A 57,671-nucleotide genomic window follows, 5' to 3' on the forward strand; every position below is an offset into this window, starting at 1 on the left:
TAAACCTTTTGCCGAATTCTATGATTTCGAACACGTAATGGTTGTTGCCCGCTCTATTCAATCCGGGGATAAGGAGGAAGACGAATGAAGCGGGTTCTTCTTCCTCTCGTATTGATTGCTTGTTTTTACGCCGAAAGCCTATTTACTGATTTTTTTACAACAGCCTCTTTATTTAAAGACCGGATGGTTATCCCCCATTTTTTGTTGATCGCGTTAACATTGATGGGGATATACTTTGTTCGTAACACAACGATCATATATGCGGCGTTATTCGGACTGATTTTTGATATATATTTTACGGGAATTATCGGGGCTTACCTGTTTTTATTTCCCATTTCCGTCTATATAGCTTCTAAAATGATCAGGATTTTACATGTCAATGTGCTGACTGTAGGGCTGATTGTGATCGTGAATATTTCACTAGTGGAATCGCTCATTTTTGGATTAAACATACTGCTTTTCAATGTTCCTGTAACAATGATGGAGTTTCTTGAAAACAGACTGCTGCCATCTCTTGTACTGAATTTAATTTTCTATTTCATCATTTTTATCCCATATACAAGATGGCTGCAACATTTGCATAAGCAACTGTCATCCGAATAATACGGAGATGATGAAAATTTGCCCACGAAAAAGGGAAATCGCCAGCGATTGTCGAAAATAGAAGAAATGAACCTTGCTGGTGTTCATCAAACTGTACCGGATAAGATGTTCGTCGTTGAAAGGAGAAGTAAGGGCCCAATGAATGCAATTCCTTGAAGCCCGCTAATTCATGAAAAGACAAAATGTAATGATTAAAGGAACGAAGAGCGGTCTTTCGCTTCAGTTAAATGATCGTTGTTCGTATGAAGATATTTTAATAGAGCTGGAAGAGAAGCTTGCGGAATTTCAAGGATTAGAGGAAAGTCCGCTTATTTCAGTTCGCATTCTTACGGGCAACCGCTATCTAAATCCTGAACAAGAAGAAGAAATCAAAGAACTTATTCGGCAAAAACAAAACCTGATCGTGGAGGAAATAGACAGCAATGTCATTTCAAAAGAAGAGGCCAAAACGGTCATCGAGAGCCAGGAAGTAACTTCCGTCGCAACGATCGTAAGATCCGGGCAAATTTTAGAAGTGCCGGGGGACTTACTCCTCGTGGGGGATGTTAATCCAGGCGGCACGGTAAGGGCAGGCGGTAATATTTTTATCATGGGGGCATTAAAAGGGATTGCCCATGCCGGATACACGGGCAGAAATGAAGCCGTTATCGTTGCCTCATTCATGACCCCGTCACAGTTAAGAATTTCTGATTGCATCAGCCGTTCTCCCGACCATTACGATCAGGAGGAACGTCACCAAATGGAATGTGCCTACATAGACAGGAATCATCAAATTATCATTGATCGATTACAAGTGTTAAAACACTTACGACCGAATATTACGAGATTTAAAGGGGGACATTATTATGGGTGAGGCGATTGTAATAACATCCGGCAAGGGAGGAGTCGGAAAGACAACAACTTCGGCAAACCTGGGTACATCACTTGCCTTGCAGGGGAAAAAAGTGTGTTTGATAGATACGGATATTGGCCTTCGCAATCTCGATGTTGTGCTGGGGCTTGAAAACAGGATTATTTATGATCTTGTAGATGTTGTTGAGAAGCGTTGCAAGCCTCACCAAGCAATTGTAAAAGACAAAAGGTTTGAGGACAAGCTGTTTTTGCTTCCAGCGGCACAAACAAGCGATAAAACGGCGGTCACACCTGAGCAGATGAGAGAACTTGTGGCCGAGCTCAAGCAAGATTATGATTATGTTCTCATTGATTGCCCTGCGGGAATTGAACAAGGTTACAGGAATGCGATTGCCGGAGCAGACAAGGCGATCGTTGTAACGACACCTGAAATTTCCGCTGTCCGTGATGCGGACAGAATTATTGGCCTTCTTGAAAAAGAAGAGAATATTGAGCCTCCCAAATTGATTATTAATAGAATCAGGCCGAGGATGATGCGTGAGGGTGATGTCCTCGACGTGGATGATATTACACAGCACTTATCCATCGACCTGCTCGGTATCGTGCAAGACGACGAAGAAGTCATCAAGTCATCCAACGAGGGTGAACCGATTGCCCTCAATCCGGAAAGCAAAACATCAATCGCATACCGAAATATCGCAAGACGGATTCTGGGGGAATCTGTACCGCTTCAGCCCCTGGAAGAAGATAAATCCGGATTCTTCACTCGAATTAAACAGCTTTTTGGATCATCCCGATAATCGGTGAAGCTGGGACATAAGTTGAAAACGAATTGCTATTCGTCCAATCGTGAAAATAAACCGCGTGAAATCAAGTTGTTTCAATTGATTTCATGCGGTTTATTCATTTTTATAGGTTTTTTGTGTTTCGGACCGGAAATTTGCAAATCGGCATTTCAGCGGCCGGGAGATCATGATCGGATATGGAGCTTTCGATAAACAGAGTTCGGTTCAGGCGCATATAGAGTGCGACAATGGCGATGGCAGCCTCGACGCTTTCGATGAACAGGGTTCGGTTCAGGCGTAGTCGTGTTCAACAAGCGCAAGTTTCCAATAAGTTGTCATCAAGCGGTTCTGATCTTGCCTGTCCAAACCAGAGATTTTCTGAAAACGATCTATATACCTAATAGCGGGCACATCGTTTGTTTGCAATGAAACGAGCGGCCATTAAAGGAGCAGAAATAGGAGAACAGACAGCGGTGGCGATGTTAACATCGCATGGCGAACAGCAAAATTATTTACGGGAAAGTGACTTTGGAAGTTAAAATGTTCGTTCGGAATAGTGAGGAAAAATTTTATAAGAAGTTTGTATTCTGCTACGCGAACAGCTAACAGCATACAATTAATTTTACAAAGGAACGCCCCGTCTTTTCTTCACAACCGAAGCATAATAGGGAGAGACAAGTCATAGGGTAGTAGAAACTTGGTAAGGGAGATGGCGGGGTGTGAACCATCGGGTAAATCAAATAAAAAAGCGAATTGCCAAGAGAAGAAAGTCCTATGACCGGAAAAAGGATAAAGGTATTCAGTGGTCAAATGAATGGATTGACAGCAATTATACGGATGAGCATTCTCTATATGATTCAAAAAATCAGGAAAAATTTCATCCTCTTTGGAATCGTGAAGTATTTATATTCAAAGTTCTCGCTTCCATAACGCTCATTCTCCTTGTCAGTATCATTTACAAATCCGAATCCCCGGCATTTCAAGCGGCTAAATCAGTCGTCAACGAAGCAATGGAAACGGAATTCCGTTTTGCCGCTGTTTCTGAGTGGTATGAAGGCCGTTTTGGCAAACCGCTTGCTCTATTTCCCGACAAGGACAAGGCAGATGGAGACATTATCCAAACGGGGATAGAAACAGACTATGCCTTGCCTGTTGGAGCTAAAATCGCCGAAAATTTCGATCAAGATGGCCGCGGGATCATGATCGAAACGGAACATCAGGCTCAGGTTGAAGCTATTGCCGGCGGAATCGTTATTTTTGCAGGAAAAAAAGCAGATACCGGCAACACAGTGATTGTGCAACATGAAGACGATACTGAATCATGGTATGCCCATCTGAACAAGCTTCATGTAAAACCACATGAACGTATTGAAGGCGGAAAAGTGTTGGGAACCGTGTCATCTGGTGAAGAAAGTTATTCAGGAAAATTTTATATTGCCATTAAAAAGGGAGATGTTTTTATTGATCCCCTCCAGGTGATTAATGTTGAATAACTACGGACGACTTTTAAGAAAGATACATTTTCATCCTCTCTTTTGGATTGTGGCTTGTTTTGCCATTATCACGGGTTATTATTGGGAATTGCTCACATTGTTTTTGATTGTTTTTATTCACGAGATGGGACATGCCACTTGTGCCCATTTTTTTTCGTGGAAAATCAATCGCATCTTGATTATGCCGTTTGGTGGTATTTGTGAAGTGGATGAACATGGAAATCGGCCTGTTATTGAAGAACTGCTTGTCGTCCTTGCCGGTCCTTTTCAGCATATATGGATGGCGGCAACTGTCTTTATTCTGGGGACAAATGAAGTCATTTCGATGGAATTTGCAACAATGTTTCAACAGTTTAACATAATGGTCTTTTTGTTTAATCTTCTGCCTGTATGGCCGCTTGATGGTGGCAAGGTTATTTATTTATATTTGAGTTCCCGGCAACCGTTTTTAACGGCTTTCAAACAATCATTGCTTTGTTCCTTTATTGTTTTGACGTTTCTTCTTTGTCTTTTTTTGATCGTATTTCCGTTTAACCTGAATGTGTGGGTTGTTCTAGTGTATTTATATGCATCATTGTGGCACCAATGGAATCAAATGAGATTTTCCTTTATCCGGTTTTTATTAGAGCGGTATAGCGGGAAGCAAACAGGTTTTAAAAAGCTTGATGTGATTGAGGTGGAAGGAAGCGAATATGTGTCCTCGATCATGGAGCAATTCAGGCGTGGCTGTAAGCATGTCATCCATGTGGATGATGGGAAACGAATGCTCGGAAAACTGGATGAAAACGAAATGTTGCATGCCTTCTTTGCAGAAAAGCAAATACGCGCACGCTTGAAGGATATCGTGTATCATGATTGAACATCATTGAGTCTACTTGAAATCAATGATCGAATATGAAACAAAATTCTCCCAAATATAGAATCTGAGAATAAACCAAGTAAATGAATAGGCAGTATCTTTGATCAGAGCGCTTTCGAAGTAAAAGAAAGAGTAGTAAAATGAAGAGAAGCGCTATTGACATAAGGCATGAGAATGTGATAGTATTTTTATGTTAGATTGTAGCACCCGTGCTACAACCGCACAGCACAGGTACACAAGCGCTTATCCAGTATAAGACACCTGAGTCTGGCGAGTCTTAGTTATTGAGGAGGTGCGATACATTGTACGCAATCATTGAAACAGGCGGAAAACAAATAAAGGTTGAAGAAGGCCAAGCAATCTTTGTTGAAAAGTTGGATGCGACTGAAGGTGACACATACACTTTTGACAAAGTGCTTTTTGTCGGTGGTGAAGATGTGAAAGTTGGCAGCCCATTTGTTGAAGGTGCCACCGTAACTGCCAAGGTGGAGCAACAAGGCCGTCAAAAGAAGGTCGTTGTTTTCAAATACAAGCCTAAGAAGAATTACCGTAAAAAACAAGGCCACCGTCAGCCATATACAAAACTGATCATCGAAAAAATCAACGCGTAACAGATCCATGATTCTCGTTGAAATATATAAAGATTCCAAAGGCAAGATTGAATCTTTTACGATGACCGGGCATGCCGAGTTTGCAGAAAAAGGCGCAGATATCGTCTGTGCCGGCGCTTCAGCAGTTGCTTTTGGCAGCCTGAATGCAGTTATGGCACTGACGGGTGTCACTCTAAACATAGAACAGTCGGAAAGCGGTTATCTGTCATGCAAGCTGCCCGCGGACTTGCCGTTGGAAACTTCCAAACAAGTTCAGCTGTTGCTTGAGGGCATGGTTATTTCATTAGAAACAATCGAACGTGATTATAAAGATTATTTAAAAGTTAACGTTAAAAATAGGAGGTGAATCACATGTTGAAATTGGATCTTCAATTTTTCGCAACGAAAAAAGGAGCAGGTTCCACGAAAAACGGCAGGGACTCTGAAGCTAAAAGACTTGGCGCTAAACGTGCAGATGGACAATACGTTTCCGGCGGTTCGATTCTTTACCGTCAGCGAGGCACAAAGATTCATCCAGGTGAAAACGTCGGTCGCGGGAAAGACGATACCCTTTTTGCTAAAGTGGACGGCGTTGTTCGGTTCGAACGGCTTGGCCGCGATAAGAAAAAAGTGAGCGTATATCCGCAGGCACAATAGTGATAAAAACTCTAACCATTTGGGGTTAGAGTTTTTTTTGTGAATAATTGATGTCTCAAAAATATATGTTTTCCTCCTAAAGATGTTCACCGGTCATTTTATCAATGGTACAATTACTTCAAGTACAACTCTAAGTCGCTTCCATAGAGGAGAAATTTGTTATACTATAATATAATTTGTAAAGACCAGACTGGGGAGAACAAGGGATGAGCGAAAATTGGACAGTAGTAGAAATACTTCGATATACGCGCCACGAGTGGTTAAATAGATTACAGTTAATTAAAGGAAACCTTTCCATGGGAAAAACAGAACAGGCTAAGCGCATTATGGATGAAATTGTACTGGAAATGAAGCAGGAAGCAATGCTTTCCAATCTAAAGCTATTTCGCTTTGCTGAATTATTGTTGACACACAACTGGAAAGGGTATCGTTTTCGTCTTGAATATGAAATTGTCAACGGAATGGAAAAGCTGGATCTGGATGATCAACTGCTTTCAGATTGGATGGGAGAATTTTTTGAAGAGTTAAACCGGATATCATTACCTATTTATGATAACTGCCTATATTTGACAATCGAATCAGGAAAAGATACCGTCGGTTTTCTTTTTCAATTCCACGGTATAATAGAAAATGAGTCGGAACTGAAAAGTTGGCTCTTTCGCAAAGATGTGTATCCGGATCATGTAACATATGAACAGTTATCGGAAAATGAATATCAAATTCAAGTATTGTTTTGTTTGGAAAGGTTAGATGGCCAGAATGGAGTGTCCTTAATGTTTGTCGATCGAGTAAAAGTATATGTTAAAGGCGGAGATGGCGGAAACGGCATGGTAGCGTTCCGTCGTGAAAAATATGAACCAATGGGCGGGCCGGCAGGAGGCGACGGCGGCAAAGGAGCCAGCGTTATCTTTGTTGTAGACGAAGGTCTGCGAACGCTCATGGACTTCAGATACCAAAAGCATTTTAAAGGCAAGCGCGGAGAAAACGGAATGTCAAAAGGGCAACACGGTAAAGGTGCAGAAGATCTTATCGTCAAAGTGCCTCCCGGTACTGTTGTGACCGACGAAGATACAGGAGAAGTGATTGCGGATTTGATCAAAGACGGTCAAAGAGCTGTTATCGCCAAAGGAGGACGCGGCGGAAGAGGAAACGTCCGCTTTGCCACACCAGCAAATCCAGCCCCTGAAGTCGCTGAAAATGGTGAACCTGGCCAGGAAAGAAACGTTACACTTGAATTAAAGCTGCTTGCCGATGTCGGACTAGTCGGTTTTCCGAATGTAGGAAAGTCCACTTTTCTGTCTGTTGTATCAGCGGCAAAGCCAAAAATTGCGGAATACCATTTTACAACGATTAAGCCCAACCTTGGCGTTGTGTCAACGGATGATGACCGAAGTTTCGTCATGGCAGATCTGCCTGGGTTAATCGAAGGCGCGCACGAAGGAGTCGGGCTTGGCCATCAATTTCTTCGCCATGTCGAACGGACAAGAGTCATCGTTCATGTTATCGACATGTCGGGGATGGAAGGGAGAGACCCGTACGAAGATTATATAACGATCAACCAGGAATTACAGCAGTATAACTTGCGTTTGCTGGAAAGACCGCAAATCATTGTTGCCAACAAAATGGACATCCCTTCTGCTCAAGAAAATATAAAGGCATTTAAAGAAAAGCTCCAGAACGAATATCCTGTTTATCCCATCTCAGCAATTACGAGGGAAGGTGTACGGGAAGTTCTGTTCGCCATAGCCGATTTACTTGAAGTGACGCCTCAATTCCCCCTTCATGAAGAATTGCCTGATGAAAAGGAGATACATCGGGTTGTTTACAAACATGAAGAGGAGGAAAAGCCGTTTACCATTACGCGCGATCCGGACGGAAGCTTTGTTGTCAGTGGTGACAAGATTGAAAGATTATTTAAAATGACCGACTTTTCCCGGGAAGAAGCCGTCCGCCGATTTGCCCGCCAATTAAGGTCTATCGGTGTGGATGATGCGCTTCGAGAGCGGGGAGCGAAAGATGGCGATACCGTTCGCCTGTTTGATTACGAATTTGAATTTATGGATTAGTTCTTTGTATGGAGGGGAACTATGGTGGGGAAAAGGGAAATTGATCAAAAATTCTATCTCGTACGGGAAGACGTTTTGCCTGAAGCCATGAAAAAAACGTTGGAAGCAAAGGCTCTGCTGGAGCGGGGAACGGCAGAGTCGATATGGGAAGCCGTTCAGCAAGTCGATTTAAGTCGAAGTGCTTTTTATAAATATAGAGATACGGTATTTCCCTTCCATACCGTTGTGAAAGAAAAAATCATTTCATTGTTTTTTTTCCTTGAAGATAAGCCGGGCGCACTATCTAAGCTGCTTAGTATCGTGGCTAGCTGTTCATGCAACGTATTAACGATTCACCAAACAATTCCGTTACAGGGACGGGCAAACGTTACACTGTCTCTAGATGTGACAGAAATGAATGTCAATATGGATGAATTTCTGGGGAAATTACGCCGGCTCGAGTTTGTGGCCAAAGTGGAAGTTGTCAGCTCGGGAGGCTGATAAGAAAACAAGCGGAAGTGCGCTTATTGAAGCATTTCCGCTTGTTAGTTTTCTTCGACTAAAATCCCCGCTTTTGAAAGTGCGGCCTCTGCCCTTTCAATCATTTGCCTATTTGGTGCGGACAATGTGTGTAAATGCATCCCAGCTGTTAGTTGCGACAATAATGGTGCATTTGTTTTGTTAATTTCTTTTAAAAAAGCGTTCACTTCTTGTCGGTTCGAAACCATGATGGAGGCGGTCAAATCTCCATATACTGGATGCTCCACTTTTACATCTTTCACTGTAACCCCATGATCAACAATGATATTGAGTTCCTCTTCAGTTCTATCCCGCTCATGGCAGCAAGCTACTATTTTCTCGACACGTTCGCTGCTCATCACCGGCATATATAAGTAACCTTGACTCGTGGCGATGATGGGTTCGTTATGTGCTTTTAACAATGTAATATCCCCAACAATAACCTGCCTGCTGACATTTGCTTTTTTCGCCAAAGCCGTTCCGGTTATCGGACCATTGTTTTGTTTTAAATATTCCAGTATCCAAGCTCTTCTTTCTTCCCCAAGCAATTTCCTTTCTTTTTTCATCAGGAGTCCTCCGTTTCCAATGCTTACGATTAAATAGTATCACATATTTACAGCCGCTTGAACTCTTCCGGTACGAGACGGATCTTTATAAGACTCATAAAGGCTTTCATTATTTCATATGTATTTTGAAGAGGAAAAAATAACAATTTGCCCACACAATCATACACTATATGGACGTATGCAAGAGGAGGGGAAATTAGTGAAGATTCATATCGTTCAAAAGGGCGACACGCTTTGGAAGATCGCGCAAAAATACGGCGTGGATTTCGAAGAGTTAAAAAAAATGAATGCACAGTTGTCCAACCCTGATATGATTATGCCCGGTATGAAAATAAAGGTGCCAGCAGGAGGTGCTGCAGTAAAAAAAGAAATGCATCACCATCAAATGCATGGGCATAAAGAAGTGCCAAAAAAAGCACATCCGCCCAAAAAAGCACATCCGCCCAAAAAAGCACAACCGCCGAAAAAAGCACAACCGCCAAAAAAAGCACAACCACCAAAAAAAGAGGTGATTAAAGAAGTGCTGAAAGAAAAACCGCACAAAATATATCAGCCAGTAATGCCGCAGCCGTTGCCGGAGATTGACGTTAATAATTATTATATGATGAATATGAGCCAAACGCAGGCCCAAGTTCAGCAAGCAGTAAAAGAAAAAGAGCATGTACATCATGAAGAATCTATAGAAATGCCCGTGATGCCTGTACAAGGAGGTTATACTCAGCCTATGTATTCTTATTGCTACCCGGTTATGCCCGTGTGTGATCCATGTTACCCGTATCCGTATTCAATGATGCCGCAAGTGCAAGGGGCAATGGCTTATCCGCAAACGATGTACGGTCAGATGCCGATGTATGGCCAGATGCCGATGTACGGTCAGATGCCGATGTACGGACAAATGCCAATGTATGGCCAAATGCCACAAGTGATGCCCGCAGTGGAATACGAGATGCCGCAGCAGTATTGGGGTGACGAATCTTCCAGCTCATCAAGCCCATTCATGCATCATCACCACGGTCATCATCATCAAGGATATCATCACGGTCATGTCATGCATGGAATGGATTGGGATGATGATAACGATGATCCGCCACAGGGAATGCCAATGCAAGGATATACACAACCTTATGGAGGATACCCTGCGATGCCGGCTGCACCATACGGTGCCCAGATGGCTGCACCATATGGGACCCCGATGGCCGCTCCTTATGGAGGGGGGCAGTCTTACCCATACGCACAGCCAATGCCGGGAGGAATGGGACAATTCGAGATGCCAAGAGATGAAGCCGGAGAAGAAGATGAATAATCAAGCGAAACGAAAGAGAGACGGATTTGAAAACCGTCTCCTTCTTTATATAAAAAAGGTAGTTGGCCACCATTTTCGTCATATTTTTCACGTCAAAAAAGGGGTTTGGCTCATACAATCAGAAAAAGAACGGTGGATAGTCAAGGAGTTTGCCGCGCGAAAAAAGTTGCATACCCAAATCCGTTTGACTCATTATTTATTTGAAAACGGCTTTCAGAATACGTACGATTTTCATCCTATCGGGGCGATCTATTTTGATGGTCGCGTATTTGGGTTAATCCGGCATATTGAACAAAAGCAAGATGAACCATTTCACTATGGAAGCGCCCGCTGCCGAAAGGACGCCCTCGCGCTTCTTTCTCATTTTCATGCTACTACAGCCCGATTTACCGATCAGTTTACACCCCATCTTGCTTTGTTTGATCAACTAAAAAAATGGGATAGACGGTTGCTGGATTTTAAAAAGAAAATGGGTTCTTATGAAGATACAAGCCTTTACCCGTATATGGAGCATTACATGTTTGCAGGGGAGTGGGCCATTCAATTCTTGAAGCGCCATGCGGATTATTTCTTGGAGGGGCCGTATTGTATATTACATGGTGACGTTGCACACCACAATTTTATAAGAAAAGCTGACGGCTCCTTATACTTAATAGATTTTGACCTGATCAGCATCGGGCCGAGCCACATAGATCTTCTTCAATTTTGCAATCGCATTTTGCCGTCGCTTCAATGGTCAAGCGAGCGGCTATTTTCCGACTATATGGAAATCAATCGTTATCAAAACGATCCCCCGTTTTTGGCTGCTCTCGTATATCCAACCGATATATTCCGTGAATGGATTTATTATATGAATAGCAGGAAAAAAGAAAGAACCAATCGAAGGCATCATTTAGAAACCATTACGTTCAAACAGTACAAAAAGCGAATGCAATTTATGAAAGCCGTGATGGCAAAGGTGAAAAACGGTCTGTAACTAGTTTTGGATTGCAAACAGTTTCGCTCAAAGTGTAAAATATTTTCGGGCGGTATTCCAAAATTTCTTATTTGCCAAGAAAAGATGATTCAATATATGATTAAGTACAGGTGAAAGGATAGGGGGATTTTAAATGGCAGGACATTCCAAATGGAAAAATATTCAACGCAGAAAAAATGCACAAGATGCAAAGCGCGGCAAGATATTTCAAAAGCTTGCCAAAGAACTGTACGTCGCGGCCAAAAGTGGCGGGGGCGATCCGGATACAAACCCGGCGCTACGGCTTGTCGTGGATAAAGCAAAATCGGCAAATATGCCGAATGACAATATAAAGCGTGCAATTGACAAAGCCACTGGCAGCCAAAATGCGGAACAGTACGAAGAAATTATTTATGAAGGATACGGGCCCGGCGGTGCAGCGGTCATGGTGGTGTGTTTGACCGACAATAAAAACAGGACCGCTTCAAACGTCCGCCACGCTTTTACAAAAAATGGCGGAAATCTCGGCGAAACCGGTTGTGTTTCCTATATGTTTAACCGGAAAGGATACTTGGTGATCGACAGGAGCAACTATGATGACTTAGATGAGGAAGAACTGTTGCTGCAGGTAATCGAAGCTGGAGCGGAAGATATGGAAACGAGCGATGAGGCCTTCGAAATATATACAGAACCGGAAAATTTCATGGATGTAAAAGAAAGTCTCGAAGAGGCCGGCTTTGAATTTATGACGGCTGAAATGACAATGGTTCCACAAACCGATGCGTCATTAACGGAAGAGCAGGAAGAAAAGCTGGAAAACCTTATCGACATGCTTGAAGACGATGATGATGTTCAAGAAGTATACCATAACTAAACAAAGCTTTCCCAAAAGAGCAATTCTTTTGGAAAAGCTTTTTTTTATTGGATAATCATGTAAAAGTATGGTCACACTATATGTATAAAATGAACTAAGAACTTGAGGTGATTCATGATGAGTGTTGTAATGAAAGCTGTATTAGCCTTCACGATGATTTCCTGCGGCAGCTTTTTCATTGTTGATCTCAACCAATCACCCAGTCATGTACAAGCCAGTGAAGAGAAGGAATTGTTGATTCCGGAAAAGCCCTTAGAACTGACCATCAAGTTAAAAAGAGTATATATTGACGGAGAAGAAAGCGAAGAGACGCTTACTGAAACAATATGGGCCCTCGAAGACTTTTGGGCAAAGTATGAAAAATGGCGGCTGGTCGATATGAGTGAAGACTATCTTGTTTTTGAAAAGAAAGTGAATGACATCTCACCTTTGTCAAAAATGAACGGATATTTTGGCATTACGGAAGACGGCACATTATCCATTTTCAATGGAAAGCCGGAGGAGTCGGATATTATCCAATCATTTTTTCAAATTGATGTGAAAAAATTGGAAAGCAAACAACATCAGGAGTTGCTACAAGGAATACCGGTAAAATCAAAAAAGGACTTTGACAAGGTTGTTGAAACAATGAAGAAATATGAAGTTAAAAAGGAATTGTAAACAGGCTGGGACATAGGTTGAAAGCTGATTCATATTCATAAAGATCGTGAGAATAAAATCGCGTGAAATCAAGGTTTTAAACTTGATTCCATGCGGTTTATTTCATTTTTACCATGCCCCTATTTGTGTTAAAAAATCCCTATCATCGCTACGTCAACATATTTCGCTTTCCGCAGGTCTTTTCAGCTTCTTCGGAAAGCAAAGGTCGCTTTCCTGCGGGCACAGCTTCAGCTCGAGCTATTCCCGCAGGAGACTACCTATTTTGACTACGCTAAAAGATTGCGTATTATACACTAGGGACAATTTACCCGGCATGTAAGGTGCCGTAAGACTCCACTTCAATATTTTGAGTAAATACAAAAGGTCTGAGTGGGAGCAAACGGCACCTAAATGCCCGATTGGTTCAACTAACATTCAGTAGGAGGTGGAAAAAATTCCTACTGAATGAAGTTTCACTTTATCCTGCATGTAAGGTGCCGTAAGACTCCTACTTCAAAATTTTGAGTGAATACAAGAGGTCTGAGTGGGGGAAAACGGCACCTAAATGCCCGATTGGTTCAACTAAAGGAGCCCTACTGAATGAAGTTTCACTTTATTGTTCGTTTTTTCATCAGCTGATTTAGTTGTGTCCCAGTTCCTTTAATGGGGTAGCGGTGGCGCTTTTGTTGTATGAAAATGTATCGTCTCCCATACCAAAGTTTTGCGCTGCTTGTTTACTGATAAAAACAGTGGCAAAATAGGTAGAGAGAATAGCAATAGAGGAGAAAATGACGGGATGAAACTTGTATCTTGGAACGTCAATGGATTAAGAGCTTGCATACGTAAAGGTTTTCTCGATTACTTTCATCAAGTGGATGCCGATATTTTTTGCGTCCAGGAAACAAAGCTGCAAGCTGGACAAATTGACTTGGAACTGAAAGGGTATGAACAATATTGGAACTATGCGGTGAAGAAAGGCTACTCCGGAACAGCCGTATTTACCAAACACAAACCGATCTCTGTCAAATATGGGGTTGGTGATTCTGACGTTGAGGAAGAAGGCCGGATCATTACGTTGGAATTCGCGGATTTTTTCCTAGTTAATGTGTATACGCCCAATGCGCAAAGGGATTTGGCCCGCTTACCTTACCGTTTGGATTGGGAGGACCGCATGCTTGTATATGTAAAAGAATTAGATCGCCAAAAACCGGTCATTTTATGTGGTGACCTCAATGTGGCCCATCAAGACATCGATTTAAAAAACTTCAAGTCGAACAGGGGAAACTCGGGATTTACAGAAGAGGAACGGGGGAAATTTTCCAGATTGCTTGAACATGGCTTTATTGATGCGTTCCGCCACTTTTATCCAGATAAGGAAGGCGCTTATACATGGTGGTCATACATGAACAAGGTAAGGGAAAGGAATATTGGATGGCGGATCGATTATTTTATCGTTTCACAAAAGTTGCAAGAACGATTGATAGATTCATATATTCATTGTGACGTAATGGGCAGTGATCATTGTCCGGTTGCCTTGGAGATCAACATATGAATAATTTCTCAAAAAAGACTCCCCCATTTTGTGCTGAATTCCAAAAGTTAGAATGGGGTAATCTAACTTTTGGAGGCACATCATGCTGGAAGCTCGTTCATTACTCAAGTTTCTTTTTGGTTATGTATCGCTTTTTTCCTACAAAATTCACAACAAATACACTTGTGAGGGCAATAGCTCCCCCAATCAGTGAGAGCGTATTGGGCCATTCGTTCAACCATAACCACGCGATGATGATGGCGAGCGCCGGTTCCAGATAAAGCATGCTGGAAATGGTCGTGGCATTTCCTGCGGACAAGGCGATGGCCCACGTTGCGTACGCGATCGCTGCAGGGAAAATACCAACATAAAGAGCAGATACATGAGCGCCGAAGTCGGCATTTTGAATGTTTTCCCATAACCCGGGCATAAAGAAAAGCATGGGTAGCGTTCCGGCCCACGTAAAATATGCCGTTAAATCAATCGGATGATATTTCGCCAGTAGCGGTTTTTGATAAACGAAAAAGATGGACGTGGCGATCGTGCTGATCAAAATATAAATAGTACCCTTGGAAATTGTAAAAGAAGCTCCTGATGTTCCGATAGTAATTAAAATGATTCCGATAAACCCTATCCCCAAGCCGATCCAGCCAAACAAATCCATTTTTTCTTTTAAAATGATAACGGCGAGAATTGATGTAAAAATGGGTGCTGAACCGATGATCATACTGGCGGTGCCTGCGGAAACCGTTTGGACGCCAAATGTGAATCCGATTTGGTACACGCTGATCCCCATGAAGCCAAGAAAAATAATGCGCGGAATGTCCTTTTTTGCCGGCAACTTTATATGAACACTCGGCCATAAAGCATATAATAAAAAAACACCGGAAGCGATCAAAAAGCGGAGAAGCACAAGGTGGGAAGGGGTATATCCTCCGAGTAAGCTGGCTCTAACAGCGGCAAAGCCCGACGACCATATGATAATCGTGAAAGTTGCTATCCAAAACGCCTTTTTGTTCATATGAAACCTCCTAACTCATAACAACGATTCTGTCTTAAAAGCATATCTATATCATAACTCATAACCGCTGTTTTTTATTTCAGTGACAATAAAAATGTGTATAAAAGTTTTTTGTGGAGTGATCTAATGTCAAATTCATGGGAACGACCCAAGTTAAAGATACCGAAAACAAAGAGTGAATGGTTCTGGGATATTATCGGATGTTCACTTTATATGGCTTCCATTCTTTTACTCATTTTCATCTGGAATCAACTTCCCGACAAAGTGCCCGCACATTATAATGCTCTTGGTGAAGTGGATCGTTGGGGCTCTAAATCCAAATTGCTTATTTTGCCGGGGATGGGCGCATTCATCATTGTATTCATGCGATTTTTCGAAAAAAGACCGGAACTTCATAATTATCCCGAACGCTTAAACGAATCCAATGCGAAACAATTTTACTTATTAAGCCGAAAGATGGTCAATCAAATAAAAAACGTATGCCTAATTATTTTTGTGCTCATCACATTTGAATCAGTATCCATCGCACTGGGGTGGAGCGGCGAATTTGGAGTGTGGTTTTTGCCGGTGGCGGTCATCCTGTTATTAACCCCCATCGCGGCAGGGCTATTGAAGCAAAGAAAGATCAAATAATGCATAAAAAAATTTAGATATAAATCTAGTAATAGGTTGACCGTCAAAAAAAGAATATAGTATGATATTCATGTTTCACTTTACTTTAAATGGAAAGGAGCATAGGGGTTTTTTATATAAGCGCCAGAACTAGTGAAAGTTGGTTGATAAGCTCGCTAGTTGACGAGGAGGAGGTTTATCGAACGTTCGGCGGATGCCTCCCGGCTGCGGCACACAGTCGAATTTTCTTTTCGAAAGCATCGAGGCGACTCGATGGACAAAGGAAAGAAAATGTGGTCGAGAAAATGAAAAAAGAGGGCAAGTATGCCCTCGTGCTGCTTGCCCTCCTTTTACTGGAGGAAAGACAATGTGCGGAATTACAGGTTATATTGGGACAAATGATGCGAAGGAAATTTTATTAAAAGGCTTGGAAAAGCTTGAATACCGCGGCTATGATTCGGCAGGAATCGCTGTTGAGAATCAAGACGGCATTCATGTTTTTAAAGAAGAAGGACGGATAGCAGACCTCAGAAATGCAGTGGACGGAAATATTAGTGCTCGGTCAGGAATCGGGCATACGCGCTGGGCAACCCACGGATCGCCCAGCAAAAGGAATGCCCACCCTCATCAAAGTGCGTCAGGCCGATTTACTTTGGTTCATAACGGGGTCATTGAAAACGAGTCGGAACTGAAATCAGCCTATTTACGTGATGTGACGCTTCAAAGTGAAACAGACACAGAAGTCATCGTTCAATTGGTAGAAAAGTTTTCCCAAACGATGGAGGCGGAAGAAGCTTTTCGTGAAACGCTGCGTTTGCTCAACGGATCATATGCAATAGCGATGCTGGATATTGAAACACCGGGAGTTATCTTTGCGGCAAAAAATAAAAGCCCGTTGTTGATCGGAGTCGGAGAAGACTTTCAAGTTGTTGCCAGTGATGCCATGGCAATGATTCATGTCACAAATCAATTCGTTGAACTGTTGGATAAGGAAATCGCTATTGTGAAAAAAGATCGTGCAGACATTTATAATTTGCAAGGCGAAGTCATCATCAGGGAGCCTTACAAAGCGGAGCTTGACATGACAGATATCGAAAAAGGAACGTATCCGCATTTCATGTTGAAAGAGATAGATGAACAGCCACTTGTCATGAGAAAAATCATTCAAGCGTACCAGGATGAGAACGGCCGTCTACAGATCAATGAGGAAATCACAAATGCCATGCTGAAAGCCGACCGAATTTATATTGTGGCATGCGGAACAAGCTATCATGCGGGATTGGTTGGAAAACAGCTGATTGAAAAGCTGGCGGAAATTCCGGTGGAAGTCCATCTCGCCAGTGAATTTGGCTACAATATGCCTTTGCTTTCCAAAAGACCATTATTTATTTTCATTTCCCAGAGCGGAGAAACAGCAGACAGCAGAGCGGTATTGGTGAAAGTGAAGGAAATGGGGTACCGCGCACTCACGATCACGAATGTGCCTGGCTCCACCCTTTCAAGAGAAGCGGATGATACACTGCTTTTACATGCCGGACCGGAAATTGCCGTCGCTTCCACAAAAGCATACACAGCCCAGATTGCCGTCCTTGCGATTTTGGCATCCGTAGCCGGGGCTGCCAAAAGAGTACCTACTGACCTTGACTTAGTCAAAGAACTGGGGATCGCCGCCAGCGCGATGGATACATTATGTGACGCCAAAGAAGCGTTCGAGCAAATTGCGGCTGAATATTTGCCCGCGACTATCAACTGCTTTTTCATTGGCCGTTCCATCGACTATTTTGTCGGGTTAGAAGGAGCGCTAAAGCTGAAAGAGATCTCCTACATTCAGGCAGAAGGATTTGCCGGGGGAGAATTAAAACACGGCACCATTGCCCTGATTGAAAAAGGAACCCCCGTCATCGCATTGGCAACCCAGACCAATGTTAACGGAAGCATTCGGGCAAACGTCAAGGAAGTGGAGACACGCGGCGCCCACACATGCATCATTTCCATGAAAGGCCTTGATACAGCGGGAGACCGCTACGTACTGCCTCATGTCCATGAACTGCTCACTCCGCTCATCTCCGTCATTCCGCTGCAACTGATCGCCTACTATGCGGCGCTACACCGCGGATGTGACGTTGATAAACCGAGAAATTTAGCAAAAAGTGTAACGGTGGAATGAGGGGGAGTTTGTTTGAATAGAATCTGTGTAAATTAAAAATTAAGTTGCGATGTTTATAAAAAAGATGCATCTTTAAAATAAAGTCGTAACGTTTATAAAAAAGTTGCGAAGCTTTTCCCCTTTGGATATGATTATCTAGAGGGGTGTTTTTGTGTCGAAATGAAAAAGAACATCTAAAATTGATAAGTGGATTAAAGAGGGTCGAGGAACTGGCAGTGGGGCAGATTATCAGAATTCAAGATGTTTCCTCATTAGGTCGGTTTACAAGGTTAAAAGGTATAAAAACCGGCAGACAACATGAGTTTTTATCGGATATTTGGAGCGAAACTACTTTCATTTGACTGAATTTTCTGATGTTTTTGGGTATTCGCGAACAATTTCCTTTATTACCACAAGAGGAGACGATTATCATTGCTGAAGAGCTTGGGATTAAACACCTAGAGATCCAAAAACAGGCGATCAATTGTTATGACAACGGACTTTTTATCCCGCCTGTAAGGTGCCGTATACACCACTTCAAGACTTGAGTTGATACAAAAGGTCTAAGCGGGAGAAAATGACACCTAATTGCCCGATTCGTTCAACTAACATTCAGTAGGGATGGAAGAAAACGCCTACTGAATGAAGTTTCACTTTATAATAAATTACTTGTGAATCTTATTAATGACAATGGCGCTTGGACGAGTAAATCATTAAAGATTATTGAAAATCAGGATGTTATTGTAATGAAGGCGAAGTATAGTTCTAAAGGTATTCGTCATAGGAGAGAAATATTGTTAAACAAGTTCATTTAACAAATTTCTATAAAATTAGTGTTCTTCCACAATCGGGCTTTTAATGGAAAGTATTTCTAAAAAAAATGGATATTTATATTCGGATATTGTTCAATGAAAGTATAGGCGTATTAAGGGTTCAGGAATTTTATAGAAAAATGTTCAGAGAGGGGGATGCTACTTGAAAAGAAAAGTATTATATATTGAAGATAATGAGAAAATAGGCAGTTGGGTAAAAGAAGAATTGGAACAGCGAGGATTTTCAGTTCAGTGGCTGCTTTCTGGTGAAGGAGCCGAAAAAGAAGTAAATCTGTATGAAATCATTATTTTGGATATTATGTTACCTGGTTTAGACGGATTTACTGTGGGAAAACGATTAAAAAAGGCAGCACCTGCTGTTCCAATATTGCTGTTATCTGCTAGAACATCTATAGATGATAAGGTGGATGGTTTACAATTTGCGGATGACTATTTAACGAAACCATTCCATACAGATGAATTAGTTGCAAGATTAGAAGTATTAATCCGTCGAAGTGGTGGTATACATTCCGAACGAATTGCATTAGGAAATCATATTGAAGTAGATCCAGAAGTCCAAATGGTATATGACAAGTACACAGGAGAAGAAATTATATTGACAGGGAAACAACATCAAATTTTAATGTACTTCTTACGACACCCTAATCGAGTTTTACCAAAAGAACAAATTTATGAAGCGATTTGGAACGAACCCTACATAACTGGTGATAAAACATTAATGGTGCATATCCATCGACTGCGGCAAAAATTGGAGCGTCATCCAGATTCCCCAGAGATTATTGAAACGTTGAAGGGAATAGGCTATCGGGTGAAACTATGAAACAGACAAGATCATTATTTCGTCGCTTTCTAAAAGGACATTTTCTATTTATCTTTTTTCCTTCACTTGTGCTTATTTTCTTCTTTGCGTCCTTTGGGGTTTCTATCAATGAAGAAGATTTGAATATCAATACCTTACATCAATTTTACATTACACTACTCTTGTTGGGTTTTATTATTGTCGCATTTGTTGTAATGTCTGGGCTGTTCTTCGTGAGACTCCGTAAACGCCTCACCCGCTTACAGGAAGTTATGTCATTTTCAGCTAATCACAACACATTTCCTACACCAATAGCTGTTCAAACGGATCGTATGGATGAAATAGACCAATTAGGAAGTTCTTTTAATTGGATGATTCAGCAGCTTGAAGATAGCCGCAAGCGAGAATATGAAGAGGAATTATTACGACATCGACTGATTGCGAATTTATCTCACGACTTACGAACGCCACTTACTATTTTGAGGGGCCATATCACCAAATTAAATAAAGAATCCATGAGTTTAGAAGCACAAAATTCGTTAACAGAGATGAACCATACGATTACAAGAATCGGAGATCTAATGGATGATTTGCTTTCCTATACATTGCTTACATCAGGAAAATATCCTTTTGGGCCGACACCAACAGATATTGGACGTTTAGTAAGAGCATCTGTTGCTGCGTGGTATCCTGCATTTGAAGAAAAAGAAATTCAGTTTGATGTTGATTTACCGACAGAGAAGACTTTTTATTGGGAAGTAGATCCTACATGGATGACACGAGTTCTGGATAATTTATTTCAGAATATTCTTCGCCATGCAGCAGAGGGAAAGTATGCCAACATTGTAGTTGATGTAGAAAAAGAACAGATCATTGTTGCAGACAGAGGTCCAGGCATGGATCACTCATCCTATGAGCGTGGAGCGGGAATTGGTTTATCGGCTTCAAATTATATGTTGAAAAAAATGAAGCTGAAAGCTGACTTTACATCAACTGAAAATGGCACAAAAGTAGCTATTGGCAGAGCTTAATTTAAAGTTAACCCAGAAGTAAACAACATGATAACCAAGATGTAACTTTGCTTCTTTATAATGAGAACCATAACAGAAAGGAAGTGTTATGGTTGCTTACAATTCATAACTTAGTCAAACAACGCGGCAATCAAGAAATCTTATCAGGTGTCAGTTTTAAAGCCAGACCCGGAAGAGTAACTGGCTTTTTAGGTCCAAATGGGGCAGGGAAAAGTTCTACACTTCGCATCCTGCTTGGATTAGATCGTGCCACCTCAGGGAGTGCACTCATTAATGGAGTGCCATTTGCAGAATTACAGAATCCTCTAACAACAGTAGGTGCCGCACTTGATGGATTTGGAGCTCATCGTATGCGAACAGGACGGGCACATTTGCGTTGGATTGCTCGTGCCGCAGGGTTGTCTCGGTCACGTGTCGAGGAAGTTCTGGAAATCGTAGGTCTTACGAATGCAGCTGGGAAAAGAGTTGGGAGTTATTCCCTTGGCATGGGAAGAAGACTTGGAATGGCGGCTGCACTACTTGGGGATCCAAAAATATTAGTTTTAGATGAACCTGTAAATGGGCTCGACCCAGAAGGGATTCGTTGGATTCGGACATTTTTACGTGAACGTGCTGCGTCTGGTAAAACGGTGTTACTATCCAGTCATCTAATGGGTGAGCTTGCAGAGACTGTTGATGATGTTGTGATTATTAATCATGGAAAAGTCGTTGCAGATGGAACATTGGAAGAAGTAATAGGTAACCATTCCACGCTGGAGGAAGCCTTTTTTGCCCTGACATCTAAATATGCAGGTGATGTTGTATGAGGGCATTCAACGCGGAACTATCTAAATTGTTTTCCCTGCCGGGCATTTGGCTTGCCTTTCTTATTGGAGCATTTGCCCCAGCGGTCATTGCTGCCTTGGACAGTATAGTAGAAAAAGAGGATATTGTAGCTGGAGTAAGCACACGACTATCAGAAGTTGGCTATATTGGATTAGGTCTTGGTGTGCAAGGTATCATTATTCTTGGTGTGCTTGCTGTCAGCAGTGAGTATTTGACAGAGAGCAGTGAATCTGGTGGAGGGAATCAGATTACAACGAGTTTAACCGTTGTTTCATCCCGTTTCCACTTTTTGCTGGCAAAAGCAAGTGCTGTGACAGTGATCAGCATACTGCTTTCCATTGTTGCTATTCTAACAACTGTATTGGCAACAAATCTTATTCTTGGTGAATACGCCCCTGCATTTGAAGCATCTAGACTGGTCGGCGCGGTTTGTTACTGGGTATTTACCGCTCTTTTGGCATTTGGAATTACGGTTCTAACTAAGAATGGGATTATCCCGCTTGCTGTGCTCATGATAAATTCATCTGTTGTGACAGTCTCTTACCTCCTTACTAAGGTTACAAAATTAGCGTTTTACTTACCAGACATGGCTGGCCTTGATATGTTTATGTTTAGGAGCGACAGCTTTCACACCCCATTCACAGGTGGTTTCATCATGTTTGCTTGGGTAGCCGTTCTTTTCATTGTAGCAGCCACTGTATTCCATAGGAGGGACGTTGCATCATGAGTGCCTCTTCCAGTAGAAAGATAACACGAATCCTTGGTGCTGAACTGGATAAATTAGTTACATTACCGTTGGTATGGCGCACTCTTATGGCTACATTCATTCTAAATGTAGTTTTAGCAGCAGCTTTTACTTCTGCTGGTCCACAAGGGGCAGCAGGAACGCAAAGTATACTGAATATAGGACTTGCTTCTATGGGATATCTTCAAGCAGGGTTCATTATTCTTGGTATCTTAGCTACTTGTTCGGAGTATACGGGTGGACAGATTCGAACTACTTTAACTACGATTCCTTGGCGTGGGTTTCAATTATCCATGAAGCTCTTAGCTTTGGCAATTGTAACCATTCCTATGGCGTTTATCATGGCTGCCTCAGGCGTACTATATGCTTTTATGATGATAAGAGACACAGCATTCGTGATTGAAATAGACGCTATGATCAAAACTTTAGCAGGTGCAACAGGCTATCTAACATTAACCACCCTTCTCAGTGCGGCTATCGGAGCTCTACTCAGACGAACCACTCCTGCTCTAGTGGTCCTGCTTGGTCATTATTTCATTGTCAGTCCATTATTGAGAGATTTTCTACCCCGTATTAAAAATGTTTTTCCGGATACGGCAGGATATTATATGTACATGCCGCCTACCCCTAATGAAATAAATATCCTTACACCAATGCAAGGAACAGGTATCTTAATGTTATGGACACTGATATTTATTACAGTAGCTATTGTATTTTACCGTAAACGAGATGCCTGAGTTTAGGTTTTATTATTTAGACAAATAAAGAAATTGATTTGTAGAGAATCTAGGGGAGGGACCCCCATTGATGGAAGTCTTGTTTATAGGTTTTGCTATTCTGCTTGTATTAAGAAAAGTAAATCTACAGCGTGATGAGCTTTTTCTATTTTATGTTATTTGATATTCAATCGGTCGCTTTTTTATCGAGGCTCTACGGACAGATAACTTAATGCTTACAGAGCATCTAAAAATGGCGCAAACAATTTCAATTTTGCTTATTTAGCATTTAGAAGGATAAAGGGCTATGCGCATGTTCGTTATTTAGATAACGGATCCTGAATTTAAAAAGTCTGGAATTGTTTTCGAATAAAATTGAGAGTCAGAACTCAGGGTAATAGCTCTCTAGTTTACAAGAGAATTTCCGTAAGTAACTTATAGGAAAATGGAAGAGGTTATTCATGAAAATATTTGAGGCACATAAAGTGAAACTTCATGCAGTGGGAGTTTTTTTCCATCTCCTATTATTACTATTAGACGAGCCGCTAACTGGGTCAGATGATAAGGCAAAAATTCAACTTTTGAGTAAGCTAAATTCACTTATTAAAAATTTCAAACTTGCAAAATAGGTAATTGTGCTAGACTGGTATTCGATGGATAATTTTACAACGCAAAGAAATATGTATAGTTTCCATAGAAAGGAAGGGTATATGACTACTCACAAATCGGAAATTAGATTGGAGTCCGGGCAGCAAATTGTTGATCCAGAAACAAATATTTTGCCGCATCACATGGAAATGGCTATGAAAGTTTATGAAGCTAGTGGAATGACAGTTACGAGTAAGGTTATTCGAGAACCAGAAAGTGCTGAGTATGGTGCTTGCCGTTTTGGAATGGAAGGGAAAGATATCGTTTTTCGCGAAGCAAAGACAACACCAGTTAAAATAGGTCAGTTCGTAACCATATGGAAACGACCTATAGATATAATTCTCCCATTTGACAGCACGGATAGTGTAGATTTTGTCGTTATAGGTGTAAGCAGTTCACAAAACCAAGGGCAGTTTGTTTTTGATAAAAAAATACTTATCGAAAAGGGAATTATGTCTCATAATGGCAAGAAAGGAAAAACGGCTTTTCGAGTCTATCCGCCCTGGACTGAACCTGCGAGCAAACAGGCTCTGAAGACACAACAATGGCAACTCCGTTACTTTTTTCCTTTTGGGCCACATGTAGCTATTGACAAAGAAAACATACGTAAACTTTTTAATCTTTAACATATAAAAGTTGTTGTTGAGTTAGAAAACGAAACAACCAATGACGAAAAAGCAAAACTTGGCAAAGTCATTATAAAAAACTGAAATCAGTTAAAGATGTTAATTTGATTTTGGAATAGATTTAGTCTACGTAAAAAGGCTGCGGAATTTCCCCAGTCTTTTTACATAAAAGTAATTATTTTTTATTACGCAGAAATGTTTTGTTGAGACGAAGACTTCTTTGTTAGGGAGGCGTTTATCATTAACGCTATACAAATTGTACCTGTTGTAGAAAGAACAACGCCGTTCCATGCAAATTCATCCCAGATAATACCTGGAATCCAAGAACCGAGACTTCCGCCTAGATAGAAAAAGAATAAGTAAAGGGAAGTAGCCGCTCCACGAGATGTTGTTGCAATATCAGTAACAAAAGCTGTAGTAGCTGATTGTGATGCGAAGTTTCCAAAAGCTAATAAAGAAGCACCGATAATAATTGTTGGCAATGTCCCGAAAAGGGTTAACAATATTCCTATAACTGCGATTATATGCCCATTAGCCATCGTCCATCTTCTTCCAATTTTATCTGATATATATCCTGATATGGGTGCTGATAATAATCCAAACGCATAAGTTAAATATAATAAAGAAACTTCCGTAACAGTTAGGTGAAAAGGTGCTCCACTCACATAAAACGGAATATAAGTAAAGAAACTAATAAATGCAAAGAATTGTGCAAAACCAATTGCGAATGTTCCAACTAAGGTGGGGTTTTTAAAGTGAATAAGAGCACTATCATTATTCTTTTTTGTTTGATTTTTAGGGTTGGGCAGATATATCCATACAAGAAAAGCTACAACAGCAGAGAGCGCAGCCATACATCCAAAAACAGCTTTCCAGGAAAAGAGATCTGCTATTGGGCCAGAAATAACCCTACCTAATAATCCTCCTCCGACATTCGCACTTACATAGATACCCATGATTTTACCTCGATGTTTCGCTGGAAACTCTTCTGAGGCATAAGCCATCATGACAGCCGTTACACCAGGTATAAATAAACCATATGCAAATCTCCAGAATAAGATCGTAGTGAATGAATCTGATACGGCAATCATGGCACTTGGAATAATTAAAGCTATACTCGCTAACAAAATAATTTTCTTTCGGTTATACAAATCAAACTTTGATGCCAACATAAAAGAGGTTATAGCTAAGGTGATAATGGTGATAGAAATAGTATGACTAACAGCCGAGATGGATAATTGAAATTCATTCTTCCATATAGGTAGCAGGGGCTGAGGTGCATAGAGAAGAATGAATGCATTGGCTGTAGCCAAAAATAATACGAGAAGCCGCATGAATCATTATCACCCCTTTATAGATAGTTCAATGTCCCCTTATATACTGATTTTGGATAGATTAATCGTTCTGCAGATGCTTCTGTAATATGTGCACACCATCAGTTTCATGATTACTAGAGAAATTCATAATATTTGATGTAAATTTCGAAATAATGTTAACACACACCCTTTTATTAAACAAGAATATTTTTACATAAATGACATCTTGTTCTTAAAATCCCTTAATATGGACGTTTATAAATGTAAATAAAAGTTAATCAAAAGTACGCAACAAACGCTGATTTTGTAAATATAAAAAAACATCAAATTGGGTTCTACCGTTTTGAATAGTTGAACTCAGTAGCTAGTTTTTCAAATCATCATTTACTATTTAGCCTTTTTGACATCTGGCACACGAAGTGTTGTATTTCGTATTTCATCAACGACAATCTCTTTTCTGGTGAAAAAAGTTTTTTTAATCAAACTTTATTTCAACCAATAAAACAAAGAGCGATTATTTAAAATAAAGCTTGATAAAAACCTTGCTCTATGTGACAATATGTTCGTACAGAATAAGTTTTTTATCCTGATAATAAAAATCTAATTAAAGCAATGCTAGGTTGAAACTAGTAATAAACCTTAGATTCTTTTTTTAGTTACGTAAAGAATGCTGTCATTTAGAGAGAGAGGAGTGTCCACCCATGAAGAAAAAATCACTTAAGTTCTTATCTTTTGGATATGGATACTCTACTGCTGTTTTTTTCTAGAAATCATTCCACAGGTGAAGTGTGTCTAAATTTGGTTTTCTAGAAAAACGGCAGAAAATTTCTAAATGGCGGTGAATAAATGGAAAACAGAAAAGTTACAAGGAAAAACCCATCAAGAGTGCCTGCACCGGTGGGGAATTACACACATATCACAAAAATCCCAAGGAATGCAGAGTTATATGTTGCATCAGGTCAAGTCGGTATGGATCAAAATGGGCAATTTCCGCAAAATATGAATGAGCAAGTGAGTAATACGTTTACCAATATAAAAAAAGTGATGGAATCCGAAGGGTTACGTGCTGAAAATATTATAAAAGTAAACATATGGGCTACTGAGATAATTGATTGGGATTTCTTAGATTCAGAGTGGGATCAATTATTTTGCAATGATTATCCGGCAATGACGATTGGATATCTTTCTGAGCTAGGTTTACCTGAGATAAAAATTGAAATAGAAATTTGGGCAGCTAAAGTATAAAATATAAAGCTTTAACACACTTCATCAAAACCATGGAGCATCTAAAACCAGATGATTCCATGGTTTTTCATATGAGCAATTTCAAACAATCGGGCTCAATTGTGAAAATTTGGGTGAAAATGATCAAGCTATTTTATAAAGGCTGTGACTTATTATTGCTTCTTCGATGATCAATATAAAAGTTGTGGAGTAAAGGAGTTAAATGTAAGGTAGAAGCTGTAAGAGAGTTTCCGAGCAGATAAAATCTTTTTGCGTAAATAAAAAGAAGACACTTGCCAACTTCCAAAAATAATTGTAGACTCCCGTTCATCCACGTTTGGCAGGATGCAGCGGTTAAGATTGATCATGTGAGACATGAGGATCATTTAAAAATGGCGGCCTTATTGGGAGCCGTTTGCCAAGCGGCCGAAAACGATCATTATTCAGGTGTGTATATTAACTCCATCCAGTTCACCCATTATTTTTATCGACAGCTCCGTTATAAAGAGTTCTTATTGTATTTGTAAGGCTGGCAGGCATGGTTAATTGCATTTCATACATTTTTTACTTGCCAAAGAAAATATGTTGAAAGGATGAAAAAATGTATTCTATAGGTAAATTTTCTGAAATATGTAATATTCCTGTTAAAACTTTACGTTATTATAGCGACATTGGATTACTAAAGCCTTCTTATATAGATCCTGTAACCAACTATCGTTATTATGACTATGATAAAATTCAAACTTTGAAAAAAATTAAGCTTTTAAAAAGCTGTCATCTCTCTTTGTCGGCAATTAAGGAACTGATTGAAAGCTCTGATCAAATAGACTGGAAATGCATATTAGAACATAAGGTTACTGAACTTGAGGATGAAAAAAAGAAAATTTCCAAACAAATAGAAGAGATGAATCGATTAAAACTACAAATCGAAAAAGAGGCTTCTATCATACCAGAACCGCTTTTATCCGACTGTTTTATGGAAAAACGAAAGGAACTACTAGTTTATACGATTCGTGAGAAAATAAACGTTACATTTATTGATCAGTTGGTTAAGAAGTTGTTTGATCGAGTTTATGCTTTTAATCTGGAGATTATTGGTAATCTCATGGCTGTTTTTCACGAACGAGATTTACATCAAAAGGAGGCAGATGTGGAACTGCTGATTCCAATAAAAGAAACGAACAAAATAGACGGTTGTAGAATATTAGTTGGTGGAACATACGCATGCCTGACTGAGAAAGGCCCCTATTCAGAGTTGGATGCAGGATATGAAAAGTTGAGAAGCTGGCTAATCGAACAGAATTTATCCCCTGTAGGGAATGCGTTTGAGATCTATGAAAAAGGACTTGTTCCTTCCGATTTTAATATAAGAGAGATCCGACCAGATTTGAACAGACATCCTTCCGAGTTTATCACGAAAATATGTGTACGGGTTACCAAGAAAGATCATTAAACAACAGCTTTTATATAGAAAGAGGGTAAACTCTCCACCTGCTGGAGGGTTTATTCTTTATATAGACATAGAAATAAAGGGGGGAAATTATGATGTATATCTAGCTAAGGGTCAAGACTTACGAGGCAGGCAAGCACACGCGGGAACCCTTTATCGATCCCTGAAGGTTTGAGCAATGCAAATCTATTGAATTTGGCTTAGGGAAATTCAAGGATTTGCTGATGCTTGTCATTCTTTATGGGAAGAAGTCAGTTCATTTCTTTTAAGAATATGCGTATTTGAAATAGCTAGTATATATTTCCACGATATGCATCAATCATTTTGACCGGGGAGAGATAAATTATGAAAGAATCCATTCAAGCTTCTTTTTCGTATCTTAAAGGCACTAGTTATGAAATTGGTAGAAGGCAAGGAAAAGAAATAAAAAAGAATCCTGTAGCAAAGAATACAGTTTTATCAGTCAAACCAATAGACGAGGCAAAATGTAAGGATATGGAAAAGCTCATGAACGAATATTGTCCAGGTTTAAACGAAGAATTACAAGGGTTTGCAGATGAGCTTAATGTAAAGCCAAGTGATCTTAACTTCTTCGATGAAGCGTTGCTACAACCAGGTGGATGTAGTTTGGGTGCTGTTTTGCCGATTAAGACAAATGATCATAAAACGTATGTCCTAAGAAACTACGACCTGTCCCCAGCCATCTCTGATATGAGACTCTGCACAACAAAAGTAAAGGGGAAATACAGTCATACTGGATTTTCCGTTTCATATTTCGGTCGAAGCGAAGGCTTAAATGAAAAAGGGTTTTGTGTAGCTTTTGCTGCTTGCGGTATGCCAGTTGGAAAACACCCGGGAATGAAAAAGCCGACTATAAAAGGGTTACAGTTTATGGTGATCGTCAGGGCGTTACTTGAAAATTGTAAAGACGTTGAGGAAGGAATTTCTTATATAGAGGATATGCCTATTGGAACAAATATGAATTTGCTTTTAGCAGATGCCGATGGTCATGCAGCTTTAATCGAAACTTATGATGGAAAAAGAGCTGTAGAAAAGAGCACCAACAAATCAGAATACATGATTGCCACTAACCATGCCCTATTCCCTCATATTTCGAGAATAGAAAATAGCATGTTGGAACAGTCCAAAGTACGTTATGATTTTATGGAAAATAGTTTAAAAAGCAATGATCTTATCTCGAAAAATCATCTGCGAAGTTTCCTATTACAAGAGTATCCTGAGGGGTTAACTGTGCATAATTATCAACAACATTTTGGAACCGTGCATTCTATATTGTTTGATTTGAATGCCAAACAACTGGAATTCTCCTTTGGCTCTCCTATACAAAATAACATGCATCAGTTAACAGTTGGAGAAGCTTTACCTGCCTCTGATTTAAATGTTTTGGTTGAGAATACAGATTATGGACCCAGTTTTTGGAGAATGAAAGTGTAGTTGAAAAGTGATGAAGAAGAATGAAGCAACTTGATGAATTATTTATTTCTTGGGAGAAAAATAAATTTTTTAAACTGTTCTGTTTTTTGAATGATTTTATCCCGCATGTAAGGTGCCGTAATACTCCCACTTCAAAATCCCTGAGTTAATACAAAAGGTCTAAGTGGGAGAAACGGCACCTAAATGCCCGATTCGGTCAACTAACATTCAGTAGGAGATGGAAGAAAACTCCTACTGAATAAAGTTTTCACCTGATGCGCTTTTGCGTCTTTAAAATGTTATGATTAAAATAAATTTTGTTCACAACAACCCTTTAACAAAAAGGATTGTTTTTTTCTTAAAAAATAAAGTGAACTAAGGCAAGTCCTGGAATTGATCGGGTGAGGTTTGAAGGATACGCACTAGAAACATGATCAACGACAGGGAGCAAATTCGTAAATGAGTATGCCTAAATCTAAATCCCGTGTCACCTAAAAGCCAATGTTCAAATACATGATCGGTTAAGGCTAGCCATGAAAAAGATTAGCAATGCCAATGATGTTGCTTTATCAGTAACATAGAAGGGAACATTCGGTATGAAAAAATCAAAAGACACTAAAGTTTTAATAGATAGTTTAATACCATTGGGAATGATTTTTGGTTGTGCCATTGGTGTCGTTTTCGGCATATTTTTCCTCGACTTTCTATTGTTAACAATTGTGATAGGTGCAGGTATAGGTTATTTATTTGGAGTTATTGCTTATGTAATGTTTAGTAAGAAAGAAAAATCATAGCTTCAGAATATAAATAACATATCTATAGGAGAAGCGTGCTGTATTTTAGCATGCTTCTTTTTGGTTGGTATATTGAAAGGCCCCCCGAAGTTGCTTTGCTACTACTAGAAGACAATTAAAGCGGTAATATCGCATGTTTTGTAGAAGGAATTGGAATATACTTAATGAAAATCAATCATAAACCGAAAAAGGGGAGAATGATGGACAAGATATTACAAGGGATAGCTAACTTTATAAATAAAACAGATAAAAGATTAATCATTGGGATTTCGGGCCATGGTGCTTCGGGAAAGACAACGTTTGCAACTAGTCTTGCAAAATTTTTGGAACAACAAGGTGTTAATGAGCTGAATACTGATCCATATATAATTGGCTCTCATCTTAGGAAATATGCTGTAATAGATTATGAATACAAAAATAAGAATCATCATTATAAAATGACCGCCTGTCACCCTGCAGCTCATCATGTATCAGCTTTAGAGAGAGACATAAACATGATCAGGGATGGCTTAGACCTCTATACAATTGGGACACATTATATAAAGAGCAGTTTACTCTCTTCACAAAACAAAATAACCATTGTTGAAGGAATGAGTGTTGCATTTACCAATCCTGATTTGTACGATTTAACCATTTACTTATATACGGATGGAGAAACGGAGTTAATGAGAAGAAGTGAACGGGATGTTTCGGAGAGAGGAATAGACATCCATTATGTAAGGCAATCTCATGAAGAGCGTAGAATTCAATATGATTTGTTTATGCATCCTTTTCATCGAAGTTTTGATATTGTTATCAAAAATTCAAATGAAGAGGTTATTGTAGAAAAGGGTCATTTTTAAAAGAAACTGAACAATCGAACTGAGCGGAAGAAGAACTAACATCCTGTTATTTTAAGATGTCGTCAACGGATAAAGTCGAGCTGGCGATACTTAGATATAATCTTTTCTAAATGTTTAATCATAATGGCGACAGCAACTAAAAAACATCTTGCTTTATTGCATATGTGATTTGTTCAGGCATGGGCAGGAGCTTTATTAGGCAAACTTGTTTAATGGCACATGTCCTTTGGAGGTCATGCTTATTCCATATAGTGAAACTTCATTCAGTAGGAGTTTTCTTCCATCTCCTACTGAATGTTAGTTGAACCAATCGGGCATTTACTGGCAGTTGACCCATCACTTTCTACTTACATTTTAGATTTCTAAGCAAAGGGGCTTACTGCCAGTTAATGCGGGATAAATGAACGATCGCGGGACACTATATATAGTGATTAACATCAGTTACGTTTCCTTACATCATCTGTAAGTGTTCCTAGACTTTTATGCTGGTTATAATGTGTATAACTCAATTCGATTTCAAAAATGATCATAAAAAAGGGGAGTTATGCATGGCCAGAGAAGGAAAATTACTAGAGGTTCAAGACTTACAAAAAAACTTCGGAAAGAAAGACAATATAACAAAAGCTTTAAACGGTGTCAGTTTTGATATTCTCCCAGGAGAATTTTTAGGAATCATGGGACCAAGCGGGTCTGGTAAAACGACGTTATTAAACTGCATTGCCACGATCATCAAGCCAACTGCCGGGCGGGTACTTTTAAATGGGAAAAACATCAGTGCTTTTGACAGTAAAGATTTAGCAGAATATCGGGGTAGTCGAATTGGGTACTTGTTTCAAGACTTTGCGCTGCTAGATAATTTAACGGGACAAGAAAATATCCTATTGCCGCTGTCTATTCATGGGGTGGATTTTGCGAAAGCACGTGCCAAGTTAGATGAGCTGGCCAGTTTTTTTGAAATTACCGATATCCTTCATAAATTTCCATCTCAGATGTCTGGAGGACAAAAGCAAAGGGTGGCTGCTGCCCGCAGTTTGATTTCTGATCCAGATATCGTTCTTGCAGATGAACCGACAGGAGCATTGGACACACGCTCTGCAAAAATCTTAATGAATAAGCTGGAAGGAATTAATAGAAGTAGTGGAAAAACCATTTTAATGGTCAGCCATGACCCGAATGCTGCAAGCTTTTGCTCCAGAATTCTTTTTATTCAAGATGGTGTCATCTTTCATGAACTGCGTCGCAAACAAGATGAGTCTCGCGAGAAATTTTATGACAGAATTTTAAAGGTATTAGCTCAGCTTGGGGGAGGAAGCGCAAATGTTCTATAGGCTGATTTATCGTAATGCGAATCGAAGTCGGAAGGAAAATTTAATCTACTTTGCAACACTAGTCACAGCAGTGGCCTCGTTTTATATCATTCTTTCACTTGGAAGACAAGATGTGATCCTATTCTTGAAAGAATTTGAAAGTGATGCGATCGATAAACTCTTATCGCTCATGCCCCTTGTGTATCTATTTGCCTTATTCCTATTGTTTTTCTTGATTTTATTTGCGAATCAGTACCAATTAAATCGGAGAAGCAAAGAGTTTGGACTCTATCTCATGTTAGGAATGCGCAAAGAGCGTCTAGTTCTTCAACTTGCAGCAGAGGGGCTTATGACGTCAATTTTGGCGCTCATTGGCGGGATTTTAATAGGCGGATTTTTAGCGGAAATCATCAGCTTGACGGTTTCTAAACTAGTCGGACAGGGAATTATCGGTCATCAAATAAGCTTGTCGGTAAGCGCGATAATCTTTACGATCATTGGTTTTTTATTCATCCAGCTCATCGCATTAGTCATTCTTGGCGGAAGATTATTTAATCAAGAGGTACATCAATTACTTTATGAGCAAATGGATAAGAAACAAGATAGGGGACATTTTAAAGGCAACATACTCCATATTTTAGTGGGTATTGTCTTACTAGGTGTTGCCTACTGGATTGTTTTATATCGTTTTATGGATTTTGCAGGACTGCTCTTGTTTGTGGCATTGGCTCTCGGATGTTTGGGAACGATCTTTTTTATGAGGGGATTTGGAAAACTATTTGGCTTATTGGCAAGCTTGTCCGAGGGTAAATCTACGAAAGGGCTGCGCACATTTACTTTAAGGCAGTTCCAGGAAAATGTAGCGAATAAATCCATTTCTGTTGCTGTAACATCGATCCTCATCACATTGTCGATCATTTTGATCACAAATGGTGCTTCAACGATTATCGGTTTCGATAGTGCTATTACTAGGACTTCCTCGTTATATGATTTTACGGTTCATGGAGATCATCAAAAGGTTGAGCAATTTCTTACTTCAGAAAAAATGGTACCATATGTAGAGGACTTGAATCTATTAGAAATCGGGAAAATGAAATATAAGGATGAACAAGGGGATGGCAACTCGCCCTCATCGTTGGTAGACTGGTCTGAATTAAGAGAGCAGCTCATTATGGCTCTGCCAAGCGACTATAAAGAGCAGCTTTTATCCGGAGAAATGCAAGGTTACACGATTAGTTCGGAAAACCCCGATGCACTTAACTTGCTTGGGGTCCTAGAGATTGATGCAAAAGCACCTTACCTCATTCCCGAATCATCTTATAATGGACTTTTAAAGGCAATAGGAGAAAAACCACTGAACCTGCATGCAGATGAAATTGCTCTATACTTTAATCCAGACCTTTTGCATATGGATAATTTAGAACGCATGCCTGTATTAGATCGTATTCTTGAAAAGGCTGAAAAAGAAGGGCAAAGTTTGATGAGCATTCATGATCAGGCAATATCTATACGAGCATCCACTCCGATGAGAGGGTTAGTCGCAGACCGTTCGGTAGAAATTCATTCCGCATTTATCGTCCCCGACCCTATGTTTGAACAATTTTTAAATACGGAAACTTATGTGTCTTATTGGAATTTTCGCATCTCACAAAAGCTGCAAGATGAGCAAGGTTTAATGAAACCCATGATGGAAGCCAGAGACTTATTACAATCTTCGGGCTTTCAGTTTGAAAGTTATTTGCAAAACTTTGGACGTCAACTCTTCTATGTTGTTGCGGGTAGTTATACGACACTATATGTGGGATTCTTATTCTTGATTATTGCTTGTACGGTATTAGCTTTACAATTTTTGACACAGATGAAGCAGACTGGACAGCGCTATGTAACACTTTCCATGTTGGGAGCAAAACGGAATCAAATGAAAAAGTCGATGCATAGACAAGTGTTGTTGGCTTTTCTGTTACCTAAGTCTCTGGCATGTGTGAGTGCGGCTGTTGGGATAAAGGCAATGATTTCATTTGTGGTGATTCGCATCGAAGACAATGCGTTACTTTATCCGATTTCCTTTGCCTTTGCATGTGTCGTCATCCTCATTTTTGTGATTTATGGAGTAGCCGTTGCCCGTTCAGCAGGTCATGAGATCGATAAATTGCGTTGGAAGCCAAATATAGATTAAAGAAAAGTCACTTTTCATATAGAAGGAGGTGTCAAAGTGGCGACGATTGCTGTTGTTGAAGATGATTCATGGATGAGAGAAGAGTTAATGGATATATTGCAAAAAGAAGGGTTTGAAGCAGTAGCAATTACCGACTTTCATGATGTAGTCGCGCAAATTGCCACTTTGGCACCAAACTTAGTCTTATTGGACATCAATTTACCGGGACAATCTGGATTTGAAATATGTAAAAGTCTAAAATCCAAAGGGATTGGTCCCATATTGATGCTTACTTCCAGAGATAAGTTGCAAGATGAATTACATGGTCTTCATTTAGGTGCAGATGATTATCTCACTAAGCCATGTAATCGAGACCGATTATTGGCGCGCATTCAGAACTTGCTAAGAAGGTTTGAAAGACAACCAGACTTGATCGATGGTGGCAGTTTTTCATTAGATCCCAATACGTTTACGTTGTATAAAGGATCCGAATCGTTATTATTATCAGCGAATGAAGGAAAAATTTTATTGGCTTTAGTGCAAAATAAACCTGAGGTTGTAACCAAATCAACACTGAGTGAAATTTTATGGGGAACAGACCAATATATAGACGAAAATGCCCTTCAAGTAAATCTGACTCGCTTACGAAAAACATTGCGGCAGTTAGGCTTGGAGAATCAAATTGAGACAATCAGGGGCAAAGGTTATCGACTGAGGGGGCAGGAGAAGCCATGAAATGGATAAAGCAAATCTATGATTGTATTCATGCCCATAAACAATGGTTTCTTATCTTAATGGCTATAAGCCTCCTTTTTAGTTATTTAGCTTGGCTGGCTTATCCTGAAACTTTTAAGGTGTTAGTGGGACTCATGATGATTTTTACACTGGCGATGATATTATTGTCTGTATTCCTGATGATAAGAAAGCAAAAAATCATCGAAGCTGTCTTTCAAGATTTTTTGTCAGAACCGAATGAAGCGAACGAAGAAAGATTATGCCGCGTATCTCCTAAGACTCATTGGTCATTTATCCGCAGGATGGGAAGTACCATTAGGTCATATCAGGCGGAACTGAATGATCAAGTCATTGAACTCGCCGATTATGAAAACTATATCGAAGGATGGGTTCACGAAATTAAAAAGCCGCTCTCATTGATGACATTGCTATTAGATAACCGCAGTGACGAAATGTCTCCCCTTGTGAGACAGCGTATGCTTCATATTAGAGATCAAATGCATGGAGACGTAGAGCGAATTTTGTATTTTGCAAGGCTTGGGGCTGCTCATAAAGATTATATTTTTGAACCAATACATGTGCTCGCATTTTGCAAACAGACTGTTGAAGACCATCAAACACTACTAGATGAATCCGGTTTTCAAGTACAGTTCAAAGGTGAAGAGATGGAGATTTTATCCGACCGCAAAGGATTAGCTTTCATCATAGAACAAATCATTTTTAACAGTACGAAATACGTTGCGCAGAATCAGAATGATCCCATTTTGGAGTTTGAAACGGGTTATGATCGAGCGAGTGAACAAACCATTTTATCTATACGAGATAATGGGCCTGGTGTCTCTGAAGAAGATTTACCATTTATTTTTGATAAGGGCTTTACTGGAGGGAGAGGTACCTATACAAGACAAGCAACAGGTATGGGACTCTTCTTAGTGAGCAAGATGGCTTATGATTTAGCCATTCAGTTGGAGGCAAAATCAGAGCTTGGTTCGGGGTTGACCATAGCGCTCAAATTTCCAAATGTGAAACAGTAAAAACACCACAAAAGAGGGGTGTAAAAGTTGAAACAAAGATATATAGCTTTTCTTAAATTGTGTTTAGGCTGGTTGATTATACTATCGACTTATGTACTGATATACTCGGTACCGTTCTTGATAGGTTTGAATTTAAAACATGTTTTAGGTGTTTTATTGATAGTCTTACCCTATACAGCTGGTGCATGGTACTATTCAGTCTACTGTAAGGGAAACAGTAAAACTTTTTATGCGTTAGGTTTTTTGGTTCCTTGTATCATAGAGAAAATTCTAATATATTTAATAAGCACATTTATGTATGATATGAATCCCTTGTATATTACAAATGTTATGCGAAAGATTGACGAAGGATCGCTTTATTCTGTTTCATTTTTCAGCTGGGGTTATGTGTTTGGAGGATTGCTAATTGCTGTAATGATGACGATATTTCTCGTTAGATTACAAATAAAAACCAAGGAGCAGTAACGCTATGGAAAAAGTGGATTATGTTGCGTTAAAAATGTTTTCCGATGAACATTTGGAAGTGCTTCATTCTTTTAAACTCCCTGAAGAACAAAAAAACTGGAATCTCCTAAGTACAAAATAGGGAGATCGTTCTCTTTTTATCATTGTACAGTTTAGTGTTGGTATCCACAATCTCTTAGCCGCAGGATGAGTCTGCTATCCCATGCTTATACAGACCGTCGTTTGGAGTGGAACGAGGATGAAATGCTCTCGGCCGCAAAAGAAATACGTATAGCTGATGAGGAATGGTTAAACGTGGGTGCGGACCCCAAGCTCACATGAAAACCCTGGTGAACTCGCACCAGTGTCACAACGCGGGATTGCGGCAATCTTTATGAAAAAGTTGTCTTGAAAAATCGCGAAAATGGTGATTCGCACTTTTAGGCTCGCCAGCCCTTATGGTATGCTTGGATTAAGAACCCGCTGTCGCACTCCATGTGAGTGCGTGGATTGAAATTGTTAACCCCCCCTTATGTGAAAATGACCTGTGTATGTCGCACTCCATGTGAGTGCGTGGATTGAAATGGCTTGGGTTCAGGTCTGGATGAGTACTTGGTTGAAATATACTGGGAAAAAAGAGGGTTGAACGTTTGATTCTAGGGCTCTTAGTGGAAACTTGAAATAATTTTTTAATTAAAAAAGCGCAACATCAGTTTAATAGAGTAGGGTGTAAGCTTTGGTGCGGACCCCAAGCGAACATAAAATCCCTAGGGGACCCGCACCAAAAAAACCCAGTATAATACGAAAATATATTATAAAATTGAAAAGAAGATAGGCGAAACACCCAAAAAACAGTTTATTCTACTAGATTCAGGAAATGATTTCCCTTTTATTAGGAGATTTTCGCTGTCGCACTCTACTTGAGTGCGTGGATTGAAATTCCTGTATGTTTGTTGTATCTGGTGAGTACCGTACGTCGCACTCTACTTGAGTGCGTGGATTGAAATATAGATGCTCACCTTCATTGTCGGCGACCATCATGGTCGCACTCTACTTGAGTGCGTGGATTGAAATCTTTGGAGGATATCCACCTCGACAAACTCCACTTAGTCGCACTCTATATGAGTGCGTGGATTGAAATTGGAGAAGGAATTTCAGGCCTTTCAACCACGGAAAGTCGCACTCTATATGAGTGCGTGGATTAAAATGGCTCTGGTGTGCGCCACTCCATGATTGAATGTTATTGATGTTGTACGCATCATTTGTTTTCCAGCTCGACGCACTCCATGTGGATAAAATACAAGTTGGTTTGATTTAAGTAAATGCCACGCAATATAAGGGAAACGTCAAGGAGAGTACAATAATGTCATTTGGAAATAGTGGATTTTAACTACGGACATTGTAACTAAAAAAGCATATGTTCAGGCGATCATTCGCTACAAAAAATTCATGTTTGATCGAATGATATAATTGGTAAAAAGTGGGCGTTCATTTGTATAATGGCTTTATTCCCTCTGATGATGAATCTGATTGTTTTGATAAATAGAATCCGTCTGTCGGGGGCTGTATATTTTGTAAAAAGGGAGATGGCAGATGAGTAAACCGGAGTTATATGTAAGTTTAGTTGTAGGCCCAGATTGTGATTTGGAATCATTTGCTCTTCGGACAGCATTAGAATCTTTTGGAGCCAGGGTTATTGTACACTGGATAGGGCGGCCAAATGATCTGGTGGATGTGTTGTCCGGTGAGGATCTGGATCACAGGGTTGATTATCTCATTTTGAATTTTCATGGGGACGAAGAAAGGTTTTGTTTGCCTGAACTTGGTGAGGAAGTCTATGAACCTGGTGAGCCTCGGGGAGAATTTTTTGATCAACACGATGTGATGCGTTATACAAGCTTAAAAAATGTGAAGGTGATCGCTTCGGGCTGTACATTGGGAGCAGAAGCGCTTGCGAAAGCATTTCTTCATTGTGGTTGTCGTTCTTATATGGGACCTGATGATTATATAGATGGCAACGCCAATTTAATGTTTCTTTTAAGATTTATGTATGAGGTCATACAGAATAAAAAAAGTCAGCTAGAAGCGTTTGAGATCGCAAAATCGATGGATGAGGAAACTTCTATGTACCGACTTTATGTATCGTAAATCTTTTGGTTTTTCTTCAATCTCATATTTTTTTATTTGAACTGGATCCAATAGGGGTTCAGTTTATTTTTTTATCTGGTGTTCATTGGCAGTAAGTCCCATGAAGAATCGAGATGAAACGTGCAGGTCAATAGCTAGTAAACGCCCGATTGTTTTTTAGTCTATCATGTTTTCGGAATAGGCGTTTTCGGAAGGTGGTGAAGCGATGGCCGATCACAATGATATTTTTCAGGATGTAAACGCGGAGTTGAGAGTCACACTGAAAGAGCCATGGAAAGTTTGTCAAGCATTTCTAGTCATGCTTTTCGAATTCGTCCGTCCAACCGTTTTACTTTTGGCGGACATGGCGCATTATTCATACCAGTATTAGTGGTGTTTTGCCATTATACGAATGATACGATGAGTTCTTACGCAGTATCCATTTCACTTACAGCAAATCGTCAATTTGCAAAAAGTCTCTAATTAAAAAAGAAATTCCCTCTTTTCAATTTTTGAAAAATAGGTATAATGAATATAATTATGGAATAGATACTGAAAATGTTCCATAATTAATTGTCTAAAAGGGGTTTAAAGGAGGATGTGAAAATGGTAAGCGCTTTAAACAAATTTATGTTGAAATTTTTAAATTTTGTTGAAAAGGTAGGAAATAAGTTTCCTCATCCATTTATGATTTTTATCTATTTAATAGTGGGGTTATTGATCATTGCTGAAATGGCGAGTTTTTTGGGTGTCTCGGTGGTTCATCCGGGAACTCAAGAAACTATGAAAATTAAAAGCTTCTTTTCAAAAGATGGGGTACAATTCATTTTTGGTGATATGATTACGAACTTCACAAGCTTTTATCCGCTTGGAGTTGTTTTAGTATTGATTTTGGGAATTGGGATGGCTCAGAAGGCGGGACTTTTAGATGCGTTTATGAAAAGGATGATTTTAGGGGCGCCAAAGCGGGTTGTTCCTTATGCGGTTGTTTTTACAGGAATAATAGGAAATTTGGCTTCTGATGCAGCATTTGTGATTATCCCTCCTTTGGCAGGAATGGCATTTTATGCACTTGGCAGACATCCGCTTGCAGGAATGGCAGCGGGATTTGCCGGCGGGGGAGCAGGATTTACCGCCAATATTTTCGTGGCGGGTACGGATGCCCTTTTATCCGGTATTTCAACTGAAGTAGCGAAAAGTATAGATGAGACTTTGGTTGTTACATCTGTAGACAATTATTTTTTTATGGCGACATCCGTTGTACTTCTTACTTTTTTAGGCGGGCTTGTCACTGAAAAAATAATTGAGCCGCGACTGGGAGAATTTAAGGGGACAAAGGCTCAAGATGAATTTTCCATTTCCGCCATTGAAAAGAAAGGACTGCTCGCAGCCGGCATAAGCGGACTTATATATATTGGTTTGGTATTATGTCTTATTTTACCAGGAAATTCACCGTTGCGGAATGATGATGGGGGACTGATTCCATCTCCTTTTTTAAGCTCAATCGTACCATTTATTTTTTTGTTTTTTGTTGTGGTGTCTATAGCTTACGGAATTAAAGTCAAGAAAATAAGAACAAGCGCGGATGTGCCCAAGTTAATGACAGAAGCAATCATGGATATATCCGGATATATTGTTCTTGTATTTGTTGCTGCGCAATTTATAGCCTATTTTAATTGGTCAAACTTGGGTATATGGCTGGGAGTAAATGGGGCAGAGCTTTTACAAGGTTTTCATTTAACCGGCCTGCCTGTTATCGTTGGGTTTATCCTTCTGACCGCTTTTCTAAATCTTTTCATATTTGGTGGATCTGAAAAGTGGCTGATTATGGCTCCTATTTTTATTCCGATGCTTACGATCGTTGATTACCATCCTGCTTTTATTCAATTGGCTTATAGAATTGGAGACTCATCAACGAATATTATTACACCATTGAATGTGTACGTACCCATGCTTCTTACATTTATGAAGCAATATGATCACAAAGCAGGATTTGGGACACTTTTATCACTCATGATGCCTTATTCAATTATATTTTTATTTTCTTGGATTGTAATGTTCATTCTCTGGAGTATTGCGGGCTTGCCGATAGGTCCGGGAGTTAATCAATTTTTAAATTAACAGATATTTCATTCAAAAGGTGAGGAGTCAAACTGAAAACAATCGAACCTATCTTACAGATTGGACAAGTTTTAAAGAAAACAATTGCATACCATAACGGCTTTTACTTCATTTGTGATCTTTCGGAAACACCTCAAGTGTGGTATGAATCATCGGGGAAAAAAAGACAAGTAACCGAGATTAATGGCAGGGTGAATCAATTCATATTTTCGCCCGATGGAAAGAAAATGGTGATTTTATTTGATGTGGATGGAAAAGAAATGGATCAAATCACAATGCTTGATTTGAAAGTAAATACGTATACACCAATTGCGATAGATCATCCATATTTTCACTTTTTTGGTGCGTGGTCACCAGATGGAAAGCAGTTGGTTTACACCAGGGTCCATGAAGAACAAGGATTGTTTGAACTCATGGTCTATGATGCATCATCCGGAAGAAATGAGAAGATTTACTCAAGCCCTTCTAAGCTGGTGCCCGTTAAATGGTTCGATAACACCCTTTTACTGAAGGAAGAACACACTCTTATCCACCATCAGTTACATGTATTTGACCTGCAAGCAAACGAGCTGAAACAACATTTGCTTCCGAGACCTGCCCGCTGTTATGGCGTAGACATTGATGAACATACAAATCATTTATATGTTGCGATTGATTTGGAGGGAGAATTTACCAGTGTGAACAAATATCAGCTGAAGAGCGGCGAAAAGCAAGTATTAGTACAGGCTGAATGGGATATCGTTGATTTTAAACGGTCTCCTGATGGAGAAAAGCTGGCCTTTGTGACCAATGAAAATGGGGTGTCCAGGCTTTTCCTTTTTGCTGAGAGTGAAGGGACAAAAAAGCAGATTGATTCGATCCCTTATGGAACGATCAGTTCACTAATATGGTTAAATAATGATGAATTCGCTTTTGTCTGTGATGGCCCAACACACCCTGGTGAAATCTGGAGCTATTCAATCCCGAAAGAAAAGCTGGCACAACAAACGAACATGACGAAGTCAGCACCATTAAAGGGGTTGCTTGTTCGGCCGGTTGAATGCTCCTTTAAAAGTTTTGATCAGTTAGAAATACCTTATTTTCATTATTCAAAGTCTCATGGAAAAACAAAGCGCCCGGCTATTGTTTTTATTCATGGAGGGACAGAATTTCAGGCAGTGGCTGAGTTTTCACCGCTATTTCAATCGCTTGTCCAATTCGGTTTTGATGTGATTGTACCTAATATCCGTGGAAGTAATGGGTATGGAAAATCGTATATCCATTTGGACGACAAACAACGTCGAACGGATGCAATGAAAGATGTTGCAGCACTTATACAGCATTTAAAATCGAATCCTGAAATAGATCAGGATAGAATCGCTATTATGGGAGAAAGTTACGGCGGATACATGGTGCTTTCCATCCTTACTCAGTATCCAGAGCTATGTGCGGCAGGCATCGATGTAGTTGGAATGTCGGACTTAAATCAATTTTTTCAGCATACCGCCCATTGGCGCCGGAAAATGCGGGAAGCGGAGTATGGAGACGCAGATGAGCTGAAAGCTTTCTTTCATTCAATAGCCCCATTAACCAATGCTGAAAAGCTCAACAAGCCACTTTATATTTTTCATGGGAAAAATGATATTCGGGTATCAATAAACGAATCGATCAACATGCTGGAGCGCTTAAAAGATAAGAAAAATATCCATTCTCTTTTTTTTGAAAATGAAGGTCATGAATTTTATCACCGTAAAAACCTGACTATATATTATCAAGAAGTTCTTCACTTTTTGCGATCACACTTAACTGGCTGGAAGTCGTAGGAGGCCTGAACGGCATGACTGGAAAATGTAATTGATTCTCTGTAACGAGAAAATGAATCTACTATACCCGGGGAAGAAAACCAAATGCACAACAAAAATATGACAAATAAGCTCGAGTGATTTTTGTTATATCGGCAAAAGGGCCTTGGGTGGTGGTGACTCGTTATAGGAAAAGGTTTATACTAGGATAAAGGATCAACTAGAAAAGCGGTTTCATGTTAGTGATTACCGTGAACAATGAATCTGAATGCTTCGCTCGAAAAAATGAAAGAGTTATTTTTCGGCTTTTGACCGAGGTGAATCTTGCAGCTACATGAAATGCCGGTTTTTCGTTCATTCCCCGGAAAACTGGCATCAGCCGTCCCGAAAAATAATTTCCATTTTATCATGGCTGTTTCATCGTATCTGAATACTACCGCTATTATTGCAAAAAAATAGATGGCGGAAGGCAGGGAATAGAGGATTGAAGGAGTTATTTCAAAATGAAAGTATGGATTGGTGTTGTGGGTCCAACGGATTCTGTACATTTAATCGGAAACGTAGCAAAGAATATGTCCAATATCAATGTCAAACTATTTCCCTATAAAAACCGGGTTGAAGTACATGATATCATTCAAAAAAATGAAGGCATGATCAGCCAGTGGCTTTTTTCGGGCCGTGTACCGTATTATTTTGCTCTTGAAAACAACCTTTTAAATGAAGATCAAGCCATTTATCCTCCGATTTATGGTCCTAGCCTCCTGGGTACACTGCTAAAGGCGGTTAGTGAAAAAAACGCAAAAAAATACAGTCTTGATACTATCCAACCTCAAGAAATTACATACATCCACTATAAATATGATCTGGACAATTTAACACTCCTTCCGATCAAGTATGATAAATATTACCCTTCTGAAGAGATAATGGCGGAACATCTGGAGCTGTACCGAAAGGGAGAGATAGAAGCGGCTTTAACTTGTTTACAGGATGTATATGAAATGTTAAAAGCGGAAGAAGTTCCCTGTTACAGGGTGACTCCTTCGGAATTAATTATCGAGCAAGTGTTGCATTTTTTAAAAGAAAGAGCACAGTCCGCGATTTATAAAAAGGCGCTGTTTGCGGTAATGAGTATTAAGATTATTGAAGCGGAAACCTCATCTCTGACCGATCAAGCTTCATTCGATGACAAAAGAAAAGAGTTGGCATTAGAGAACATCCTGTTGGATTTTACTCAAAGCGTACAAGGTTCATATGTGAAAATAGGTGATGGACTGTTTTTTGTATATACGACAAAAGGTCAATTAGAATTATTTCAAAAGAATCATCCATTGCAATCGCTCTTGCCTCAAATTAAAGCCCAAAGTCAATTGGATGTTCATATTGGCATTGGCTACGGATTGACGAACTTACAGGCTGATACGAATACCCGGCTTGCTTTAAAACATCTTAAAGAAAAAACGACCTCTTCAATTGCGACCGTTAATGAAAATAAGGATGTGGTCATTTGGAACAAAGACGATACGCCTCTTCCATTTTCCCATCGGCATGTAGCAAAAAATAAGGAGACAAAAATAAGCTTAAGTTCAACCACTCTTTCCAAATTGGCCTCCTTAAGTAAAATACATCAAACGAACTTAGTTACGGCCAAGGATATTTCGGAATGGCTCGGATATTCTGAAAGAAATGCAAGAAGGGTATTATCAGAGCTCCAAAAAGCCAAGTTGGCATCAGTGAAAGGGGAAGAGCAGCCCGGAAACCGGGGAAGACCCCGCAAGATTTTTGAATTGAAGCTGTGAGGTTCCGTCATGGAGTGATATGCATTTTGGGATTGAAAACTGTGGAGACAATATGAGTGATGATACCCATCCATAATGTCAATTTTCAGCGAAAACTTCTTGGTGGGGAAAAAGAATATCTTACTAGTCTCTCAACACCTGGCTCTTCATTTCAAGGAATTTGGCCATGTGGGAGAGGGAAGTTTACTTGAACGTGTAGAGAAATATCGTTGTGGAATTCGAAATTGAAATAAGGGACTTTGCCAAATATTGAAAAGATGGAAGGACAAGAAAAACGATAGAAAAGACAAATATTAGAAGCAATCATCCGCAGTGAAAGATTAAAAGGGTGGTTGCTCTTTTTATGTTCTAAGTCAAATTATTTTTTGTCATATATACTGGGAAGAAATCGTATTTACTCTTCATATCTTTTATGTTCCCGCGTTTACGTACAGTATGATGGCCAGTTTTATTTACCCCCCAAACTTCAAAAATACTATAGATTTTAAAAAAACGCTACTCATTTAAATCTTCTTTTTTCCTGCTTCTTCCGTTTCTTTGAACATTTTGTTACTGATCTCTTTTTTGATTCAAGGACATTTTGTGACATATGTCACAATCGATTGTTTTTAAACGATCATGATAATAAGATATTTGTAAATTAAATACAAAAAACGATTGTTATTTACAATCACCCTTTTTAATCGAAAGAAAGGAGTTTCCTGCATGAAAATGAAATGGGCTTTTTTATGTGTGGCCATCGCGATTCTAGCAGTGTTGGCGGGTTGCGAACCAGTAATGGTATTGGATCCGAAAGGTCCTCAAGCAGAAACGACAGCAAACGTCATTTGGATATCGATTGCGATGATGGCCATCATTGTGATAGCCGTTTTCGTCCTTTTGATCATAATGATTGTAAAATACCGGGCTTCAAAACAGGATGAGAATTATGAACCTCCGCATATTGAAGGAAATCCGGTGGTGGAATCCATTATCGTTGGAATTCCGGTTATAATCATTATTTTCCTTTCAGTTATTACGGTGAAGTCCACATACGCAGTTGAGGCACCACCGAAAAAGTATGAAGAACAAGAACCTTTGGTTGTTTACGCTTCGTCTTCTAATTGGAAATGGCATTTTAGTTATCCGGAAGAAGATATCGAAACGGTTAACTATTTGTACATCCCGACAGACCGTCGATTGGAGTTTAAATTGTATTCATATGGCCCCATTACAAGTTTTTGGATTCCGCAGCTTGGCGGACAAAAGTATGCAATGGCTGACATGGTAACCACATTACATTTGGCTGCTGATGAGCCCGGTGAGTATATGGGAAGGAATGCAAACTTTAGCGGCAAAGGATTTGCTGAAAATACGTTTCTCGTAAAAGCAATGCCGGAAAAAGAGTTTGACGATTGGGTTCAAGAAGTGAAAGCAACGGCTGAACCTCTTACGGAAGAAAAATTTGACCAGTTGTTAGAACCGGGCCATTTAGGACAATTAACATTCAGTGGCACACACCTGGGATTTTTGCCTCCTCCGGAGGGAGAACATAGTGGACATCATCATGGAGCCAATGAAGAACATGATAAAACGAGCAAGCATCAATAGTAGCTTCAACATGAATGATTGGTTGTTTCCAAGGCTGATAACTTACCAGGAAGGAGTCCTAAAGGATGGATTATCTTGAACGTTTTGCCATTCCTCATCCAAGTCCAGCCATTTATGCATCGATGGTAGCCATCGGGTTAACAGTTATCGCAATTGTCGCTGGTTTAACCTATTTTAAGAAATGGGGTTATTTATGGCGGGAATGGTTGACAACCGTTGACCATAAACGGATTGGCATTATGTATTTAATCTCCGCTTTGCTGATGATGTTTCGCGGAGGCGTAGATGCGATTATGATGCGGGCACAAACGTCCGCACCTGAAAATACATTGTTGGATGCGCAGCATTATAATGAAATTTTCACCACTCATGGGGTAGTGATGATTATCTTTATGGCGATGCCATTTATATATGCCCTGATGAACTTCGTTGTTCCACTGCAAATAGGCGCGCGTGACGTCGCGTTCCCGCGCTTAAATGCTTTAAGCTTTTGGCTATACTTCATGGGCGCGATGCTGTTTAATATTTCTTTTGTTGTTGGTGGTTCTCCTGATTCGGGTTGGACATCTTATTTTCCGCTCGCAGGTAATGATTTCAGTCAATCAGTCGGCACAAATTATTATATGCTGGCGATTCAAATTGCCGGGATCGGCACATTAATCTCTGGGATTAACTTTATTGTGACGATCTTAAAAATGAGAGCACCTGGCATGACGCTTATGAAAATGCCAATGTTTACATGGACCGCTTTCATTACGAACGTCATTGTCGTTTTTGCTTTCCCAGTATTGACTATTGCGCTCCTATTCGGAACAATGGATCGGCTGTTTGGTTCAAATTTCTTTACAACGACAAATGGCGGGATGGATATGCTTTGGGCAAACCTGTTCTGGGTTTGGGGGCATCCGGAAGTATATATTTTAATTTTACCGGCATTTGGTGTATATAGTGAGGTTATTTCTACATTTGCCCGGCGTAACCTCTACGGTTATAAATCAATGGTTGGTTCGATCGTGATCATTTCGTTTTTCTCATTCTTAGTGTGGACGCACCACTTCTTTACGATGGGGCAAGGCCCGCTTACGAATAGTATTTTCTCCATTACCACAATGGCGATCGCGATTCCGACCGGAATCAAGATTTTCAACTGGATTTTGACAATGTGGAAAGGGAAGATTGAATTTACTGTTCCCATGCTTTATGCAGTAGGTTTCATTCCGATCTTTACGATCGGCGGGGTTACAGGAGTTATGCTTGGCATGGCGAGTGCCGACTATCAATACCATAATACGATGTTTTTAGTCGCACACTTTCACTATACGATTATTCCTGGTGTTGTATTCGCGATGCTGGCCGGCCTCACTTACTGGTGGCCCAAAATGTTTGGTTTTATGTTGAATGAAAGAATCGGAAAATGGGCGTTCTGGTTTATCGCCATCAGTTTTAATGTCACCTTTTTCCCGATGTTCTTCACCGGTTTGGATGGGCAGGCACGAAGGATGTACACTTATTCAGAAGCAACCGGATTTGGGCCGCTTAATCTGATCTCTTTCATCGGTGCGATTGGGCTCGCAATTGGTTTTGCTTTGATTGTGTACAATGTTTATTACAGCACGCGCTATGCTTCAAGAGATATTAGCTCCGATCCTTGGGATGCGCGCACCCTTGAATGGGCAACACACAGTCCGGTCCCGGCGTATAATTTTGCGACGATACCGCAAGTTCATTCCGTTGAGGCGTTTTGGGATCATAAGAAAAAAGACCGAAAGCTATTTAAAGATAAAATTGAAAAAATTCATATGCCAAATAACACCGGAGGCCCGTTTATCATGAGTTGCATATTCTTCTTATGGGGATTCTCCTTGGTGTTCAGCATGTGGATTCCGGCTATTATTACAACCATCGGGATTTTGGCTTGTATGGCTTACCGTTCATTCGAGAAAGACGACGGTTATTACATTTCTGTTGAAGAAGTGGAAGAAACTGAAAAAAAGTTGCGAGGTGCTAGCTGATGAATGTAGATCACTCGCTGCCGCTTGAATATAGCACAGATCAAAATCAACTGAATATACTAGGGTTCTGGATTTTTATCGGGGCCGAAATCATGCTTTTTGCAACACTTTTCGCCTCTTATTTCACATTAGTCGACCGGACAGGAAATGGGCCTGCCGGCGCGGAGATATTTGAAATAACGCCGGTGCTCATTGAAACACTCGTGCTTTTGACGAGCAGTTTTACCATTGGTCTTGGCGTTCATGCGATGCGTATTGGCAATAAAAAAGCAATGCTGGCCTTCTTTGCGGTCACGTTGCTTCTCGGTCTCACTTTCTTAGGCGTTGAAATTTATGAATTCGTCCATTACGTCGATGTTGGAGCGGGATTACAAACAAGTGCGTTCACGGCCATCCTATTAACAACTTTAGGAACACATGGCGCCCACGTAACACTTGGTTTATTCTGGGGACTATTCATCATTCTGCAAGTAAAGAAACAAGGACTTACACCAAAAACAGCCAATAAAGCGTTCATCTTTTCTCTTTACTGGCATTTTCTGGATGTCGTGTGGATTTTTATTTTCAGCTTTGTCTACTTGAAAGGAATGATGTAACATGAGCGAATTATTCCCGCGCAAACAAGTTGCAGGATTTGTATTTTCATTGGTGCTCACAGCCATTGCGCTTACTGTTTACTTCTTTGACCTTTCGTTTGCGGCTGGAATGACGATCTTATTAGTGACGGCATTCGTGCAAGCCGCTGTCCAGCTCATTGTATTTATGCATGCTGGTGAAACGAAAGACAAAGGATCGATTCTTACGAACATCTATTATGCCTTTGCCATCGCTTTGGTTACGATCTTCGGTACATTGTTAATATTGATCTGGGATATGTAAATCCCGTTTCAAAAGGAGTGTCCACCGGGCGCTCCTTTTGTTTAGGAGAAAGCCTGACACCTTTATCTGTTTTGCTCTCCATTTCTTCAGTTGCCACAAAAAATACACCTATTAGAAAGATAAAAATAGCTCCCATGACTGTGCCGATGCCTATGCCGATCATCGCGCTGGTATCGCTTACAAAAAAGCCGTACAAGAAAATGCCCATTCCGAGTAAAAGGATGGTACTGCCAATATACTTTACGGCATTTAGTATTTTATATGCAGATTCCATTTTCTACATCTCCCCTCTACAATGTATTATTCAACTTGTTCACATTTTTGTCAAATATTTTGTGATTCTTTTTGCCCTAAGACCATTTAAGAATTGACAATGTGTCATGTGTATCAGAAGTATTTTAATAGATAGATTAACAAATCGTATTTTTCCGAAGTGAAGGAACCCCTTTCACTGAAAAAATGGAAAGGGGCGTTGATTTGAAGAAATGCCAAATAAAAATATCACATTATTTAAAATAAGGTGCTGTAGATTCATAGCTTAGCGAATTGATAGGATGAATGCGAAGTGTGACTGCAATGGATTCGATTCACTCCTATTCAATCATGATTCGCTTTTCGCTGTTCCAGGTTTCGAACAGATTCGCTTCGTTTGACGTTTTGCTGTTCTTTAAAAGTGCCCATTGCCCAATCGTAAACAGGGTTTGTCACCCCGTACCAATAGTTTTCATTTTTAAAATGATGCCATAAATGCATTTTTTTCATCCATCGTCCCCAAGGGGAAATGGGCTTGATGGGACGATGGGCGATATAATGTTTCCATTCGTAAAAGAGAAGGAACAAAACGACTCCGGCTAAAAATGAATTTGTTAGTGCGAGACTGGAAGTGACAAGATATGCGATTATACCCGCAATAAGCAAGTTGGGCAGTGTATACCATAATGGTAAAAACAATAAATGTAATTCATTGGGGTTTACATGGTGATCATAATGTAAGCGCTTTAATAAATGTAGTAAAAAAGGATTTTTCGGCGGGTTCATATGAAAGAGAAAGCGATGTGTCATATATTCAACAAGTGTATAAGCAATCATTCCTAACACAAATGCAAGCCACGTCCACAATGAACCGACATGAGGCATCATGAATCCAACACTGATGATCCAAAGAACCGTCATGACAAAAATGTCTGGGTAGAAAAAGAACTTCCGTTTCATTTTTTACTCCTCCACCTTTTTTCTTGTTTTCCAAAGTGTTAAACTTTTCTCCATTGCATTTTTGGCCACCATTTCCGCTTCCGCAGCATCTCCTAGTAACGCCATTGCCAATAAGTCATTGTAGAATTGAAAAGATAAGTTCCTGTGTTCTTCGATTGCAAAGTAGTTGACCGCCATTTCATGATAAAAGGTGTGAAAGCTATTTAAAATGAGGAGATAGATTGGATTGTGGGATAGGGCGGCAAGGCTTCTTTGCAATTGCCAATCAAATGTGGCATAGCTTTCTGCTTCATTTTCAAGTCGTTCTAAATGTGCGAGTTCTGCCACAACTTTTGCCTGACTTGCAGCGACGGCATCCCGAATATATGTCGGTGTGAGTGAAATTCTTAATTCCAGCAAGTAAACGATAAAATCTTCCGTGATCGTCTCATGGTGGTGAAGAAGATGAACGAGTGTTGTTAAATTGCCTTTACTCCAGTAATCGTTGATGATTGGCGAATGACCTTTCCGACAAGTAAGCCATCCATCTTTTTCTAATCGTTGAATCGCTTCTCGAACAGTTGGTCGGCCGACTTCAAATGTTTTCGCCAGTTCACGCTCAGGAGGCAATGTACTCCCAACAGGATAGTGGCTCGATAAAATCGCTTTCACCAATGTTTGTTCAATTTTGTCTGACGAGCGTTCTCTTCTTCTCACGTTCTTTCCTCCATCATGAGTATAAATGGTCAAACAATTTTCATTGGTGGTATTACCACAAGTTTATTCAAAAATAAAAGAAAAGTCAAACATTTATCAGGGGTAAAGAATCATTTTTTTGTTAACACAAGTAACGAAATGATACAGTAAAGTGATGATGTACTTGCTATGGACGAATGTGATTGGCAGAAAAGTCGTCACAAGTATTATATGTGTTTATACAAGAAGCTGGAACAAAGTCGGGCCATGGCAAATCCGGGCGTTGGCCTATGCTAACCCTTTTATTGAAAGAACTCGTGATTATTTGTCAGGATGCCTCCTCAATTCCTACAGAGAAAGGAAGATTTTGCGCAGGCTTTTAGTTATCTTTGTTAATCATTGTGACGGTCTTCCGCTATACTTTTATCATACGGCTTGCAGCTAAACACATAAGCTGGCGGCATATTTCTCATTTCTTTTTTTACTTCACTTATCTGGAAAAATTGTTGGATGAGTCCTTTTTTAAAGCCGGTATATTGGAATGTGATGAACCTTCCATTCTCCTTTAATATGTTGGAAGTATGTTGTAAAATCCGGGTGGAAACTTCTTTCGGCAAGCTGGCAAATGGAAGTCCGGAAATGACATAGTCTGCGTATGGAAGGTCATATTCCTTTGCGTATTGTTCAATATCTTCTGCGGAGCCATTGATAATAAACAGATTCTGTTCCTCTTTGAACTTTTCCTTCAGTACGGAATAGAACGTTTTGTTGTGTTCGACTAGTAAAATGATCGTGCTTGGCTTCCTTTTTTTAAGCAATTTTTCAGTAAATATGCCTGTTCCTGGCCCGAATTCCACAATGTACTCACTTTTCTGAAAATCAACCGTTTCCAACATTTTGTCGCCAAGGAACTGTGAACTCGGCAGGATGGCCCCGACCGACCGGGGATTTGTTATATATTGAAACAAGAATAGAAAGAACTTCATCTTTTCACATCCCAAGCTATATTTTATAAGTCTATTATAAATCTAAAACTTGAAAAAACGTCCAATAAAATCCTCAAAAATTGTAAATTTTTTAGAGTGATTTAGGGAATGTTGAAATAATATGCATGTATGGCAAATGAAAAGAAGGAAGGTTGGATGGAGTGAGCAAAAGAATATGTGAAGGAGGGGTTTGATGCGTGTAGCAGCCATTTACGATATTCATGGGAACCATTTTGCATTGGAAGCTGTTTTAACCGAAATCAAGAGGAACAACGTTCAAAAAATTGTCGTGGGTGGAGATTTGGTTTGGGGCCCACAACCAAGAGAAGTGATGAATACGCTCATGAGGTATAAAGACGAGTTCGTATTCATAATGGGAAACTCGGATCGGGAAGTTGCTTCCGGTGATGGGGCGGAAAAAGAGCCACAACATTTTATAGCGGAATTAAATCAATGGTGTGCCGGGCAGTTGAGTGATTCGCAAATGTCATTCCTTAAAAACATGCCAAAACATCATAGTTTATCAATTGATGGGGTAGGGGAGGTATTATTTGTTCATGGTTCCCCGCGTAGTGATGAAGAAGCGATTAGAGTGGATACTCCTGGAAGCAATATTACAGATGATACAGGATACGAAAGAAAACATCATTGTTTACGGGCATACGCATATACAATTTGACCGGATTATTGAAAATAAAAGAATCATCAATGCTGGAAGTGTGGGCTTACAAAGCCGGGCAAATGGAGCTTGTTGGTTACTGATTGATAACGAATTCCACTTTAAAATCACCGAATACAATGTTGAAGAAGCGGCTGAAAGGTTTCTCCAAGGGCAATGTCCTTATAAAAAAGATTTTGCAGAACATATACGAAACCCGCCTTACGCAGGGCCTTAATAACTCAAGAGTGATAAAATTTTCAACAAACAATTTTATCAAAGGTGCAAACAACAGAGTAAACATAAAGCAGTCGCATTATCTTGCGGATAAAAGCGGCTTTCACGTGCCCGATGCGATTAATATCGTTGCAGGATTGTTTCATCCCGCATGTAAGGTGCCGTAATACTCCCACATCAACATCTTGAGTGAATACAAGAGAAAACGGCACCTACATGCCCGATTGGTTCAACTAACATTCAGTAGAATCCCTATTGAATGAAGTTTCACTTTATGAGAACAGTTTCTTCTAGTTTACTTGTACTTTTAGTAGTATGTATTTGCCATGAAACAGGGTTGCTTAAGTATTATTTTTCACAATCTCATCATGATCCAGCAAAACTTCGAAATCTTTTACATAAACGGCATTTCCGGTGATTTCAACATCGAGACAGTCACTGTTTTTTGAAACTCGCACGATAACCCGGCCGTTTTTTCCGATTTCATGACCCTGCTCCACAACAAGGTTCAGAGAATCTTTAAAATGAGTATGGATGTATTTCGCATAATAAGCGCCCATTACCCCTGAAGCAGTACCCGTTACCGGGTCTTCAATCGTACCGGAATATGGTGAAGAGAAATGCCGGGCATGCATATCGGCGTGTGAATCATGCGTTTCCAAACAGAATGGATGGACAGAAGCATTTGGCATCTCCTTTAAAATAGAAGGGAACGCTTTGTTATTGGGTTTCATTTTCTTAAAAGCGCTCAATTGCTTTATAGGGATTAATAATGTCCAAGTACCGGTACTTCCATATAATATAGGTAACTGATCATGGATATCAGATTCATTTAACCCAAGGGAGCCAGCCAAATCTTCTATGGAACCTGTAAACTCTTTAAATGTTGGAGAAGCTTGTTTCATGGTGATCCATATGTCGTTTTCGGCTGTTGATTTAATCGTGATCGGTAAAATCCCAGCCCTTGTTTCAATGGTAAAATCGGTCTTATCGCCCAATAATCCTTTTGTTTGGAGCGCATAAACAGTTGCCATTGTAGCGTGGCCACATAAATTCATTTCATGACCCGGTGTAAAAAATCGTATTTTCAGGTCTGCGGCTTCGGATGCAACTGGAAATGCCGTCTCATTAAATCCTACTTTAAAAGCAATCTCTTGCATTTCGGCATCTGTCAGCTGATCTCCGCTTAAAACGACTCCCGCTGGATTTCCCTTATTAGGTTCTTTACTAAACGCATCGTAGTGATAAACCGTTATTGACTTCACACCCGATCCCCCCACCAAGATTTAGAAACTCATGTTGATTGTATCATGTATAATGGCTTTCTTGTTCAATAAAAAATGGACCCCGTTAGTGAAAAACGAAACCTGTTTTTTCATAGTAACAACCTTTATGTTAAGACCATGTGCTTTATCCCGCATGTAAGATGCCATATACACTACTTTAAGACCAGAGTTGATACCAAAGGTCTAAGTGGGAGAAAACGGCGCCTTAAATGCCCGATTGGTTCAACTAACATTCAGTAGAAGCCCTACTGAATGAAGTTTCACTTTATGTACAACTTCCTCTTTATCGCACACTTCTAAAATAAGCTTTTTGTTTTAGTAATTTCATTAACTTGTATAAATAATGTGAACCGAAAAGCTGTTGTTCAATTTGATAATCCATATATGCCAGTGAATCCATTGTTACTTGCCTGGCTTCGGCAAGACTTTGCCGGTTTATTTTTCCCAATATATCCCGGACGATTTCGAGCAAGTAAACGGATGATTGAACAGTTTGGATGATTAGCAAATAGAGAAGATCGACTTTATTGTGGATTTAGGCCCTGAAGGAGGAGAAAAGGGCGATCAAATCATTGTCAAAGGAACACCGGATTCGATTGTGAAAAATAAAAAATCATATACAGGACAATATTTGTAAACTCATTTTAGAAAACAGCTATTATTTTTTGAAAAAAACATTGATTCATATGATGTTAGGCACATCAGGAAAAGTCATGAAGATTTTTTTATTCACATCTTTTCACAGGTTTTAATCGTTTTTTAAAGGTTTGTTAGGAGGCAATTACATAAAGCAACCACCAATTCTTGCTTTGGAAAGTTGACATTTTTTTTAGAATTCTGTAACATTTCAAATTGAGAGCTTGTACTCCAAATTACAACTGAATAATGGAAAAACGAATTAGGTTCTTTTTATTTGTAAAAGATTAAAAGGGAATCAGGTGAAAGTCCTGAACGGTCCGGCCACTGTAATTGAGGAGCGACTTTCCATTATGCCACTGGGGAATACCCCGGGAAGGCGGAAGGAAGCGATGATCCAAAAGTCAGGAGAACTGCCTAACGCGTATATATGTAGCCTTCCGGAGAAAGGTGAAGTATGAGTCACTATGTCATCAATATAGATGGAGACAACCATCTATTATGTTTATAGATTTGCAAAATACCTAATCGCCTTGGGCTTCTCTGGAAGTCCAAGGCTTTTTCGTTTTTCCGAAGTTGGAGGAGGGAAAGATTTTTCTCGAGCGTCATTTTACATACTCGGACAAGAACAAGCTCTACAGACAAATGTGGGGGGAAAAAAGTGGGGGTTATTAAGAAGCGTTCGTTACGGTTATCTGCGGTTTTACTGACTTTTCTATTGATGTTAAGCATTGTGCCGCAAGTTGCTTTTGGGAAGGCTTACGATCCGAGAACAGGTTATCAAGAGTTGGACATTCGCTTCTGGGAAGATAAGGAACCGGAAATCGGTTTTTATATGAATGCTTCCTCCAGGTACATACTTGAAACGCTAGAAAAGCCAAGTATGGGATCGGTTGGTGGAGAATGGGCTGTCATGGGTTTATTGCGAGGCATGTATGCGGGTCACGATTACATGAACCATGTGCCAGATACCTATTTTGAAGATTATCTTGGCCGGATCGAACAATATGTGGCGGATAAAAAAGGAAACCTTCATCGGGCTAAATCTACTGAATGGTCGCGTCTCATTCTGGCGCTTACAGCATTAGGCTACGATATTACAGATGTAGCAGGCTACGACTTTATTGAAAAATTATCCAGCTCATATCGTTTTTCTTATAGGCAAGGAATTAATGGGCCGATTTGGGAAATTATCGCAATGAATACGGGAGGATATGAATTTTATCCTGATTCCACAAATCCGGACGTAAATACTTTCGGAAAAATGATTGATTACATTTTAAGTAAAGAAATTACGCAAGCTGACGGAACGGTGGGAGGCTGGTCTTTATTTGGCAACCCAGACCCGGATATTACAGGGATGGCGCTGCAAGCGTTAGCTCCGTACTATGGTGATGAAAAGCGCTATGCTGCGAGCGGGGCGGAGGCGTCATATGAAGAGTTTGCGGCAGCCGTGGAAAGAGGAATTTATATGTTGTCTGTTCTGCAACAGGAGAACGGAGCATACGCCGCTTTTGGAAATGTGAATGCGGAAAGTACTGTCCAAGTAATTGTCGCGCTAACGGCTCTGGGCATCGATCCATTACAAGAAAATGTGGAGCTTAAGCGGATTGGCAAACATGTGAGCTTTATTCAAAAGGGCGCTGTTCAGGATGGCGTTTGGACGAACAATATGATCGATGCACTCCTCACTTTTTGGGATGATGGCAGTGGTTCTTCGCCAGAAATAGGCGGTTTTAAGCATGTCACGACAGGAAATGACGGCGGCGGTGGTTCGGGACATAGAGTAAATGCCATGGCGACCGAACAATCGCTTTATGGACTGATTGCCTATGATCGGTTTAAAAAAGGAATGAATGCCTTATATGATATGACCGATATGAAAAACGGCGAATACAAAAACATGGCTGCTAAAAAACATGATGCCAACTTCCATTCTAATGGTGAAGTACAAACAAACAAGGTTTCACCTTATGCGTTAGTGCAAATTCCCGAAGGTAAAAACATCCAGGGGAAAAAGTTCAAAGCTTGGAATTCCAAACAAGACGGAAGCGGCACGGATTATCTACCCGGTGAAAAGCTCGTCATGCCGGAACACGATATTACATTGTATGCACAGTATGACAACATTGAATATAACATCCATTATGAAACAAATGGCGGGACTTTAATTGGGGATGACATACCGAAAACATATACGATAGACGACGCGGAAATTCCACTTCCGGCAGCCGGGCAAATGGAACATGAAGGCTATCGATTTGAAGGCTGGTATGACAATCCAAGCTTTGAAGGCGAACGAGTAACAGCTATCGCGAGCGGAAGCTATGGAGATAAAACGTTTTATGCAAAATGGGTGGATGAGTCAGGCGCAAATGAAGAAGCAGCAAAGGAAGTAGAAGAGATGATTGCGGCTTTGCCTGATATCGAGAATGTAACCCTTCATGATAAAGAGGCCATTGAAGGGGCGCGAGCGGCCTATAACAACTTGACTCCACCGCAGCAAACATTCGTTGCCAATATACAAAAGCTTGAAGCGTTAGAAGCGAAATTATTAGAGTTAGAACAAGATTTAGTCAATAAAGAAGCCGCTAAAAAAGTGGAGGAAATGATCCAACAGCTGCCAGAAGCGGCGAATCTAAAGCTAGAAGATAAAGCGTTAGTAGA

Annotated in this window: 56 protein-coding genes, 2 pseudogenes, 1 CRISPR repeat array, 1 riboswitch and 1 other annotated feature (2 of these 61 only partly in view); of the genes and pseudogenes, 49 read left to right on the forward strand and 9 right to left on the reverse strand. The window is 40.0% G+C overall.

What is annotated here, in order from left to right:
- The 13 genes and pseudogenes from mreC to MHB50_RS05985 form a co-directional block, all read left to right on the forward strand.
- Nucleotides 1-88: the 3' portion of a rod shape-determining protein MreC gene (gene mreC / locus MHB50_RS05925; protein ID WP_077113065.1), read on the forward strand. 776 nt of this gene lie to the left of the window's left edge; the window shows 88 of its 864 coding nt (coding positions 777-864); its start codon lies off the left edge, out of view; its stop codon occupies nucleotides 86-88.
- Nucleotides 85-603: a rod shape-determining protein MreD gene (gene mreD / locus MHB50_RS05930; protein WP_077113064.1), complete on the forward strand. Its 519-nt coding sequence runs from the start codon at nucleotides 85-87 to the stop codon at nucleotides 601-603. The genes mreC and mreD overlap by 4 nt, the downstream gene beginning before the upstream one ends.
- Before the next feature lie 169 nt (nucleotides 604-772).
- Nucleotides 773-1,456, forward strand: a complete 684-nt coding sequence (gene minC / locus MHB50_RS05935; RefSeq protein ID WP_077113063.1) for a septum site-determining protein MinC — start codon at nucleotides 773-775, stop codon at nucleotides 1,454-1,456.
- A complete protein-coding gene (minD, locus tag MHB50_RS05940; protein WP_077113062.1) occupies nucleotides 1,449-2,255 on the forward strand; it encodes a septum site-determining protein MinD in 807 nt (268 codons plus the stop codon). Before minC ends, minD begins: the two co-directional genes overlap by 8 nt.
- 401 nt (nucleotides 2,256-2,656) lie before the next feature.
- Nucleotides 2,657-2,779 carry a hypothetical protein gene (locus tag MHB50_RS05945; RefSeq protein ID WP_321189687.1) on the forward strand — a complete coding sequence of 41 codons (123 nt, stop codon included), beginning with the start codon at nucleotides 2,657-2,659 and terminating at the stop codon, nucleotides 2,777-2,779.
- Between the two features lie 180 nt (nucleotides 2,780-2,959).
- Nucleotides 2,960-3,733: a M23 family metallopeptidase gene (locus MHB50_RS05950; protein WP_205178211.1), complete on the forward strand. Its 774-nt coding sequence runs from the start codon at nucleotides 2,960-2,962 to the stop codon at nucleotides 3,731-3,733.
- The gene (locus MHB50_RS05955; protein WP_339162560.1) at nucleotides 3,723-4,592 is read left to right on the forward strand and encodes a M50 family metallopeptidase; all 870 of its coding nucleotides are present in this window, start codon (nucleotides 3,723-3,725) and stop codon (nucleotides 4,590-4,592) included. The genes MHB50_RS05950 and MHB50_RS05955 overlap by 11 nt, the downstream gene beginning before the upstream one ends.
- Before the next feature lie 206 nt (nucleotides 4,593-4,798).
- Nucleotides 4,799-4,880 (forward strand) — a sequence feature (ribosomal protein L21 leader region).
- 14 nt (nucleotides 4,881-4,894) lie between these two features.
- Entirely contained in the window at nucleotides 4,895-5,203 is a 309-nt protein-coding gene (gene rplU, locus MHB50_RS05960) for a 50S ribosomal protein L21 (RefSeq protein ID WP_205178206.1), read from the forward strand.
- Nucleotides 5,204-5,210: 7 nt separating this feature from the next.
- Nucleotides 5,211-5,549 carry a ribosomal-processing cysteine protease Prp gene (locus MHB50_RS05965; RefSeq protein ID WP_340085020.1) on the forward strand — a complete coding sequence of 113 codons (339 nt, stop codon included), beginning with the start codon at nucleotides 5,211-5,213 and terminating at the stop codon, nucleotides 5,547-5,549.
- 5 nt (nucleotides 5,550-5,554) lie between these two features.
- Nucleotides 5,555-5,839 (forward strand): 50S ribosomal protein L27, encoded by a 285-nt coding sequence (rpmA, locus tag MHB50_RS05970; RefSeq protein ID WP_077113057.1) that lies wholly within the window; start codon nucleotides 5,555-5,557, stop codon nucleotides 5,837-5,839.
- A 206-nt stretch (nucleotides 5,840-6,045) separates the two neighbouring features.
- Nucleotides 6,046-6,492 (forward strand): annotated as a pseudogene (locus MHB50_RS05975) (Spo0B C-terminal domain-containing protein); the annotation flags it as partial.
- Nucleotides 6,493-6,612: 120 nt separating this feature from the next.
- Nucleotides 6,613-7,905, forward strand: a complete 1,293-nt coding sequence (obgE, locus tag MHB50_RS05980; RefSeq protein WP_340085302.1) for a GTPase ObgE — start codon at nucleotides 6,613-6,615, stop codon at nucleotides 7,903-7,905.
- Nucleotides 7,906-7,926: 21 nt separating this feature from the next.
- Complete coding sequence (locus MHB50_RS05985) at nucleotides 7,927-8,385, forward strand: ACT domain-containing protein (RefSeq protein ID WP_340085021.1); 459 nt, start codon at nucleotides 7,927-7,929, stop codon at nucleotides 8,383-8,385.
- A gap of 44 nt (nucleotides 8,386-8,429) precedes the next feature.
- Here the strand turns inward: MHB50_RS05985 and MHB50_RS05990 are convergent, their stop codons facing one another.
- Nucleotides 8,430-8,969: a transcription repressor NadR gene (locus MHB50_RS05990; RefSeq protein WP_339162567.1), complete on the reverse strand. Its 540-nt coding sequence runs from the start codon at nucleotides 8,967-8,969 to the stop codon at nucleotides 8,430-8,432.
- A 199-nt stretch (nucleotides 8,970-9,168) separates the two neighbouring features.
- Between MHB50_RS05990 and safA the strand changes: the two genes are divergently transcribed.
- The 5 genes from safA to MHB50_RS06015 all read left to right on the forward strand — a co-directional run bounded on the left by safA (nucleotide 9,169) and on the right by MHB50_RS06015 (nucleotide 14,292).
- Nucleotides 9,169-10,272, forward strand: coding sequence for a SafA/ExsA family spore coat assembly protein (gene safA, locus MHB50_RS05995; protein WP_340085022.1), 1,104 nt, complete (start codon nucleotides 9,169-9,171; stop codon nucleotides 10,270-10,272).
- Nucleotides 10,265-11,248, forward strand: coding sequence for an aminoglycoside phosphotransferase family protein (locus MHB50_RS06000; protein WP_339162571.1), 984 nt, complete (start codon nucleotides 10,265-10,267; stop codon nucleotides 11,246-11,248). The genes safA and MHB50_RS06000 overlap by 8 nt, the downstream gene beginning before the upstream one ends.
- A gap of 133 nt (nucleotides 11,249-11,381) precedes the next feature.
- On the forward strand, nucleotides 11,382-12,101 hold the full coding sequence (locus tag MHB50_RS06005) for a YebC/PmpR family DNA-binding transcriptional regulator (protein ID WP_205178185.1): 720 nt from the start codon (nucleotides 11,382-11,384) through the stop codon (nucleotides 12,099-12,101).
- A gap of 114 nt (nucleotides 12,102-12,215) precedes the next feature.
- On the forward strand, nucleotides 12,216-12,761 hold the full coding sequence (locus MHB50_RS06010) for a BofC C-terminal domain-containing protein (protein WP_340085023.1): 546 nt from the start codon (nucleotides 12,216-12,218) through the stop codon (nucleotides 12,759-12,761).
- A gap of 775 nt (nucleotides 12,762-13,536) precedes the next feature.
- Complete coding sequence (locus tag MHB50_RS06015) at nucleotides 13,537-14,292, forward strand: exodeoxyribonuclease III (protein WP_205178183.1); 756 nt, start codon at nucleotides 13,537-13,539, stop codon at nucleotides 14,290-14,292.
- Between the two features lie 100 nt (nucleotides 14,293-14,392).
- On the opposite strand, the gene MHB50_RS06020 is transcribed toward MHB50_RS06015, so the two are convergent.
- Nucleotides 14,393-15,292, reverse strand: coding sequence for a DMT family transporter (locus tag MHB50_RS06020; protein ID WP_205178181.1), 900 nt, complete (start codon nucleotides 15,290-15,292; stop codon nucleotides 14,393-14,395).
- A gap of 126 nt (nucleotides 15,293-15,418) precedes the next feature.
- On the opposite strand from MHB50_RS06020, the gene MHB50_RS06025 reads away from it, so the two are divergent.
- The 9 genes and pseudogenes from MHB50_RS06025 (at nucleotide 15,419) to MHB50_RS06065 (ending at nucleotide 24,273) form a co-directional block, all read left to right on the forward strand.
- The gene (locus MHB50_RS06025) at nucleotides 15,419-15,925 is read left to right on the forward strand and encodes a DUF1648 domain-containing protein (RefSeq protein ID WP_339162579.1); all 507 of its coding nucleotides are present in this window, start codon (nucleotides 15,419-15,421) and stop codon (nucleotides 15,923-15,925) included.
- A gap of 346 nt (nucleotides 15,926-16,271) precedes the next feature.
- Complete coding sequence (gene glmS, locus MHB50_RS06030) at nucleotides 16,272-18,071, forward strand: glutamine--fructose-6-phosphate transaminase (isomerizing) (RefSeq protein ID WP_340085024.1); 1,800 nt, start codon at nucleotides 16,272-16,274, stop codon at nucleotides 18,069-18,071.
- A 954-nt stretch (nucleotides 18,072-19,025) separates the two neighbouring features.
- On the forward strand, nucleotides 19,026-19,703 hold the full coding sequence (locus tag MHB50_RS06035; RefSeq protein WP_077114352.1) for a response regulator transcription factor: 678 nt from the start codon (nucleotides 19,026-19,028) through the stop codon (nucleotides 19,701-19,703).
- Nucleotides 19,700-20,713: a HAMP domain-containing sensor histidine kinase gene (locus tag MHB50_RS06040; protein WP_339162585.1), complete on the forward strand. Its 1,014-nt coding sequence runs from the start codon at nucleotides 19,700-19,702 to the stop codon at nucleotides 20,711-20,713. The genes MHB50_RS06035 and MHB50_RS06040 overlap by 4 nt, the downstream gene beginning before the upstream one ends.
- Before the next feature lie 92 nt (nucleotides 20,714-20,805).
- Nucleotides 20,806-21,519, forward strand: a complete 714-nt coding sequence (locus MHB50_RS06045) for an ATP-binding cassette domain-containing protein (RefSeq protein WP_339162586.1) — start codon at nucleotides 20,806-20,808, stop codon at nucleotides 21,517-21,519.
- The gene (locus MHB50_RS06050; RefSeq protein ID WP_340085025.1) at nucleotides 21,516-22,265 is read left to right on the forward strand and encodes an ABC transporter permease; all 750 of its coding nucleotides are present in this window, start codon (nucleotides 21,516-21,518) and stop codon (nucleotides 22,263-22,265) included. Before MHB50_RS06045 ends, MHB50_RS06050 begins: the two co-directional genes overlap by 4 nt.
- Nucleotides 22,262-23,020, forward strand: a complete 759-nt coding sequence (locus tag MHB50_RS06055; protein WP_340085026.1) for an ABC transporter permease — start codon at nucleotides 22,262-22,264, stop codon at nucleotides 23,018-23,020. The genes MHB50_RS06050 and MHB50_RS06055 overlap by 4 nt, the downstream gene beginning before the upstream one ends.
- Nucleotides 23,021-23,102: 82 nt before the next feature.
- A pseudogene (locus MHB50_RS06060) lies at nucleotides 23,103-23,341 on the forward strand (prolipoprotein diacylglyceryl transferase family protein); the annotation flags it as partial.
- 311 nt (nucleotides 23,342-23,652) lie between these two features.
- Nucleotides 23,653-24,273 (forward strand): MepB family protein, encoded by a 621-nt coding sequence (locus tag MHB50_RS06065; RefSeq protein WP_340085027.1) that lies wholly within the window; start codon nucleotides 23,653-23,655, stop codon nucleotides 24,271-24,273.
- 185 nt (nucleotides 24,274-24,458) lie between these two features.
- Here MHB50_RS06065 and MHB50_RS06070 read toward each other — a convergent pair whose 3' ends face one another.
- The gene (locus MHB50_RS06070; protein ID WP_077114338.1) at nucleotides 24,459-25,607 is read right to left on the reverse strand and encodes an MFS transporter; all 1,149 of its coding nucleotides are present in this window, start codon (nucleotides 25,605-25,607) and stop codon (nucleotides 24,459-24,461) included.
- Between the two features lie 828 nt (nucleotides 25,608-26,435).
- Between MHB50_RS06070 and MHB50_RS06075 the strand changes: the two genes are divergently transcribed.
- The 19 genes from MHB50_RS06075 (at nucleotide 26,436) to qoxD (ending at nucleotide 49,314) form a co-directional block, all read left to right on the forward strand.
- A complete protein-coding gene (locus MHB50_RS06075) occupies nucleotides 26,436-26,834 on the forward strand; it encodes a RidA family protein (protein WP_340085028.1) in 399 nt (132 codons plus the stop codon).
- A 371-nt stretch (nucleotides 26,835-27,205) separates the two neighbouring features.
- Nucleotides 27,206-27,340 (forward strand): hypothetical protein, encoded by a 135-nt coding sequence (locus tag MHB50_RS06080; RefSeq protein WP_340085029.1) that lies wholly within the window; start codon nucleotides 27,206-27,208, stop codon nucleotides 27,338-27,340.
- A gap of 74 nt (nucleotides 27,341-27,414) precedes the next feature.
- Entirely contained in the window at nucleotides 27,415-28,266 is an 852-nt protein-coding gene (locus MHB50_RS06085) for a MerR family transcriptional regulator (RefSeq protein ID WP_340085030.1), read from the forward strand.
- Between the two features lie 342 nt (nucleotides 28,267-28,608).
- Nucleotides 28,609-29,718, forward strand: a complete 1,110-nt coding sequence (locus tag MHB50_RS06090) for a C45 family peptidase (protein ID WP_340085031.1) — start codon at nucleotides 28,609-28,611, stop codon at nucleotides 29,716-29,718.
- Between the two features lie 575 nt (nucleotides 29,719-30,293).
- Nucleotides 30,294-30,491, forward strand: a complete 198-nt coding sequence (locus MHB50_RS06095) for a hypothetical protein (RefSeq protein ID WP_077114330.1) — start codon at nucleotides 30,294-30,296, stop codon at nucleotides 30,489-30,491.
- 200 nt (nucleotides 30,492-30,691) lie between these two features.
- On the forward strand, nucleotides 30,692-31,333 hold the full coding sequence (locus MHB50_RS06100; RefSeq protein ID WP_077114381.1) for a phosphoribulokinase: 642 nt from the start codon (nucleotides 30,692-30,694) through the stop codon (nucleotides 31,331-31,333).
- A 548-nt stretch (nucleotides 31,334-31,881) separates the two neighbouring features.
- Nucleotides 31,882-32,661 carry an ABC transporter ATP-binding protein gene (locus tag MHB50_RS06105; RefSeq protein WP_077114329.1) on the forward strand — a complete coding sequence of 260 codons (780 nt, stop codon included), beginning with the start codon at nucleotides 31,882-31,884 and terminating at the stop codon, nucleotides 32,659-32,661.
- Complete coding sequence (locus MHB50_RS06110) at nucleotides 32,651-34,816, forward strand: ABC transporter permease (protein WP_340085032.1); 2,166 nt, start codon at nucleotides 32,651-32,653, stop codon at nucleotides 34,814-34,816. The genes MHB50_RS06105 and MHB50_RS06110 overlap by 11 nt, the downstream gene beginning before the upstream one ends.
- Nucleotides 34,817-34,852: 36 nt before the next feature.
- On the forward strand, nucleotides 34,853-35,530 hold the full coding sequence (locus tag MHB50_RS06115) for a response regulator transcription factor (RefSeq protein WP_077114325.1): 678 nt from the start codon (nucleotides 34,853-34,855) through the stop codon (nucleotides 35,528-35,530).
- The gene (locus MHB50_RS06120) at nucleotides 35,527-36,564 is read left to right on the forward strand and encodes a sensor histidine kinase (protein WP_077114323.1); all 1,038 of its coding nucleotides are present in this window, start codon (nucleotides 35,527-35,529) and stop codon (nucleotides 36,562-36,564) included. Before MHB50_RS06115 ends, MHB50_RS06120 begins: the two co-directional genes overlap by 4 nt.
- Nucleotides 36,565-37,916: 1,352 nt before the next feature.
- A CRISPR array of direct repeats spans nucleotides 37,917-38,216; the repeat unit is 19 nt; unit sequence TGAGTGCGTGGATTGAAAT.
- Between the two features lie 385 nt (nucleotides 38,217-38,601).
- A complete protein-coding gene (locus tag MHB50_RS06125; protein ID WP_205178110.1) occupies nucleotides 38,602-39,156 on the forward strand; it encodes a delta-aminolevulinic acid dehydratase in 555 nt (184 codons plus the stop codon).
- 205 nt (nucleotides 39,157-39,361) lie between these two features.
- Entirely contained in the window at nucleotides 39,362-39,526 is a 165-nt protein-coding gene (locus MHB50_RS06130) for a hypothetical protein (RefSeq protein ID WP_340085033.1), read from the forward strand.
- Between the two features lie 215 nt (nucleotides 39,527-39,741).
- Entirely contained in the window at nucleotides 39,742-41,256 is a 1,515-nt protein-coding gene (locus MHB50_RS06135; RefSeq protein WP_340085034.1) for an AbgT family transporter, read from the forward strand.
- Nucleotides 41,257-41,393: 137 nt separating this feature from the next.
- Nucleotides 41,394-43,058, forward strand: coding sequence for an alpha/beta fold hydrolase (locus MHB50_RS06140; protein WP_340085035.1), 1,665 nt, complete (start codon nucleotides 41,394-41,396; stop codon nucleotides 43,056-43,058).
- A gap of 482 nt (nucleotides 43,059-43,540) precedes the next feature.
- Entirely contained in the window at nucleotides 43,541-44,833 is a 1,293-nt protein-coding gene (locus tag MHB50_RS06145; RefSeq protein ID WP_340085036.1) for a hypothetical protein, read from the forward strand.
- 705 nt (nucleotides 44,834-45,538) lie between these two features.
- Complete coding sequence (qoxA, locus tag MHB50_RS06150; protein WP_077114247.1) at nucleotides 45,539-46,423, forward strand: cytochrome aa3 quinol oxidase subunit II; 885 nt, start codon at nucleotides 45,539-45,541, stop codon at nucleotides 46,421-46,423.
- A 65-nt stretch (nucleotides 46,424-46,488) separates the two neighbouring features.
- Nucleotides 46,489-48,435 carry a cytochrome aa3 quinol oxidase subunit I gene (gene qoxB, locus MHB50_RS06155; protein WP_077114245.1) on the forward strand — a complete coding sequence of 649 codons (1,947 nt, stop codon included), beginning with the start codon at nucleotides 46,489-46,491 and terminating at the stop codon, nucleotides 48,433-48,435.
- Nucleotides 48,435-49,031: a cytochrome aa3 quinol oxidase subunit III gene (qoxC, locus tag MHB50_RS06160; RefSeq protein WP_077114243.1), complete on the forward strand. Its 597-nt coding sequence runs from the start codon at nucleotides 48,435-48,437 to the stop codon at nucleotides 49,029-49,031. Before qoxB ends, qoxC begins: the two co-directional genes overlap by 1 nt.
- 1 nt (nucleotide 49,032) lies before the next feature.
- Nucleotides 49,033-49,314 carry a cytochrome aa3 quinol oxidase subunit IV gene (qoxD, locus tag MHB50_RS06165; protein WP_077114241.1) on the forward strand — a complete coding sequence of 94 codons (282 nt, stop codon included), beginning with the start codon at nucleotides 49,033-49,035 and terminating at the stop codon, nucleotides 49,312-49,314.
- Here qoxD and MHB50_RS06170 read toward each other — a convergent pair.
- The 4 genes from MHB50_RS06170 to MHB50_RS06185 all read right to left on the reverse strand — a co-directional run bounded on the left by MHB50_RS06170 (nucleotide 49,271) and on the right by MHB50_RS06185 (nucleotide 52,187).
- Complete coding sequence (locus MHB50_RS06170) at nucleotides 49,271-49,588, reverse strand: hypothetical protein (protein ID WP_077114239.1); 318 nt, start codon at nucleotides 49,586-49,588, stop codon at nucleotides 49,271-49,273. The genes qoxD and MHB50_RS06170 overlap by 44 nt on opposite strands.
- Nucleotides 49,589-49,911: 323 nt before the next feature.
- Nucleotides 49,912-50,526: a sterol desaturase family protein gene (locus tag MHB50_RS06175; protein WP_340085037.1), complete on the reverse strand. Its 615-nt coding sequence runs from the start codon at nucleotides 50,524-50,526 to the stop codon at nucleotides 49,912-49,914.
- 3 nt (nucleotides 50,527-50,529) lie between these two features.
- The gene (locus MHB50_RS06180; RefSeq protein WP_340085038.1) at nucleotides 50,530-51,222 is read right to left on the reverse strand and encodes a GntR family transcriptional regulator; all 693 of its coding nucleotides are present in this window, start codon (nucleotides 51,220-51,222) and stop codon (nucleotides 50,530-50,532) included.
- A gap of 371 nt (nucleotides 51,223-51,593) precedes the next feature.
- Nucleotides 51,594-52,187 carry an rRNA adenine N-6-methyltransferase family protein gene (locus tag MHB50_RS06185; RefSeq protein ID WP_340085039.1) on the reverse strand — a complete coding sequence of 198 codons (594 nt, stop codon included), beginning with the start codon at nucleotides 52,185-52,187 and terminating at the stop codon, nucleotides 51,594-51,596.
- Between the two features lie 193 nt (nucleotides 52,188-52,380).
- On the opposite strand from MHB50_RS06185, the gene MHB50_RS06190 reads away from it, so the two are divergent.
- Together MHB50_RS06190 and MHB50_RS06195 are read left to right on the forward strand one after the other, a co-directional pair.
- On the forward strand, nucleotides 52,381-52,866 hold the full coding sequence (locus MHB50_RS06190; RefSeq protein ID WP_339162675.1) for a metallophosphoesterase: 486 nt from the start codon (nucleotides 52,381-52,383) through the stop codon (nucleotides 52,864-52,866).
- Nucleotides 52,808-53,083, forward strand: a complete 276-nt coding sequence (locus tag MHB50_RS06195; RefSeq protein ID WP_340085040.1) for a metallophosphoesterase family protein — start codon at nucleotides 52,808-52,810, stop codon at nucleotides 53,081-53,083. The genes MHB50_RS06190 and MHB50_RS06195 overlap by 59 nt, the downstream gene beginning before the upstream one ends.
- A 340-nt stretch (nucleotides 53,084-53,423) precedes the next feature.
- On the opposite strand, the gene MHB50_RS06200 is transcribed toward MHB50_RS06195, so the two are convergent.
- Nucleotides 53,424-54,347, reverse strand: a complete 924-nt coding sequence (locus MHB50_RS06200) for a PhzF family phenazine biosynthesis protein (RefSeq protein WP_077114229.1) — start codon at nucleotides 54,345-54,347, stop codon at nucleotides 53,424-53,426.
- 304 nt (nucleotides 54,348-54,651) lie between these two features.
- The gene (locus MHB50_RS06205) at nucleotides 54,652-54,876 is read right to left on the reverse strand and encodes a hypothetical protein (RefSeq protein ID WP_340085041.1); all 225 of its coding nucleotides are present in this window, start codon (nucleotides 54,874-54,876) and stop codon (nucleotides 54,652-54,654) included.
- Nucleotides 54,877-55,251: 375 nt separating this feature from the next.
- Nucleotides 55,252-55,440: riboswitch (cobalamin riboswitch) on the forward strand.
- A 225-nt stretch (nucleotides 55,441-55,665) separates the two neighbouring features.
- On the opposite strand from MHB50_RS06205, the gene MHB50_RS06210 reads away from it, so the two are divergent.
- Nucleotides 55,666-57,671: the 5' portion of an InlB B-repeat-containing protein gene (locus tag MHB50_RS06210; RefSeq protein WP_340085042.1), read on the forward strand. It continues 1,405 nt past the right edge of the window; the window shows 2,006 of its 3,411 coding nt (coding positions 1-2,006); it begins with the start codon at nucleotides 55,666-55,668; the stop codon falls past the right edge of the window.

The sequence above is a fragment of the Siminovitchia sp. FSL H7-0308 genome (genome assembly GCF_037980985.1).
Lineage (GTDB): Bacteria > Bacillota > Bacilli > Bacillales > Bacillaceae_C > Siminovitchia > Siminovitchia thermophila.

Coding starts and splice junctions, on each gene's coding strand:
- MHB50_RS06020 (WP_205178181.1), bottom strand. CDS start 15,292: ATGAACAAAAAGGCGTTTTGGATAGCAACTTTCACGATTATCATATGG.
- MHB50_RS06175 (WP_340085037.1), bottom strand. CDS start 50,526: ATGAAACGGAAGTTCTTTTTCTACCCAGACATTTTTGTCATGACGGTT.
- MHB50_RS06170 (WP_077114239.1), bottom strand. CDS start 49,588: ATGGAATCTGCATATAAAATACTAAATGCCGTAAAGTATATTGGCAGT.
- MHB50_RS06065 (WP_340085027.1), top strand. CDS start 23,653: ATGGATAATTTTACAACGCAAAGAAATATGTATAGTTTCCATAGAAAG.
- minC (WP_077113063.1), top strand. CDS start 773: ATGAAAAGACAAAATGTAATGATTAAAGGAACGAAGAGCGGTCTTTCG.
- MHB50_RS06130 (WP_340085033.1), top strand. CDS start 39,362: ATGGCCGATCACAATGATATTTTTCAGGATGTAAACGCGGAGTTGAGA.
- MHB50_RS06110 (WP_340085032.1), top strand. CDS start 32,651: ATGTTCTATAGGCTGATTTATCGTAATGCGAATCGAAGTCGGAAGGAA.
- MHB50_RS06105 (WP_077114329.1), top strand. CDS start 31,882: ATGGCCAGAGAAGGAAAATTACTAGAGGTTCAAGACTTACAAAAAAAC.
- MHB50_RS06195 (WP_340085040.1), top strand. CDS start 52,808: ATGATACAGGATACGAAAGAAAACATCATTGTTTACGGGCATACGCAT.
- glmS (WP_340085024.1), top strand. CDS start 16,272: ATGTGCGGAATTACAGGTTATATTGGGACAAATGATGCGAAGGAAATT.
- MHB50_RS06050 (WP_340085025.1), top strand. CDS start 21,516: ATGAGGGCATTCAACGCGGAACTATCTAAATTGTTTTCCCTGCCGGGC.
- rpmA (WP_077113057.1), top strand. CDS start 5,555: ATGTTGAAATTGGATCTTCAATTTTTCGCAACGAAAAAAGGAGCAGGT.
- qoxC (WP_077114243.1), top strand. CDS start 48,435: ATGAATGTAGATCACTCGCTGCCGCTTGAATATAGCACAGATCAAAAT.
- MHB50_RS05990 (WP_339162567.1), bottom strand. CDS start 8,969: ATGAAAAAAGAAAGGAAATTGCTTGGGGAAGAAAGAAGAGCTTGGATA.
- MHB50_RS06100 (WP_077114381.1), top strand. CDS start 30,692: ATGGACAAGATATTACAAGGGATAGCTAACTTTATAAATAAAACAGAT.
- MHB50_RS06090 (WP_340085031.1), top strand. CDS start 28,609: ATGAAAGAATCCATTCAAGCTTCTTTTTCGTATCTTAAAGGCACTAGT.
- MHB50_RS06085 (WP_340085030.1), top strand. CDS start 27,415: ATGTATTCTATAGGTAAATTTTCTGAAATATGTAATATTCCTGTTAAA.
- obgE (WP_340085302.1), top strand. CDS start 6,613: ATGTTTGTCGATCGAGTAAAAGTATATGTTAAAGGCGGAGATGGCGGA.
- MHB50_RS06015 (WP_205178183.1), top strand. CDS start 13,537: ATGAAACTTGTATCTTGGAACGTCAATGGATTAAGAGCTTGCATACGT.
- MHB50_RS06005 (WP_205178185.1), top strand. CDS start 11,382: ATGGCAGGACATTCCAAATGGAAAAATATTCAACGCAGAAAAAATGCA.
- MHB50_RS06080 (WP_340085029.1), top strand. CDS start 27,206: ATGGCGGCCTTATTGGGAGCCGTTTGCCAAGCGGCCGAAAACGATCAT.
- mreD (WP_077113064.1), top strand. CDS start 85: ATGAAGCGGGTTCTTCTTCCTCTCGTATTGATTGCTTGTTTTTACGCC.
- qoxA (WP_077114247.1), top strand. CDS start 45,539: ATGAAAATGAAATGGGCTTTTTTATGTGTGGCCATCGCGATTCTAGCA.
- MHB50_RS06040 (WP_339162585.1), top strand. CDS start 19,700: ATGAAACAGACAAGATCATTATTTCGTCGCTTTCTAAAAGGACATTTT.
- qoxD (WP_077114241.1), top strand. CDS start 49,033: ATGAGCGAATTATTCCCGCGCAAACAAGTTGCAGGATTTGTATTTTCA.
- MHB50_RS06025 (WP_339162579.1), top strand. CDS start 15,419: ATGTCAAATTCATGGGAACGACCCAAGTTAAAGATACCGAAAACAAAG.
- MHB50_RS06135 (WP_340085034.1), top strand. CDS start 39,742: ATGGTAAGCGCTTTAAACAAATTTATGTTGAAATTTTTAAATTTTGTT.
- MHB50_RS06000 (WP_339162571.1), top strand. CDS start 10,265: ATGAATAATCAAGCGAAACGAAAGAGAGACGGATTTGAAAACCGTCTC.
- MHB50_RS06125 (WP_205178110.1), top strand. CDS start 38,602: ATGAGTAAACCGGAGTTATATGTAAGTTTAGTTGTAGGCCCAGATTGT.
- MHB50_RS06055 (WP_340085026.1), top strand. CDS start 22,262: ATGAGTGCCTCTTCCAGTAGAAAGATAACACGAATCCTTGGTGCTGAA.
- MHB50_RS06075 (WP_340085028.1), top strand. CDS start 26,436: ATGGAAAACAGAAAAGTTACAAGGAAAAACCCATCAAGAGTGCCTGCA.
- MHB50_RS06010 (WP_340085023.1), top strand. CDS start 12,216: ATGATGAGTGTTGTAATGAAAGCTGTATTAGCCTTCACGATGATTTCC.
- MHB50_RS06095 (WP_077114330.1), top strand. CDS start 30,294: ATGAAAAAATCAAAAGACACTAAAGTTTTAATAGATAGTTTAATACCA.
- MHB50_RS05965 (WP_340085020.1), top strand. CDS start 5,211: ATGATTCTCGTTGAAATATATAAAGATTCCAAAGGCAAGATTGAATCT.
- MHB50_RS06145 (WP_340085036.1), top strand. CDS start 43,541: ATGAAAGTATGGATTGGTGTTGTGGGTCCAACGGATTCTGTACATTTA.
- MHB50_RS05985 (WP_340085021.1), top strand. CDS start 7,927: ATGGTGGGGAAAAGGGAAATTGATCAAAAATTCTATCTCGTACGGGAA.
- MHB50_RS06070 (WP_077114338.1), bottom strand. CDS start 25,607: ATGCGGCTTCTCGTATTATTTTTGGCTACAGCCAATGCATTCATTCTT.
- minD (WP_077113062.1), top strand. CDS start 1,449: ATGGGTGAGGCGATTGTAATAACATCCGGCAAGGGAGGAGTCGGAAAG.
- MHB50_RS06190 (WP_339162675.1), top strand. CDS start 52,381: ATGCGTGTAGCAGCCATTTACGATATTCATGGGAACCATTTTGCATTG.
- MHB50_RS05955 (WP_339162560.1), top strand. CDS start 3,723: ATGTTGAATAACTACGGACGACTTTTAAGAAAGATACATTTTCATCCT.
- MHB50_RS06185 (WP_340085039.1), bottom strand. CDS start 52,187: ATGAAGTTCTTTCTATTCTTGTTTCAATATATAACAAATCCCCGGTCG.
- MHB50_RS06120 (WP_077114323.1), top strand. CDS start 35,527: ATGAAATGGATAAAGCAAATCTATGATTGTATTCATGCCCATAAACAA.
- qoxB (WP_077114245.1), top strand. CDS start 46,489: ATGGATTATCTTGAACGTTTTGCCATTCCTCATCCAAGTCCAGCCATT.